Raw genomic sequence first — 57,671 nt, 5'->3', positions numbered from 1 at the left:
GCGCCAGAGCGCCATAACCACACGCTGGGCGGAGGGTCCGCCCGGAGCCCTCGCATGGGGGCAGTTGAGACATTATCCATCGCGACGTTTGCCTTGTTATGAGGTATCGGGGGCAGCGCAAATTAGCATCGCGGGCGTCAAGGTGCCCACTGCCCATCCCCGTCAGGACGACGAAAGGACGGCAAATCCTGGTGAAAGTTTTTGATCGGGTGCAGTCTTGGGAACGGCCTTGTATCCGACCGGACACAAATATACGCAGGAAATGCGTCAGGAGACAGGCTCCGGGAATTATCGGTTGTGAAACGTGCGCTCAAGCGCATTTGCGGGGTTACGAGCGGGCTTGGTGGGCCCTAACTGGGTGGGCCCTGAATAGAACAAGCCCCGGCATAAATGCCAGGGCTTGTAATGGCCACATCCGTATGGCCTTCGCATGAACCTTCAATCGACCAACCGGCAGCCTCCCTGGCCGCCAATCGTCCGTTCGTACGGTTCTTCGAAACGTTTTATTCGGCTTTCAGGCCATCAGCCGAAACGGCTTTGACGCCTTTGATTTTCTTGGTGATCGCAACAGCGGTTTTCTTTTGCGCGTCGGTCACAGCGACGGTGGACGACAGGGAAACCACACCTTTGTTGGTCTCAACCTTGATGTCGGAGCCTGGAATGCCTTTTTCAGTCAGCAGGTCCGATTTAACCTTAGTGGTGATCCAGGTATCGGAGGTCGTTTCTTTTGCCTTGGTCATTTCACCAGCGGCAACCATCATCGGAGCTTGAGTAGAGGTTTGAGCCATGGCTACGTTAGCCAGGGTCAGAGTCAGAGCAGTGGCGGTAGCAGCAGCGATAGCGAACTTCTTCATACGAGTAACTCCTGTTTTTCTCAGAATCTGCGCCAACCTCGTTGGCGGCAGGGTTACTTGGTATATCGCAAGCGCTGTGCCAATCTGAGTTCGAGTATTTTTCCTATATATATCAATGACTTGAAAATTATTGGGTCCCTGTAGATCGTGCAGATTGCCCGTTTATAAAAAGTTCCGCTTGCAAGATGCATGTTCCACCCAAGCAACAACCTGCGCTTTGCGCCATAACCTACTAATTCCGCTCGAAAAAAAAGGGCCCCGAAGGGCCCTTTTTCTACAGCATGGGGAAGCGTGCGATTAAACGCCCGATGCCTTGGCTGCTGCGACGTCTTTGATCGACAGCTTGATGCGACCGCGGTTGTCGACGTCCAGTACCAGCACTTCGACTTCCTGGCCTTCTTTCAGCACGTCGGTGACTTTTTCAACACGGGCATCGCTCAGCATCGAGATGTGCACCAGACCGTCTTTGCCAGGCAAGATGTTGACGAATGCGCCGAAGTCGACGATGCGCTCAACCTTACCGACGTAGATCTTGCCGATCTCTGCCTCTGCGGTGATACCCAGAACGCGCTGACGTGCTGCTTCAGCCGCTTCCTTGGTTTCGCCGAAGATTTTGATCGAGCCGTCGTCTTCGATGTCGATCGAAGCCTTGGTTTCTTCACAGATGGCACGAATGGTCGCGCCGCCTTTGCCGATGACGTCACGGATTTTGTCGGTGTCGATCTTCATCGCAATCATGGTCGGAGCGTTTTCCGACAGCTCAGGACGCGACTGGCCGATGATCTGGTTCATCTGACCGAGGATGTTCAGGCGAGCTTCCAAGGCTTGGCCCAGGGCGATCTCCATGATCTCTTCGGTGATGCCTTTGATCTTGATGTCCATCTGCAGCGCAGTAACGCCTTTGGCGGTACCGGCCACTTTGAAGTCCATGTCGCCGAGGTGGTCTTCGTCACCCAGGATGTCGGTCAGAACAGCGAATTTCTCGCCTTCTTTAACCAGACCCATAGCGATACCGGCAACCGGTGCCTTCAGCGGAACGCCCGCGTCCATCAGCGCCAGCGAAGCGCCGCAGACCGAAGCCATGGAGCTGGAACCGTTGGACTCGGTGATTTCCGATACGACACGGATGGTGTACGGGAACGCGTCAGCAGCAGGCAGCATGGCCTGAACCGAACGACGTGCCAGACGGCCGTGACCGATTTCGCGACGACCAGCGCCACCCATGCGACCACACTCGCCCACCGAGAACGGAGGGAAGTTGTAGTGCAGCATGAACGGGTCTTTTTTCTCGCCTTCCAGGGTGTCCAGCAGCTGTGCGTCACGGGCAGTACCCAGGGTCGCTACCACCAACGCCTGCGTTTCGCCACGGGTGAACAGTGCAGAACCGTGAGTCTTCGGCAGAACGCCGACTTCGATGTTCAGCGGACGTACGGTGCGGGTGTCGCGGCCGTCGATACGCGGTTTGCCATCAACGATGTTCTGGCGAACGGTACGGTATTCGATCTCACCGAAAGCGGCTTTGACTTCGGAAGCCGACGGGCTGCCTTCCTCAACGGCCAGCTTGGCGACAACCTGATCCTTCAACTCGCCCAGGCGAGCGTAACGATCGGCCTTGACGGTGATGGTGTAGGCCTCGGAAATCGCAGCGCCGAACTCGGAGCGGATAGCGCCCAGCAGTGCGGTGGCTTCTGGCTGAGGCGCCCAGGTCCAGGTTGGCTTGGCAGCTTCAGCGGCCAGCTCTTTGACAGCCTTGATGACCGACTGGAATTCGTCGTGGGCGAAGAGGACCGCACCCAGCATCTGGTCTTCGGTCAGCTCTTTGGCTTCGGACTCAACCATCAGCACCGCTTCTTCGGTACCGGCAACGACCATGTCCAGGCTCGATGCTTTCAGTTGCTCGTAAGTCGGGTTCAGCAGGTAGCCGGTGCTTTCGTGGAATGCCACGCGAGCGGCGCCAATCGGGCCGTCGAACGGGATGCCGGAGATTGCGAGGGCAGCCGAAGTACCGATCATCGCAGCGATGTCCGGATCGGTTTTCTTGCTGGTGGAAACGACGGTGCAGACAACCTGCACTTCGTTCATGAAGCCTTCAGGAAACAGTGGGCGGATCGGACGGTCGATCAGACGCGACGTCAGTGTTTCTTTCTCGGAGGGACGGCCTTCACGCTTGAAGAAACCGCCAGGGATCTTGCCCGCAGCGTAGGTTTTTTCCTGGTAGTGAACGGACAGCGGGAAGAAGCCTTTGCCAGCGTCAGCTTGTTTGGCGCCGACCACAGTCACGAGTACGGTGACGTCGTCATCAACGGTGACCAATACTGCACCAGAAGCCTGACGGGCGATGCGGCCTGTCTCCAGCGTGACGGTCGATTGACCGAATTGAAACGTCTTGATTACCGGGTTCACGGTTTCCTACCTTCTATGTGGCTCTTGGGGGAACTGGTTTCTTGCGAATTCGTGGGCAGTGAGGGGAATCGGCCCCTGCGGCAGTCCAGGTGTACAGCCAAACGTATAAAACATGTATCCAGATAAAACTTGAGGCTGGGAGCCTGCCATGCGCCATCGGGAAACCCTCTGACGCACGACAGACAACCAACCTCTAGCGCAATCGCTGATTAGCGACGCAGACCCAGGCGACCGATCAGAGCGCTGTAACGGCTCAGGTCTTTGCCTTTCAGGTAGTCCAGCAGCTTACGACGCTGGTTTACCATGCGGATCAGACCACGACGGGAGTGGTGGTCTTTACCGTTGGCCTTGAAGTGACCTTGCAGTTTGTTGATGTTGGCGGTCAGCAGTGCAACTTGCACTTCTGGCGAACCAGTATCACCAACAGCTTGCTGGTAGTCGGTTACGATCTGAGATTTTTCTTCAACGCTGAGAGCCATGAGGCAATCCTTTTATCAGGAAACCGCTCCAGAGAGACGATTTCAACAGGCCGAGAGCAGACTCTCGTATTAAAAAATGAGGCGTGACCATGCCTGTTAACAGCCACCCTTCACCGCCGTGCAGGAAACCCTGTCACAACGGGTTTCGGTCACTCTGACCGAATCAAACGACGCGGCGCAATCCGCCCGTCTTCACTCACTTCACCGATTCCGATGAAGCGTCCTTCGTGATCCTGCACCCGTACCATGCCGAACTTCGGCGCATCCGGGGCTCTGACTGGCTGACCGTGCAGCCAGTAAAACGAACTGTGCTCGGAAAATTGCAGCAGAGGCCAATCCTGCAAACCGCTGTCGGAAGGCATCAGGAAACGATCAACCGCTTCGTTACCACCTTCGGCGTGAACCGCTTCAAGCTCTTCCAGCGTAACAGTCTGGGCCAGTGTGAACGGCCCTGCTTGCGTACGACGCAGCTCGGCAACATACGCGCCACAGCCCAGTTTTTCACCGATATCTTCCACGAGGGTGCGGATATAGGTGCCTTTGCTGCAGTCAACGGCCAGTCGCGCGGTCTCGCCTTCGCTCGCCAATAATTCCAGGCGCGCAATAGTAACAGAACGCGGTTCGCGCTCCACCACTTCCCCTGCGCGAGCCAACTTGTACAACGGCTGGCCATCACGCTTGAGGGCAGAGTACATCGGCGGTATCTGACTGATTTGCCCACGAAAATCAGGCAACACAGCTTCGATATCGGAGCGACCAACGGTCACCGGACGCGTTTGTAACACGTCGCCTTCGGCGTCCGCCGTGGTGGTGGTCTTGCCCAACTGCATCAGGGTTTCATAACCCTTGTCGGAATCGAGCAGGTATTGGGAAAATTTGGTCGCCTCTCCGAAGCACAGTGGCAGCACGCCGGTGGCGAGGGGATCAAGGCTACCGGTGTGGCCGGCCTTTTCCGCATTGAGCAACCAGCGCACCTTCTGCAAGGCGGCGTTGGAGGTGAAACCCAGCGGCTTGTCGAGCAGGATGATGCCGCTGACGTTGCGGCGAATACGCTTGACCTGAGCCACGCCGTTATTCCTCCGAACCGTCTTGCTTGGCAGCAGGCTCGTGCTGACCGTCCTCGGCCACCGCGCGCTCGATCAACGCCGACAGGTGCGCGCCACGGGCAACGCTTTCGTCGTAGTGGAAATGCAATTGAGGCACGCTGCGCAGCTTCATTTCACGCGCCAGTTGCATGCGCAGGAAACCCGCTGCGGAATTCAAGACCTTGATGGTCTGGCTGATGTCTTCAGCGTTGTCCTGGCCCATCACGGTGATGAAAATCTTCGCGTGGCCCACATCACGGCTGACGTCGACAGCAGTGATGGTGACCAGACCTACGCGCGGGTCCTTGACTTCACGACGGATCAGTTGAGCCAACTCGCGCTGCATCTGATCGCCGATACGTTGGGTACGGCTGTATTCTTTTGCCATGTCTTGTTACCTGTACTGACCTTCGGCAAAAGCCGTCCGGTCTGAAAGCGGCAAACGCCCGGCCTGGCAGAAGCCGGACCGGGCGTTGCGTTTAGAACCCATGACGTGCGCTGAGCATTTTCATGCGACGTTCGCCAGGGTTCCTGAAGCTCGCGATTTAGAGGCTGCGAGCCACTTGGACCTTCTCGAAGACTTCGATCTTGTCGCCGACCTTGACGTCGTTGTAGCTCTTGACGCCGATACCGCACTCCATGCCGGCACGTACTTCGGAAGCGTCATCCTTGAAGCGGCGCAGGGATTCCAGCTCGCCTTCGAAGATAACGATGTCTTCACGCAGTACACGGATCGGACGGTTACGGAACACAACGCCTTCAATGACCATGCAACCGGCGATCGCACCGAATTTCGGCGAGCGGAACACGTCGCGAACTTCGGCGATACCCAGGATGTTCTCCCGGACGTCGCTGCCAAGCATGCCGGTAAGGGCTTTCTTGACGTCTTCGATGATGTCGTAGATGACGTTGTAGTAACGCATGTCCAGACCTTCCTGCTCGACGATCTTGCGCGCGCCAGCATCAGCACGCACGTTGAAGCCGAACAGAACAGCGTTGGAAGCCAGCGCCAGGTTGGCATCGCTTTCGGTGATACCACCGACGCCGCCGCCCACTACACGCACTTGTACTTCGTCGTTGCCCAGGCCATTCAAAGCGCCCTGCAAAGCTTCGAGGGAGCCACGGACGTCGGATTTGAGGACGATGTTGAGCGTCTTCTTCTCTTCCTGACCCATATTCTCGAAGATGTTTTCCAGCTTGCCGGCGTGAGCACGGGCAAGCTTGACTTCGCGGAACTTGCCTTGACGGAACAGAGCCACTTCACGGGCTTTCTTCTCGTCAGCAACCACGCTCATCTCGTCGCCAGCGTCCGGTGTACCGTCCAGGCCGAGAATCTCGACAGGGATGGATGGACCGGCTTCTTTGATGGATTTGCCGTTCTCGTCGAGCATGGCGCGGACACGACCGTAGTTGGAGCCAACCAGGACCATGTCGCCCTGACGCAGCGTACCGTCCTGAACCAGAACGGTGGCCACTGGACCACGGCCTTTGTCCAGACGCGATTCAACCACGACACCACGACCTGGGGCCGATGGCGTAGCGACCAGTTCCAGAACTTCAGCTTGAAGCAGAACCGCTTCCAGCAGTTCGTCGACACCCGTACCGACTTTCGCCGATACCGGTACGAATGGGGTATCACCACCCCACTCTTCGGACGTTACGCCATGCACCGACAGTTCACTGCGGATACGGTCCAGGTCAGCACCCGGCTTGTCGATCTTGTTGACTGCCACGACCAACGGAACGCCAGCAGCGACAGCATGCTGAACGGCTTCGATGGTTTGAGGCATAACACCGTCGTCGGCAGCAACTACCAGAATCACGATGTCGGTCGCCTTGGCACCACGGGCACGCATTGCGGTAAACGCGGCGTGACCCGGGGTGTCGAGGAACGTCACCATGCCACGCTCGGTTTCAACGTGGTACGCACCAATGTGCTGGGTGATACCACCGGCTTCGCCAGCAGCAACCTTGGCACGACGGATATAGTCGAGCAGCGAGGTCTTACCGTGGTCAACGTGACCCATGACGGTCACGACAGGCGCACGAGGAACCGTTTCACCTTCGAACTTCAGGGACTCAGCCAGGGAATCTTCCAGGGCGGTATCGCTGACCAGGGTCACTTTGTGGCCCAGTTCTTCCGCGACCAGCTGGGCAGTTTCCTGATCCAGAACCTGGTTGATGGTGGCCGGCGTGCCGAGCTTGAACATGAACTTGATGATTTCAGCAGCTTTGACCGACATCTGTTGAGCGAGGTCGCCCACAGTGATGGTCTCGCCGATCTTCACTTCACGAACCACAGGACCGGTAGGGTTCTGGAAGCCGTGAGCGTTGCGCTTCTTCAGTTTCGCCTTGCCGCGACCACCACGACGGAAGCCATCGCTTTCTTCGTCGGTGGTACGTGGAGCAACGCGTGGCGCAGGCGCCTTTTCCTTGACCGAAGCACGATGCGGAGCGTTTTTGCGCTCGCCATCGCCACCGCCGCCACGACGATTGTTATCGTCGGCACGTGGTTTATCAGGGCGACGAGGCTCCTCGCGCTTGCGAATATCGGCAGCCGGTGCAGGGGCAGCGACAGGCGCTTCCTGAACAGGCTCTGCAGCCACTTGCGGAGCGGCTTCGGCCGCTGGCGCCGGAGCAGCAACAGCGTCAGCAGTTTCCTGAGCGGTAGCAGGCTGGCGGCGCGCTTCTTCTTCGGCACGCTGACGGGCTTCTTCTTCAGCCTTTTGACGCGCGGCATTTTCTACCGCACGACGCTCGTCCTGCTCGCGCTTGCGCTCGGCTTCGATTTCTTCCGGGCTACGCTGTACGAAGACTTTCTTTTTACGTACTTCAACGCTGATGCTTTTGCTGCCAGCAACGCGCAGGGTACTGGTGGTTTTACGCTGCAAAGTGATCTTGCGCGGTTCTTCCACTTTAGCCTTGTGGCCGCTTTTCAGGTGCGTCAACAGGGCTTGTTTTTCGTTATCGGTCACAACTTGCTCGGCGGCGGTGTGCGGCAGACCTGCCTCACGCATCTGCTGTAACAGGCGCTCTACCGGTGTGTCGACCGTTTTGGCCAGTTCTTTCACCGTGACTTGCGTCATGCACTTCTCTCCTCAGGCCGCATTTACTTACTCGAACCAATGGGCTCGGGCGGCCATGATCAACTTGCCGGCACGATCATCGTCAATGCCGTCGATGTCGAGCAGATCGTCAATAGACTGCTCGGCCAGGTGTTGGCGGGTAATTTCGGCGCGCAGCGCCAGTTCCATCGCCAAATCCTTGTCCATACCCTCAAGCGAGAGCAGGTCTTCGGCCGGATGGGCGTCTGCCAGCTTTTCCTCAGTAGCGATGGCTTTGGTCAACAAACGATCCTTGGCGCGAGCACGAAGCTCGTTGACGATGTCTTCGTCAAAGCCGTCGATGTTGAGCATTTCTTCCAACGGTACGTAGGCAATCTCTTCCAGGCTGGTGAAGCCTTCGTCCACCAGAACCTGCGCGAGCTCTTCGTCGACTTCCAACTCTTCGATGAAGTTACGCAGGATGTCGCCGGTTTCCGCTTGCTGCTTGGCCTGGATGTCCGATTCGGTCATCACGTTCAGGGTCCAGCCAGTCAACTGGCTTGCCAGACGCACGTTCTGGCCGCCGCGACCAATCGCTTGGGCCAGGTTGTCCGCACCGACAGCGATGTCCATGGCGTGGGCGTCTTCATCAACGATGATCGCTGCCACTTCGGCAGGCGACATGGCGTTGATGACGAACTGCGCCGGGTTATCGTCCCAGAGCACGATATCCACACGCTCGCCGCCCAACTCGCCGGAAACAGCCTGGACACGCGAACCACGCATGCCGATGCACGCGCCTTGCGGGTCAATGCGTTTGTCCTTGGAGCGAACTGCGATTTTTGCACGCGAACCAGGATCACGAGAGGCAGCCATCACCTCGATGAGACCTTCGGCAATTTCCGGTACTTCAATCCGGAACAGCTCGATCAGCATCTCTGGCGCAGTACGCGACAGGATCAACTGAGGACCACGGTTTTCAGTGCGGATCTCTTTGAGCAATGCACGGACGCGGACACCGACGCGGAAAGTTTCCCGGGAGATGATGTCTTCACGCGCCAGCAGCGCCTCGGCATTGTTACCCAAGTCGACGATGACATTGTCACGTGTAACTTTTTTAACAGTGCCGGAAATGATTTCGCCCAGACGCTCACGATAAGCGTCTACGACTTGAGCGCGCTCGGCTTCGCGTACTTTCTGCACAATGACTTGCTTGGCAGTCTGGGCAGCGATACGGCCGAACTCGATGGACTCGATCTTTTCTTCTACGACGTCGCCGACGTTGGCACCAGGGTGCGTCTCGGCAACCTTGCTCGGCCAGGTTTCGATGGCCGGATCATCAAGGTCTTCTTCTTCGACGACTGTCCAGCGACGGAACGTCTCGTAAGCGCCCGTGTGGCGATTGATTTCCACACGCAGGTCAACTTCGTCTTCAAAACGCTTTTTAGTGGCCGTGGCCAACGCGATTTCCAGCGCTTCAAAAATTACACCGGCCGGTACGCCTTTTTCATTGGATACCGACTCAACAACCAGCAGTACTTCTTTGCTCATCGTACGCCTCGCCTTTCGCAAGCCATTGGATCCGCGGGATCCGCGTCTCAGTCAAACGTGGGAATAATGTTGGCTTTGTCGATCAGATCGATCGGCAACAGGTATTCGTGATCATCCACTTGCACCACGACGTCCTGCTCCTCCACCCCGCGGAGAAGGCCTTGAAAGTTACGTCGACCGTCGAACGGCGAGCGCAGCTTTATCTTCACTTGTTCCCCGGCAAAGGCTGCAAACTGCTCAATCGTGAACAGCGGGCGTTCCATGCCAGGAGAAGAAACTTCGAGCGTATATTCGGAGCTGATCGGATCTTCTACGTCCAGAACACCGCTGATCTGACGGCTGACGATGGCACAATCGTCCACCAGCACGCCGCCCTCTTTATCGATATAAACGCGCAACATTGAGTGACGACCCTGGGCCGAAAACTCGATACCCCAGCATTCATAGCCAAGGGCCACGACCACCGGGGCCAGCAAGGCCTGCAACTGTTCTAGCTTGCTCGACACCTGAACCCCCTCGTGCATGCTGTGCAAATAAAAAATGGGCAAAGCGCCCATCTCATGAAAAACGCCGTTGAACAGCGGCGTAATAAAGTGTCCAGCTAACAAAAAGCCCCTGAAAAGGGGCTCCGCTAAAACTGGTTGCGGGGGCTGGATTTGAACCAACGACCTTCGGGTTATGAGCCCGACGAGCTACCAGACTGCTCCACCCCGCGACAAAGCTGGGGCGGAAGTATACGACCGATCCCGATTTGGGTCAATCCGACACATCCACCTACAAGAAAGCCCGCTACTGCGGGCTGACTTGTTAATTGGTACCGAGAAGGGGACTCGAACCCCTACACCCTATGGGCACAACCACCTCAAGGTTGCGTGTCTACCAATTCCACCACCTCGGCATTACAACTCTTTTTGCAGCCCCAATATCGACTGCGAATCCTGTGTTACTTCTGTTCTGGAGCGGCAGGAACATCAGCTGGAGCAGCGGCTGGTTTCTGTTGTCCTTCCAGGACCGGAACATCATCTGCTGCCGGCTTTTGTTTAACTTCCAACACCGCTGGATCTGGCAAACCTACTTGAGTCAGCTGATGAGCTTTCTCTTTAGCAAAGTAACCTAACCCCAAGCTGGTTATGAAGAAACAGGCGGCAAGTATAGCAGTAAACTTACTAAGAAAGGTAGAGGAACCTTGGCCTCCGAAGACAGTATTTGATGCACCTGCTCCGAACGACGCGCCAGCGTCCGCACCTTTACCCTGCTGCAGCAATACCAGAGCAACAACGCCCAGCGCACCCAGCAGATGAAGAACGACTACGACTGTTTCCAGCATTTTTTCAGTTTCCCGCGGCGCGAATGATCGCACCGAACTCATCTGCATTCAGGGAAGCGCCTCCAATGAGGCCCCCATCGATATCCGGCATGCTGAACAGCTCGACCGCATTGGCCGCCTTCACGCTGCCGCCATATAGAAGACGCACACCTTGCGCGACTTCAGAATTCTCTTTTGCCAACTGCGCACGAATGGCTGCGTGCACTTCCTGCGCCTGTTCAGGCGAGGCTGTCAGTCCGGTACCAATGGCCCAGACCGGCTCGTAAGCGATGACCGCATTCACGAAAGCATCGATGCCCAGCTCTTCGATGATGCTGTCGAGCTGTTGCCCGACAACTTCAAGCGTTTTGCCAGCCTGACGCTGCTCAAGTGTTTCACCGATGCATAGCACCGGGGTCAAGCCACTTGCCTGCGCAGCTGCAAACTTGCGGTTCAGGACTTCGTTGCTCTCGCCCATGATCTGGCGACGCTCCGAGTGCCCTACCAGCACCAGCTTGCAACCTGCATCCTGCAACTGAGTCGGTGAAATCTCACCGGTCAGTGCACCCTGACCCGCTTCGTGCGCGCAATTCTGCGCACCTACAGAAATCGAATGCTCTTCAAAGCACTCGACAACGAAGCTGACGTGCAGACTCGAAGGGAATACCGCAACGTCGACACTGTCAGGAATGGCCATATTAGCCAGACCTTCTACCAGCTCAGCGACGCTGGCGCAGGTACCGTGCATTTTCCAGTTACCAGCTACCATAGGGCGACGCATGCTGTACCTCGTCGGTCAAAGTGGGCGCAGATGTTACCCAACAGTTTCAACACTGGCAAGCCGTAATCAGGCGCAAACTTCAGCAACCAGTTTTGCCAGTTCATCGGCGTAGCCTGCAACCAGCGTTTCGTCCTCGCCTTCGACCATCACACGCACCAAAGGCTCTGTGCCGGACTTGCGCAGCAACACGCGCCCACGCCCACCCATGGCCGCTGTCACGCGCTCACAGGCTTCCTTGACCGCCGGGTGCTCGACTGGATCGACATTCCCACCCTCGAAGCGCACGTTGACCAATACCTGAGGGCATTTCCTCACGCCTTGGCGCGATTCTGCGAGGCTTTGCCCGGTGCGTTTGAGCGCCAGTAACACCTGCAGCGCGGCAATGATCGCATCGCCCGTAGTGGTGTGCTGAAAGCAGACGACGTGACCCGAGTTCTCGCCGCCCACCTGCCAGTTGCGCTCCAGCAGTTCAGCAATGACGTAACGGTCGCCGACATTGGCGCGCACGAATGGAATGTTCAGATCCGCAAGGGCCAGCTCAAGCCCCAGGTTGCTCATCAGCGTCCCGACCACGCCACCCTGCAAGCGACCGCGTTCATGCAGATCACGAGCGATGATGTACAGCAACTCGTCACCGTCAACGATCGCACCGGTGTGATCAACCATCAGCACGCGATCACCATCACCGTCGAAGCCGATACCCAAATCCGCTTTCTCGGCGACGACGGCCGCCTGCAGATTACCCATGTGGGTCGAGCCGCAATCGTCATTGATATTGAGGCCGTTCGGTGCAGCTGACAGAACGGTGACCTTCGCTCCCAACTCCCGAAACACGTTAGGCGCCACTTTATAGGTTGCCCCGTGTGCGCAGTCGACCACCAATTTCAGACCGGCGAAGTCAGTACTGGTCGGCACACTGCTTTTGCAGAATTCGATGTAACGGCCAGCCGCGTCGTTGATACGCGACACCTTGCCGAGCTTTTCTGACTCAGCCACGGTCATCGGCGTATCGAGCAACTCCTCGATCATCATCTCGATTTCGTCTGGCAGCTTGGTGCCCTGACCCGAGAAAAATTTGATGCCGTTATCGTGATGCGGGTTGTGCGAGGCGCTGATCACTATCCCTGCCTCGGCGTGGAACGTCCGGGTCAGATAGGCGATGGCAGGTGTGGGCATCGGGCCGAGCAACATCACATCTGCACCCGCGGCTGACAGTCCGGCCTCCAGGGCAGATTCGAACATATAACCCGAAATACGGGTGTCTTTGCCGACCAGAATCCGGCAAGCGCCCATTTTGCGGAACGCCATGCCAGCTGCCCAACCAAGCCGCAGCATGAAATCGGGAGTGATCGGAAATTGACCGACACGACCGCGAATGCCGTCGGTTCCGAAGTATTTTTTCTGGGTCATGGGGGCTCCAACCTTCTTATTTTGCCGATTCGACAGCGGCAATCATCCGCACCACGTCGACAGTTTCCGCAACATCGTGCACGCGTAAAATTCTTGCACCTTGAATCATGGCCATCGCAGCCAGAGCCAGTGCACCGTAGAGTCGCTGATCAACAGGCTTGTCGAGCACTTTGCCAATCATGCTCTTGCGTGACACACCCACCAGCAGAGGCCGCCCCAGCACATGCAGCGCCTCCATATGTTTGAACAGGCTCAGGTTATGATCGAGATTCTTCGCAAAACCGTAGCCTGGATCGAGAATGATCTTCTCTGCAGGAATACCCGCCGCGACACAGGCGTCCATTCGCTCGCCGAGAAAGCTGGTCACCTCACCGATGAGATCGTCGTAACGAGGATCGTCCTGCATGTCCGTCGGCTCGCCGCGCATGTGCATCAGGCACACGGGCAGCCCGGTCGCGAAAGCCGCCTCCAGCGCACCTTCTCGTCGCAGCGAGCGCACATCATTGATGAGCCCCGCGCCCAGCCGAGCCGTCTCAAGGATGACCGCGGGTGTCGAGGTGTCGACCGAGATGACCACATCAAGCTCACGACTGATGGCTTCGACGACCGGTGCAACACGATTCAGCTCTTCGTCGGCAGAAACCGCAGCAGCACCCGGACGCGTGGACTCGCCGCCGACGTCGATAAGTGTCGCACCTGCCGCCACCATAGCCTGTGCATGACGGAGGGCAAGGTCGCGCTGAGCGAACCGACCACCGTCAGAGAACGAATCAGGGGTGATATTGAGGATGCCCATGACGTGGGTCCGGGATAAATCAAGAACCCGGTTGCCGCAAGGCAACCGGGTCGGGTACAGCGCAGAAGTCATGTCAGGCCTTAGTGTTCAGCAGCTGGACCGCCGATCGGTGTTTCCGGACGCGGACCGACGGGTGCAGTTGGCGTCCCGGAAGTGCCGGTGCCCCCTGTCCAATCGCGCGGTTCGCGAGGCGTGCGACCCGCCATGATGTCATCGATCTGCTCAGCATCGATGGTTTCATACTTCATCAGCGCATCCGCCATCGCATCCAGCTTGTCGCGGTTGTCGGTGAGGATTTGCTTCGCAGTGCCGTAGCACTGGTCAATGATACTGCGCACTTCAGAGTCGATCATCTTCGCGGTTTCACCCGAAAGACTGGAGTTCTGACCGCCACCACCACGACCCAGATAACCGCCGTCGTCGTCTTCGGAGTACATCAATGGGCCCATTTTCTCGGACAGGCCCCATTTGGTAACCATGTTCCGGGCAATCTGGCTGGCGCGCATGATGTCGTTCGAAGCCCCCGTGGTGACGCCGTCAAAGCCCAGCGTCATCTCTTCCGCGATACGACCACCATAGAGCGAGCAGATCTGGCTGATCAACGCACGCTTGGACAGGCTGTAACGGTCCTCTTCAGGAAGGAACATCGTGACGCCCAATGCACGACCACGTGGAATGATTGACACTTTGTAGACCGGATCATGTTCAGGCACGACGCGACCGACGATGGCGTGCCCGGCTTCGTGATAAGCGGTGTTCTGCTTCTCCTTCTCGGACATGACCATCGACTTACGCTCAGCGCCCATCATGATCTTGTCTTTGGCCAGCTCGAACTCTTTCATCTCGACGATGCGCTTGCCCACGCGCGCCGCGAACAGCGAGGCTTCGTTGACGAGGTTGGCAAGGTCTGCACCGGAGAAGCCAGGCGTACCACGAGCAATGACGGCAGCATTGACGTCATCACCCATCGGCACCTTACGCATGTGCACTTTCAGAATCTGTTCACGACCGCGAATGTCTGGCAGACCAACCACGACCTGACGGTCGAAACGGCCCGGACGCAGCAGCGCAGGGTCGAGGACGTCAGGACGGTTAGTCGCCGCGATCACAATGATGCCGTCGTTCATTTCGAAGCCGTCCATCTCTACCAGCAACTGGTTGAGAGTCTGCTCACGCTCATCGTGACCGCCGCCCATGCCAGCGCCACGATGGCGACCGACGGCGTCGATTTCGTCGATAAAGATGATGCATGGCGCGTGCTTCTTGGCTTGTTCGAACATGTCGCGAACACGGCTTGCACCGACACCCACGAACATTTCAACGAAGTCAGAACCGGAAATGGTGAAGAACGGCACTTTCGCTTCGCCAGCAATCGCCTTGGCAAGCAGCGTTTTACCAGTACCCGGTGGACCCACCATCAGCACGCCGCGCGGAATACGACCGCCCAGGCGCTGGAATTTGCCCGGATCGCGCAGGAATTCAACCAGCTCGCCGACTTCTTCTTTTGCCTCATCGCAACCCGCGACGTCAGCCAGGGTGGTCTTGACCTGATCTTCGGAGAGCAGGCGCGCCTTGCTCTTGCCGAAGCTCATCGGCCCTCCCTTGCCCCCCGCGCCGCCTTGCATCTGACGCATGAAGAACATGAAGACAGCAATGATCACGAGAATCGGGAAGCTCGCGACAAGCAACTGAGTCCAGATGCTCTGCTGCTCAGGCTGCTTGCCTTCGATCACTACATTGTTGTCGACAAGGTCACCGATCAGGCCATTGTCCTGAATCGCCGGACGAATGGTCTTGAAGGTGTCGCCATCGCTGCGCTTGCCCGTGATGACGTAACCGTCAACGGCAACTTTCTCGACCTTGCCATCCTTCACTTGCTGGATGAACTCGGAGTAGTTGAGGGTCTGCGGCTCGTTCGGGCTGGAGAAGTTGTTCATCACGGTCACCAGGACCGCAGCGATGATCAACCACAGGATCAAATTCTTTGCCATATCGTTCAATTAGCTACCCTCTGAAGCAAGCTCCACGCAGGAGCGTGCCTCGCATGATATTCACCGGCCTAACTTACTACAGATCCTACAGGTGTGGCAGGCGGCGTCTGTAACCCTTTGTGAAACTTTGACTACAAGATGTTCGTTACGCTTCATGAATAAAGCCATTTGAAAAAAGCTATTGCCTTCACTCAAATTGGCTTGAGGCCTCATAACCGCCCTTGAAACCACGGCCCAGCAGGTACTGTTCACGAGACCGGTCACGGGACGACGAAGGTTTGCGCATCTGCACCTTGTCGAACATTTTCCGAACGTCCTTGTGGTAGGTATCAAAACCTTCGCCCTGGAAGATTTTGATCAAAAAATCGCCACCTGGACGCAGAACCCGACCCGCCAGGTCGAGCGCCAACTCACAAAGGAACATGGCGCGTGGCATATCCACAGCGCTCAATCCACTCATATTGGGGGCCATATCGGAAATCACAAGGTCTACTTCCGTATTACCGATCGCTTCGAGGATTTGTTTGAACACGGCATCCTCAGTGAAATCCCCTTGAATGAAGGTCACGTCAGGGATGCTGTCCATTTCCAGAATGTCGGACGCAATCAAACGACCTTGACCACCAATCAGACGACTGGTCACCTGAGACCAGCCCCCAGGCGCCGCGCCCAGATCGACCACGGTCATACCGGGACGGATCAGACGGTCCTTTTCCTGGATCTCCAAAAGCTTGTAACTCGCCCGCGAGCGGTAGCCATCTTTCTGCGCCTGCTTGACGAAAGGGTCGTTGAAATGCTCTCTCAGCCAGTTCTGGCTGCTCTTTGAACGCTGCGCCACGGGGCACCTCGATGATGAAAGGGTCGTGATTAACTGGGCGGAGCCACGGCCCCTCGGGTAAAATGCCCGCCAATTTTACAGAATCAGACGAAAAGGGTCAGATTATGCCGCTCAATAACGAGCAGAAGAAACAATACAAATCCATTGGACATGACCTGAAGCCGGTTCTGATGGTTGCCGGCAATGGCCTGAGCGAAGGCGTCCTGGCCGAGCTGGACCGCGCTTTGGTCGATCATGAACTGATCAAGGTTCAGATCAAGCTGGAAGACCGCGACGAGCGTCGCGCCGTGATCGAAGAACTGTGCAAGCAAGGTCGTGCTGAACTGGTACAGACCATCGGTAAAATGGCGCTGATCTACCGCAAGAACCCGCAGCCTAACAAACAGCTGTCCAACATTCACCGTTACAAGTAACGGCGAAACCCGTCAGGAGGCGCGACCTGCGCGCCTCTGAACGGCACCTGCCTCTGCCGCACGCCACTCGAGGAGAGCAGCATGCGAGCCACGAAGTCAGATGTGCTTGACCTCAACGATCTCGTACTCGATCACACCGCTCGGTGTTTTGATCGCAACGACATCGCCTTCTTCTTTGCCAATGATCGCCCGGGCAATCGGCGCACCGACTGAAATCTTGCCCAGTTTGATGTTGGCCTCGTCCTCACCCACGATCTGGTAAGTCACCTGCTCGTCAGTCTCAACGTTGGCAAGCTCAACGGTCGTGCCGAAAATGACCTTGCCAGTATGGGCGATCGTGCTGACATCGATGATCACGGCATTTTGCATGCGACCTTCGATGTCACGGATACGCGCCTCGACCATGCCTTGCTGCTCGCGAGCAGCATGGTATTCGGCGTTTTCTTTCAGGTCACCCAGCTCGCGAGCCGTGCCAATGTCCTGGCTAAGCTTCGGACGGACGACCTTGGTGAGGTGAGCGTGTTCGTCTTCCAGGGCCTTGGCGCCCTGGACGGTCATCGGATATTTAGTAATGCTCATGCCTTCAATCCTGCATGTAGATCCTGCAAGCGACGCACGGTCTTTTCAGGACCGAACTTCAGCGCTTCACAGATAGCCTCGCCCGCAGCAATGGTGGTGGTGCAGTAGATCTTGTGCTGCAAAGCGTTGCGACGGATGGAATAGGAGTCCGCGATCGACTGGCGACCCTCGGTGGTGTTGATGATCAAGGTGACTTCGTCGTTCTTGATCATGTCGACCACGTGAGGACGGCCCTCGGTCACTTTGTTGACGCGGCGCACTTTCAGGCCAGCAGCCTCGATCAGACGCGCAGTGCCAGCGGTTGCCACAACGTCGAAGCCCAGCTCGATCAGACTGCGAGCAACGCCAGCCACCAGAGGCTTGTCGTCGTCACGCACGCTGATGAACGCGGTACCGCCGGTCGGCAGCACTTCGCTGGCGCCCATTTGCGCTTTAGCGAACGCTTCGCCGAAGGTGTCGCCGACACCCATGACTTCACCCGTGGACTTCATCTCTGGCCCAAGGATCGGGTCAACGCCAGGGAATTTGGCGAATGGGAACACCGCCTCTTTCACACTGTAGAAGTTCGGAATGATCTCCTTGGTGAAGCCCAGTTCTTTCAGGGTTTTACCGGCCATGACGCGCGCAGCGATCATTGCCAGGGAAACACCGATGCACTTGGACACGAACGGCACGGTACGGGAAGCACGCGGGTTTACTTCGATGACGTAGATGTCTTCGCCCTGCAGCGCCAACTGAACGTTCATCAGGCCGATAACGCCCAGCTCCAGGGCCATTTTCTTGACCTGTTCACGCATCTCATCCTGGATGTGCGCAGGCAACGAGTACGGCGGCAGCGAGCACGCGGAGTCACCGGAGTGAACGCCGGCCTGTTCGATGTGCTGCATGATTGCGCCGATCACGACATCAGTGCCGTCGCAGACCGCATCCACGTCCATTTCGATGGCGCAGTTCAGGAAGTGGTCCAACAGCACCGGACTGTCGTTCGACACTTGAACCGCTTCACGCAGATAGCGCTTGAGTTCGTCTTCCTGGTAAACGATTTCCATCGCACGGCCACCCAGTACGTAGGACGGACGAACCACCAGTGGGTAACCGATCTTGGCGGCGGCACGAATCGCTTCGTCTTCGCTGCGCACAGTGGCGTTTGGCGGCTGACGCAGGTTCAGACGCTCAACCATCTGCTGGAAGCGCTCGCGGTCTTCCGCACGGTCAATGGCGTCAGGGCTGGTGCCGATGATCGGCACGCCCGCAGCTTCCAGAGCGCGGGCCAGTTTCAGCGGGGTTTGGCCGCCGTACTGGACGATCACACCTTTCGGCTTCTCGACGCGGACAATTTCCAGCACATCTTCCAGGGTCACTGGCTCGAAGTACAGGCGATCGGAGGTGTCGTAGTCGGTCGATACGGTTTCCGGGTTGCAGTTGACCATGATGGTCTCATACCCGTCATCGCGCAGGGCCAGTGCCGCGTGTACGCAGCAGTAGTCGAATTCGATCCCTTGGCCGATACGGTTTGGACCGCCGCCCAGGATCATGATCTTATCGCGCGTCGACGGGTTGGCTTCGCACTCTTCTTCGTACGTGGAGTACATGTACGCGGTGTCGGTCGCGAACTCGGCGGCGCAGGTGTCGACGCGCTTGTAGACGGGGTAGATCTCGAGCTTGTGACGATGAGCGCGCAGGCTCTTCTCGGTCACACCCAACAGCTTGGCCAGACGTGCGTCAGAGAAGCCTTTGCGCTTCAGACGGAACATTACGTCGCGATCGATGGCCGACATGCCCATGGTCTTGACCTTCTCTTCTTCCTTGATCAGATCTTCGATCTGCACCAGGAACCAAGGGTCGATCATGTTCATGCCGAAGATCTGCTCAACGGTCATGCCAGCGCGGAATGCGTCGGCGACGTACCAGATGCGCTCGGCGCCCGGAACGGTCAGTTCGCGCTTGAGGATGCTAGCGCTTTCGGGGTCGGTCAGGTCCAGCTTTGGATCGAGACCGCTGACGCCCACTTCCAGACCGCGCAGGGCTTTCTGCAGGGATTCCTGGAAGGTGCGGCCGATAGCCATGACTTCACCGACCGACTTCATCTGAGTGGTCAGGCGCGCATCAGCCTTGGAGAACTTCTCGAAGGCGAAGCGTGGCAGCTTGGTGACGACGTAGTCGATGGACGGCTCGAACGAAGCCGGGGTCTTGCCGCCGGTGATGTCGTTCTGCAGTTCGTCGAGGGTGTAACCCACGGCCAGCTTGGCGGCGACTTTAGCGATCGGGAAGCCTGTGGCTTTCGAGGCCAGAGCCGACGAGCGGGAAACCCGCGGGTTCATCTCGATCACGACCATGCGGCCAGTGTCCGGGCAGATACCGAACTGCACGTTGGAACCGCCGGTTTCAACGCCGATCTCGCGCAAGACTGCCAGCGAGGCGTTACGCAGGATCTGGTATTCCTTGTCGGTCAGGGTCTGCGCAGGCGCCACGGTGATCGAGTCACCGGTGTGCACGCCCATCGGGTCGAAGTTTTCGATGGAGCAAACGATGATGCAGTTGTCCTTTTTATCGCGGACAACTTCCATTTCATATTCTTTCCAGCCGATCAGGGATTCGTCGATCAGCAGCTCTTTGGTCGGGGACAGGTCCAGACCACGGGCGCAGATTTCTTCGAACTCTTCACGGTTGTACGCAATACCACCACCCGTGCCGCCCATGGTGAAGGACGGACGGATGATGCACGGGAAGCCGAGCTTTTCGAGGACCGCATTCGCCTCTTCCATCGTGTGGGCGATACCGGAACGCGGGCATTCAAGGCCGATGGCTTTCATGGCCTTGTCGAAACGCGAACGGTCTTCAGCCTTGTCGATGGTGTCAGCGTTGGCACCGATCATCTCTACGCCGAACTTCTCCAGAACGCCTTCGCGCTCCAGGTCCAGTGCGCAGTTCAGTGCGGTTTGGCCACCCATGGTCGGCAGCAGTGCATCCGGACGCTCTTTCTCGATGATCTTGGCAACGGTTGCCCATTTGATCGGCTCGATGTAGGTCGCGTCGGCCATGGACGGGTCAGTCATGATGGTGGCCGGGTTGGAGTTCACCAGGATGACGCGGTAACCCTCTTCGCGCAGGGCTTTACAGGCCTGGGCGCCGGAGTAGTCGAATTCACAAGCCTGGCCGATCACGATCGGGCCAGCGCCAAGAATCAGGATGCTTTTAATGTCTGTACGTTTTGGCATGGGTTGTCACTCGAATCCTGTGTCAGTCGGCAAGCCGTCTTGAACATTCTCAGGTGCCGGGCGGGCTGTCGGATTTGATCCGGCCCGCCGCAGTCACCTGCTCGCTATGGTCGACAGTCAGCCGCTTAGCGGCGCTTGGCCATGGCAGTGATGAAGCGATCAAACAGCGGCGCGACGTCGTTCGGGCCCGGGCTCGCTTCAGGGTGACCCTGGAAGCTGAACGCGTCCTTGTCGGTGCGCTCGATGCCTTGCAGTGTGCCGTCAAACAGCGACTTGTGAATCGCTCGGACGTTGCTCGGCAAGGTGGCTTCATCTACCGCAAAACCGTGGTTCTGGCTGGTGATCATAACGACGCCGGTGTCCAGGTCCTGAACCGGGTGGTTGGCACCGTGGTGGCCATGCCCCATCTTGACGGTCTTGGCGCCGGAGGCCAAGGCCAGCAACTGGTGGCCCAGGCAGATGCCGAACACCGGGACTTCGGTCTGCAGCACGTCCTTGATCGCCTGAATCGCATAATCGCAAGGCTCGGGGTCGCCGGGACCGTTGGACAGGAACACGCCATCCGGATTGAGCGCGAGGACTTCGCTGGCCGGGGTTTGCGCAGGCACCACGGTCACGCGGCAGCCGCGCTCGACCAGCATGCGCAGGATGTTGGTCTTGACGCCGTAGTCGTAGGCGACAACGTTGTAGGGCAAATCGGCTGCAGCGATCTCTGGATGGCTATCGGTCTTCAGGCTCCAGACGCTGGAGCGCCATTCGTAGCGTTCCTGGGTGCTGACGACCTTCGCCAGATCCATGCCCTTCAGGCCAGGGAAACCACGAGCCGCTGCGATGGCTGCTTCTTCGGAGATGTTGTCACCGGCCATGATGCAGCCGTTTTGAGCGCCTTTCTCACGCAGGATGCGGGTCAGGCGGCGGGTATCGATACCGGCGATGGCAACGACGTTGTTGGCCTTCAGATAGTCAGCCAGAGACATCTTGTTACGCCAGTTGCTCGCTACCAGTGGCAGGTCACGAATCACCAGGCCCGCCGACCACACGCGGTCGGATTCAGCGTCTTCCGGCGTAGTGCCGGTGTTGCCGATGTGAGGGTAGGTAAGGGTGACGATTTGCTGGGCATAGGAAGGATCGGTAAGGATTTCCTGATAGCCGGTCATTGCGGTGTTGAACACCACCTCACCAACGGTTTGACCGTCGGCTCCAATGGCTTCGCCGCGAAAAATGCTGCCATCAGCAAGGGCGAGTATGGCTGGCTTAGTCAAGAAGACCTCCCGTAATAAAGCCTGAAAGGGCGATCGCAGGTTGTAAAAAAGCGGAATGACGTTTGGACACGTCACCCCGCTTTTTTCATCGAATTATCTGCGCGCTTTTAGTGGACACACTAAAGCTGTAGCTTACAGAAAAAGTGTTTTTTAATCCACCGCTAAAACGCCTTAAAGGCTGGAGAATGCGACAGGACATCGCGCAGCGGTGTGAAACTGCGGGCAGGATACAGGGAAAAGCCCTTTCCTGCCCGCATTGATGCTGACATCGGCGCGACCGATCAGCGCAGGTCGAGCACGTCCTGCATGTCGTACAACCCCGGTGTTTTACCATCGAGCCAGAGCGCTGCACGCACGGCTCCCTTGGCGAACGTCATGCGACTGGAAGCCTTGTGCGTAATCTCCAGTCGTTCACCTTCGGTTGCAAACAGCACGGTGTGATCTCCGACCACATCACCGCCACGCACCGTCGCGAAACCAATGGTCTCGCGCTCACGAACGCCGGTGTGACCTTCGCGACCATAGACGGCGACCCTGTTCAGATCACGCCCCAGCGCATTGGCAATCACCTCACCCATGCTGACCGCCGTACCCGAAGGCGCATCGACCTTGTTGCGGTGATGCGCTTCGATGATTTCAATGTCGGCGTCGTCACCCATCACCCGCGCAGCCAGGTCGAGCAGTTTGAACGACAGGTTTACACCAACACTGAAATTGGAGGCGAAGACGATCGGAATCTCTTGGCTCGCCTCGCTCAGCACGTGTTTCTGCTCAGCGTTCAATCCCGTGGTGCCGATTACCATGGCCTTGCCAGCCTTGCGACAAAACGCCAGGTTTTTCAGCATGACGTCTGGCAGCGTGAAGTCGATCAGGACGTCAAACTCGTCCGCGACCTGCTCCAGATTGCCCGTCAATTGCACGCCGATTCGGCCCAGCGAAGCCAGCTCTCCCGCATCGGCACCAATCATGGTGCTGCCCGGACGAACGATGGCCGCCGTCAGCCCAGTGAGCGGTGCGCGCTCTTGAACGGCCTCGACCAGATGCCTGCCCATGCGCCCGGCAGCGCCCATCACAGCAATACGTCGCATGCCCTGCTCCTTAGAGATCGCCGAAGAAACGCTTCACGCCTTCGAACCAGCCACTGGCTTTCGGTGAGTGAGAGCTGTCACCTTCCAGCGACGCACGGAACTCTTCGAGCAGTTCACGCTGACGACGACCCAGGTTGACCGGGGTTTCCACCGCAACGCGGCACATCAAATCGCCCGCACCACCGCCACGCACCGGCGCGACGCCTTTGCCACGCAGACGGAATTGCTTGCCGGTCTGGGTGCCTTCCGGAATCTTCAATTTGACGCGACCGTCCAGCGTCGGCACTTCCAGCTCGCCGCCCAATGCTGCGTCGGTGAAGCTGATCGGCACTTCGCAATACAGGTGCTTGCCATCGCGCTGGAAAATCGCGTGCTCGCGCACGTTGATCACAACGTAGAGGTCACCCGTAGGCCCACCCTGAACACCCGCCTCGCCTTCGCCCGACAGACGAATACGGTCGCCAGTATCGACGCCTGCTGGCACCTTGACCGACAGCGTCTTGTACTCTTCGACACGGCCTTCGCCGTGACAGGAGTCGCAAGGGTCGGAAATGATCTTGCCGTTGCCGTGGCAACGCGGGCAGGTCTGCTGAACAGAGAAGAAGCCCTGCTGCATACGCACCTGGCCGATGCCGCCGCAAGTTGGGCACGTGACAGGCGAGGAGCCTTTCTTCGCGCCGCTGCCATCACACGGTTTGCAATTGACCAAAGTCGGCACACGAATGCTGACGGTGGTGCCACGCACGGCTTCTTCGAGATTCAGTTCGAGGGTGTAACGCAGGTCACTGCCACGCTGGGCACCGCCACGGCCACCGCCCGCACGACCGCCACCGAAGAAGTCGCTGAACACATCGCCGAAAATGTCGGAGAAGTTCGCGCCGCCGCCGCCGAAACCGCCGCCACCCATGCCCTGATCGACACCGGCATGACCGTACTGGTCATAGGCCGCGCGCTTGCTGGCATCGGACAGCACTTCGTAAGCCTCGTTGGCTTCCTTGAAAGAATCTTCCGAGGCCTTGTCGCCCGGATTGCGGTCAGGGTGATATTTCATCGCGAGACGACGGTACGCCTTTTTCAGGTCCGCCTCGCTGGAGCCGCGCTCCACCCCCAATACTTCGTAATAGTCACGCTTTGACATAAGTTTTCTGCACTCTTGAGGACGTCCGACATAACCCTCCTGAGTTTGCCGAACTCGTTGAGCCCCTTTCAGGCCCGGACCCAACTCACGTCAATTCAACGATCCTGGTCTTGGTTCAACGGCCTTCGATCGACCGAGTAAAGCGGCAGAACAAGCCGGTTTGCAGGAGCATCCGGCTTTGCCACGGGGCCCGCGAATCGAAGTGCGCGAGCCCTGAAATTTTGGGTGTTCCAGACACGCCAACGCGGGAGCAAGCTCCCGCGCGGCGACATCCTACCAGCGACCACTCAAGAGCGGTCAACCGATGATCAAGTGAGCTGACGTCTTTTTATGACGGCTCACCTCAATCATCACTTCTGGTCTTTGACTTCTTCGAACTCGGCATCGACCACGTCGTCAGCCTTGTGCTCTTCCTGGGCCGCCTGCGCGCCAGCTTCCGGCTTTTCAGCCTGCTCGGCGTACATTTTCTGGGCCACTGGAGCAGAGACTTTCGACAGCTCTTCGACCTTGGCGTCGATGGCAGCCTTGTCGTCGCCTTTGACAGCAGCTTCCAGGGCAACCACAGCAGCTTCGATCGCGGTCTTCTCTTCTTCAGTGACCTTGTCACCGGCGTCAGCGACCATCTTGCGAGTCGAGTGAACCAGTGCATCACCCTGGTTGCGGGCCGCAGCCAGCTCTTCGAACTTCTTGTCCGCTTCCGAGTTCGCTTCAGCGTCGCGGATCATCTGCTGGATTTCTTCATCCGACAGACCCGAGTTGGCCTTGATCACGATCGACTGAGTCTTGCCAGTGGCCTTGTCTTTCGCGCCGACATGCAGGATGCCGTTGGCGTCGATGTCGAAGGTCACTTCGATCTGAGGCACGCCACGTGGCGCTGGTGGAATCTCGGCCAGGTCGAACTTGCCCAGGGACTTGTTCGAAGCAGCCTGCTTGCGCTCACCTTGCAGCACGTGAATGGTCACGGCGCTCTGGTTGTCGTCGGCAGTCGAGAACACTTGCGATTTCTTGGTAGGAATCGTGGTGTTTTTCTCGATCAGCGCAGTCATCACGCCGCCCATGGTTTCGATACCCAGGGTCAGCGGGCTGACGTCCAGCAGCAGAACGTCTTTCACGTCGCCGGCCAGTACCGCACCTTGAATCGCAGCACCCATGGCAACGGCTTCGTCAGGGTTGACGTCCTTACGGGCTTCTTTACCGAAGAACTCGGTCACTTTCTGCTGAACCAGCGGCATACGGGTCTGACCGCCGACCAGGATCACGTCGTTGATCGCACCGATGTCGATACCGGAGTCTTTCAACGCGATGCGGCAAGGCTCGATGGTGCGGGCAACCAGGTCTTCAACCAGCGATTCCAGCTTGGCGCGGGAGATCTTCACGTTCAGGTGCTTCGGACCTGTCGCGTCTGCAGTGATGTACGGCAGGTTGACGTCGGTGGACTGGCTGGAAGACAGCTCGATCTTGGCCTTCTCGGCAGCTTCTTTCAGACGCTGCATCGCCAGCGGATCACCTTTGAGGTTCATGCCGCTTTCTTTCTTGAATTCGTCAACGAGGTAGTCGATCAGACGAATGTCGAAGTCCTCACCACCCAGGAAGGTGTCGCCGTTGGTGGCCAACACTTCAAACTGGTGCTCGCCGTCGACTTCAGCGATCTCGATGACCGACACGTCGAAGGTACCGCCACCCAGGTCATAAACGATGACAGTGTGGTCGCCCTTGGCTTTGTCCATACCGTACGCCAGAGCAGCGGCGGTCGGTTCGTTGATGATGCGTTTTACGTCCAGGCCCGCGATGCGGCCGGCGTCTTTGGTCGCCTGGCGCTGGCTGTCGTTGAAGTAGGCCGGAACGGTGATGACCGCTTCGGTGACGGACTCGCCCAGGTAGTCTTCAGCGGTCTTTTTCATCTTCTTCAGGATTTCAGCGGAAATCTGAGGAGGCGACATCTTCTTGTCGTTGACCGAAACCCACGCGTCGCCGTTGTCAGCCTTGGCGATCTTGTAGGGAACCATGCCGATGTCTTTCTGAACGACTTCTTCGTCGAACTTGCGACCGATCAAACGCTTTACCGCGTACAGGGTGTTGTGCGGGTTGGTGACCGCCTGACGCTTGGCCGACTGGCCAACCAACGTTTCGCCGTCGTTGGCGTACGCGATGATCGAAGGGGTGGTGCGCGCGCCTTCAGCGTTTTCGATAACCTTGGCGACGCCGTTTTCCAGAACCGAGACGCAGGAGTTGGTGGTCCCCAGGTCGATGCCGATAATCTTGCCCATGTTTGACTCTCCCGAAACTTGAATTTGGTTGCCGCAACTGCGTTTACAAATTGCGGTAATTCTTTAAACCATGGCCCTTAGATGGGGCCCACTCAGCTGATTTCAAGCCTGCTCGTCAATTGACGGTGCAACAGGCGACGGCGCTTTGCTGACCACGACCATGGCCGGGCGCAGCAGGCGACCGTTGAGCTGATAACCTTTCTGAAACACTTTGAGCACGCTGTTCGGCTCGACGTCCGCGCTTTCCTGCATCGCCATCGCCTGATGATGCTCGGCGTTGAACGGCTGGCCGTGCGGATCGATGGCTTCCAGCTGGTAGCGCTTGAGGGTGTCGCCGAACATTTTCAGCGTCAGCTCGATGCCTTCACGCATTGGACGAATGTTTTCGTCGTCCGGGTTGGACAGGTCCAGGCCACGCTCCAGGCTGTCGACGATCGGCAGCAAATCGGTGGCGAATTTCTCCAGCGCGAATTTGTGGGCTTTCTCGACGTCTTGCTCTGCACGACGGCGGACGTTTTGCAGATCCGCAGCGACACGCAGAGACTGGTCCTTCGCCGTGGCCAGTTGCTCTTCCAGCACTTGCACGCGGGTTGCCAAATCTTCGCCGGAGTGCGCTGCGTCGGCAGCTTGATCCTGAGCCTGCATATCCGGGTTCTGTTCGTCAGCCATAGTTCTCTCCTCCAATAACGGCCGTGAGCCTAACTCACGCTTCTGCCCGGCTATATGGGGCCAGAATTTTCGGCTTCAAGGGCTTTGAGCGAAGGAGAAGGTGAATAACCCTACAAATCTTCCGACATGACTCGCATCGCGTTTCAACCTGCCAAATCAGAGCATCGGTGCTAAAAATTCGGGAGGACCTGCGAAATCGAGCTAAGACCGGGCATTGTCAGCCCAAAGCAAAACACTGTATAAATAACCAGACAAATCGCTTGGGAGCCGCCCTAATGTTGGTGCACCTGTCCATACATAACTACGCCATCGTGGAACACCTCGACCTCGAACTGGATCGCGGCATGAGCGTGATCACCGGGGAAACCGGTGCCGGCAAGTCGATCATGCTCGACGCACTGGGCCTGACGCTCGGGGATCGTGCCGACAGCGGCGTAGTAAGACCGGGCGCTGATAAGGCCGACATTTTGGCCACGTTCGACGTTTCCGATATTCCGGAAGCCCGCGTCTGGCTGTCCGAGCGTGATCTGGAAACCGATGGGCCGTGTATTTTGCGCCGGGTCATCACCGCTGAAGGCCGCTCACGCTCTTATATAAACGGCACGCCCTGCCCTCAAGGCGACCTCAAGGCGTTGGGCGAATTGCTCATCGATATTCACAGCCAGCATGAACATCAATCGCTGCTGAAAACTGATACGCATCGTCGGCTGCTGGACGAATACGCGGGCGCTACCGATTTGGCGCGGCAGGTTCAGCTTGCGGCACAGCGTTGGCGCCAAACACGTCAAGAGCTCGAACGCCTTGCCAATTCCGGCGATGAACAGCGCGCCAAGCACCAGCTACTGAGTTATCAGCTCGAAGAGCTTGAAGGCTTGAGCCTGGGCGAGAATGAGCTGGAACAACTGGAACAGGAACACACGACCCTGACCAACGCCGAAAGCTTGCTGGGGATTTGTCGTCAGGTGGTCGAGCTGTGCAGCGAAAGCGATTCGGGCAACGCACTGAATGCCCTGACCGCCAGCCTGAATCGATTGACCAGCGTGAACAACTCCCCTGATGCGCTGAACGAGGCGACCAACCTGCTCTCCAGCGCGCAGATTCAGGTCGAAGAAGCGGTAGGCGAAATCAATCGTTTCCTTGATCGTTTCGAAGCCGATCCGGCACGCCTGCAACAAATTGAAGAACGTCTGGACACGATCTACACGCTGGCCAGGAAACACCGCGTGCAACCCACCGAGGTGCCTGCGCTGCATCAAAAGCTGCTGGATGAGATCGAAACGCTTAACGCCAATGACGAGGCAATTGAGCGACTCGAACATGAACTGGGTTCTTACGCACGTCATTACCAAGAGAAAGCGCGCGAGCTGAGCGACCTGCGTCATCGCGCAGCGCCTGAACTCGCCCATGCGGTCGAGCATGAGATTCAACGACTGGGCATGCCGGGTGGCCGCTTCAATATCGAGCTGAAAACCAACGCCGATAAAGAGCTGTCACCTAACGGTCTGGAGCAAGTGGAATTGCTGGTCAGCGCCAACCCCGGCCAGCCCCTCAAGGCGTTGGCGAAGGTCGCGTCGGGTGGCGAGCTGTCGCGGATCAGCCTGGCGATTCAGGTCATCACGGCTCAAACCTCAAGGGTGCCGACGCTGGTGTTCGACGAAGTCGATGTGGGTATCGGTGGCCCTACGGCTGAGATTGTCGGGCAACTGCTGCGTCGGCTGGGTGAGCGCGGGCAGGTCATGACCGTGACGCACTTGCCGCAAGTGGCGGCGCAGGGGCATCAGCACTTGTTTGTGCACAAGGTTCGCGATGAAGCGGTCACGCGCACGGCGGTTTCCAAACTCAGCAAGAACGAGCGGGTGGAAGAAGTCGCGAGGATGCTGGGCGGGATCGACCTGACGAAAGAGTCGTTGGCCCATGCGAAGAAAATGGTGGTCGCGTCGAAGTCTTGATATAGACGGCACGATTTCCTGCCGGTGAGGCGCCTCTGTTGGCAATGCAATCCCTGTGGGAGCGAATTCATTCACTCCCACAGGGGACCAGCATGAAGCCGTGCTTACTATCTGCTTCGATCCCCGAAAACAACAAAGGCGACCCTAAGGTCGCCTTTGTCTTTGTATCCGAAAAAAACTTACGCTTTTTTCTTGCGTACGTAGAGCACCAGATTGTGATCCACCAGCTCGAAGCCGTGTTTGACCACAATGGCTTTTTGCAGCTTCTCGATTTCTTCGTCGAAGAACTCGATCACCTCGCCGGATTCCACATTGACCATATGGTCGTGGTGGCCTCCGTCGGCCAGTTCGAACACGGCGTGACCGCCGTCGAAGTTGTGGCGAACCACCAATCCGGCTGCTTCGAACTGAGTCAAAACACGGTAAACCGTCGCCAGACCGACGTCTTCGTTGGCCTCCATCAGTGCCTTGTAGACGTCCTCCGCGCTCATGTGGCGCTGCTCTGCAGAATCGAGCATTTGAAGGATCTTGACCCGTGGCAGAGTCACTTTAAGTCCAGCTTTGCGTAGTTCGCTATTTTCAACCATGGTCAGCTTTCTCGCAGACGCTGCTTCGCAGCTTCTCTTAATGCAGGTATGATCGGGGTTTACGTTGTCCCAGCCAAGATAGTGGAAGTCGCCCACCGATGCAAAACACCAAGCTCTTGCTAACCAGTTTCACCTTCGTGGGACTGCTCGCACTCGCCGGTTGTTCATTCCCCGGGGTTTATAAAATCGACATCCAACAGGGCAATGTCGTCACGCAAGACATGATAGACCAGTTGCGCCCCGGAATGACCCGACGGCAAGTACGGTTTATCATGGGCAACCCCTTGCTGACCGACACCTTCCACCCTGATCGCTGGGACTATCTGTACAGCTTGCAGCCCGGTGGCGGCGAACGCCAACAGGAACGCATCAGCCTGATCTTCAACGGTAACGATCAACTGGCGAGCCTTTCCGGCGACTTCAAGCCAGGCGTGTCTCGCGACGAAGCGATCCTCGGAAAGCCGAGCGACACCAACGTCACCCCCGAAAACACGGGCGATCAGCCGAAGAAAGAAGAGCCGCCGAAGCCTGGCTCCCTGCTGGAACAGATCCAGAACGACGTCGACAAGGTCGAGACCGTTCCCGTCCCGACTCAGGAACCGCTGGACACCAATCCACGCTGATCCTCACCGCCGGACTCAAAACGGCGGTACAAAAAAGCCCGGCAATGCCGGGCTTTTTTACGTCTGACGAATCGGGGCGATGCAAAACTTAAATCGATTTCTGCTCTTTTTTCGCCTTCGCTGCCTTCTCGGCACGTAAACGACGCACCTCTTTTGGGTCAGCGAGCAAAGGACGGTAGATCTCGACCCGATCACCCTCCTCCAGCTGTCGCGCTTGAGGATCGCTGACCACCTTGCCGAAAAGGCCCATCGGGCAGTGGGTCACGTCCAGCCCGACGAACTGCTCGGCAATCCCCGACGCCTCGACCGCTCCAAACACTGTCGTCCCCGCAGGCACCTCAAGCGCGATCAACGCCTGACGTTCGGCAGTGGCATACACCACTTCGACGCGAATCATTGGCTCAGCCATACAACTCTTTGGCGCGCTGGCAAAACGCATCGACCAGCGTGTTCGCCGCCTGATTGAACAGAGGGCCAAGCGTCGCGCGCACGATGGAACCGGAGTAATCGAAGGACAGGTCGAGGCTGATCTTGCAGGCCTTCTCATTGAGGGCCTTGAAGGTCCAGACGCCATGCAATTGACTGAACGGCCCTTCTTCAAGGTTCATCTCGATGCCCTGCCCCGGCGTCAACGTATTGCGCGTCACGAAATGCTGGCTCAAGCCACCCTTGGCGACTTCAACCCGCGCGCGCATGGCCGTATCGCTCTGCTCAAGCACCGTGGCACCGGAACACCACGGCAGGAATTCTGAGTAGCGGGCCACGTCGTTGACCAGGTCGTACAGCGCCTGTGCGGGATAGGGCAACAGGGCCGAACGTTGAATATGCGTAGTCATGTCAGCGTCATTTCCAAAGCTGAGCGGCAAACACAATCAGAATGCCGATCGGCGCTACATAGCGCATCAAAAAGAACGTCAGAGCGAACAAGACCGGACTGCGCACGGACAATTCATCGCGCACGGCCTCACGGCCCATCACCCAACCTGCGAAGATCACAAAGCACAAACCACCCAGCGGCAGCATGATTCGCGACGTGAAGAAATCGATCACGCCGAAGAAGTCCAAGCCCGCCGTCGCACCCCACTGGTAGAGATGAAACGCGCCGCCTTCGTTCACGAAAAATTTGGCCTGCTTCCAGATGTTGAACGAGAACACCGTGCCCAGTCCCACGAACCAGCAGATGAACGACAACCAGAACGTGACCCAGCCACGGCGCACTTTAGTGCGCTCCACGAGGTACGCCACCATCGGTTCCAGCAGCGAAATCGCCGAACTCCAGGCCGCCACCGCGACGAGGATAAAGAACACCACACCCATCACGGTGCCGAACGCTACGTTACCAAACGCGTAAGGCAAGGTGACGAACATCAAGCCTGGGCCCTCGCTCGGGTTCAGGCCCGCCGCGAAAACAATTGGAAACAAAGCAAGACCCGCCAGCAACGAGACGAAGGTGTCCAGAAGCGCCACGCCTACGACCGTCGCGCTGATCGAGGCTTCCTTGGTCATGTAGGCGCCGTAAATCATGATCGAACCGACGCCCACGCTCAGCGAGAAAAATGCGTGCCCCATCGCTGGCAGCAAGCCTTCCATGATCTGCTCAGGCTTGAAGTCGAACATGAAATGCACGCCTTCCATGAAATGCCCGGTGGTCAGGCTGTAGCCCAGCAGGATCACCATCAGCACGAACAGCAGCGGCATGAGGATGCGCAGACTGCGCTCAAGCCCCGCATTCACGCCCTTCGCGATAGTGATCGCGGACAGGACCATGAACAGCGTGTGCCACGCCACCATGCGCCACGGATCGGCGATCAGCTCACCGAAAAATGCGCCAACGCCATCGGGCGTCACCGACTGAAAATCGCCCTTGCCCACATCGACGATGTACTCCAGCGACCAGCCGCCCACCACACTGTAAAAAGAAAGAATCAGTAGCGCGGTGATCATCCCGGCGAACGCGCCCCAGGACCATTTACCCGAGTGGCCCGACTCCCGCGCCAGCACCTTCAAGGCGTTGGCGGGGCTTTGGCGGGCGCGGCGACCGATCAGGGTCTCGGCCATCATCACCGGAATGCCGATCAGCGCAATGCACGCCAGGAACACCAGCACGAAAGCACCGCCGCCGTAGACGCCGACCATGTAGGGGAATTTCCATATACTGCCCAAACCCACGGCAGAGCCGGTTGCGGCCAGGATAAATACCCAGCGACTCGCCCAGCTACCATGGACTGAAACCTTGTCCGTCGACATCGTTGACACGTCCCGCACCCAAAAAAGATCGCGCATTGTCCGGGATTCACTCAACGCGCTCAAGCACGCAGCATCCCCATAGCCGAGAGCACCGTTGATCCCTATAATGCGTCGCCTATGGCCAAGCTCAAGAAACACCCCACAGGGACCATCGCGCAGAACAAGAAGGCGCGACACGATTACTTCATCGAACACAAGTTCGAGGCCGGTCTGGTCCTGGCCGGTTGGGAAGTAAAAAGCCTGCGTGCCACCAAGGTGCAGCTGGTAGACAGTTACGTGCTGCTCAAGGACGGTGAGGCATGGCTGATGGGCTGCCATATCACACCGCTGACGACTGCAAGCACCCACGTCATCGCTGACCCGACACGCACCCGTAAACTGCTGCTCAACAAGCGCGAGCTGGAACGGCTCAATGCCTCCGTCGCGCAAAAAGGCTACACCGCTGTCGCCCTCTCGATTTACTGGAAGGCGCACTTGATCAAGTGCGAAATTGCCTTGGGTAAAGGTAAGAAGGAATACGACAAGCGCGACACCGAGCGTGAACGCGACTCCAATCGCGAGCTGCAACGCGCGGTGCGGAACAAGGGCAAGGAAGAGTGAGTCTTTCCGGGTGACCCACACAGCCCGGCTGACGTACACGCACCACCTGTAGGAGCGAATTCATTCGCGATTCTTCGGTACAGCGACACACATCTGTCGCCTGTGCGGCGGTCTCGCGAATAAATTCGCTCCTACAGTGTTATCCGGCGCCTCAAATCCCGTTCCGCCGCTCAGCCCGCGCCGTGCGCTGCACCTGCTGACGCACCTCTTCCAGCACTTCCTGCACGTACAGCAAATGACGGCTCGACACCTCGCGGGCATCGTCCGCTCGACCTTCGATGATCGCCAGGTACAACTCGCGGTGCTGGGTGATCAGCATGTCGCGGGTTTCGGTGCGTTGCTTGTACATCCCGCCGATGTTGGTCACGACGTTACGCTTGAGCAGGTCGAACAACCCGCGAATGGTGTGCAGCAGAACGGCGTTGTGACTGGCCTCGGCGATAGCCAAATGAAAATTCGCATCCGCCGCGCCTTCTTCCGCACGGCTGACTTCATCGACCCGGCTGTAGCAATCCTGCAGAGCATCGAATGCCTCGCGCAGACGCGTGCGATCAACATCCGTTGCCCGAACGGCCGCGTAATAGGCGCAAGACGCCTCCAGCGTGTGCCGAAACTCCAGCAAATCACGCTGCGCATCGGTGCTGCTTTCCAGCAGATGGAGCAGAGGGTCGCTGAACGTTGAGCCCAGACTCTCGACGACGTAATTGCCCCCGCCCTGTCGGCTGACCAGCAACCCTTTGGCGGTGAGCTTCTGAATGGCCTCGCGTAGCGACGGGCGAGACACGCCGAACTGCTCGGCCAGCGCTCGCTCGGCAGGCAAGCGTCCACCGGCCTTGAGCGTGCCTTCGAGAATCATTCGTTCGAGTTGCTCGACAATATCGTCAGACAATCGGCGCTGACGCACCTGATCAAAACCCATACCGCTCACTCCACCTTCCAACAGCCCCCGTCCGACGTGCCAGCGGGGGCGCACATTCTCGCCGATTGCAGTCAGACATTCACCCGGCAGATGTCGGAGAAATAACCGTTTCAGGAAAAAACCGGGATAGCTGCTACAAAAGTTCTACGGCCACAAATTGACACATCAATGCCAAGGCTTTTAACCTAGCGCCAAGACATTGTAAATTGGTATTACCAATTTACAATGCCGACGCATCGGACTGATCTTCGATACGTCGCAAGCCGTTCTGGCGGAGAAGGGCTTGAGCTGGTGAGCTGTGCGATTCGTTCGTCAGCACCGGCAGGACGACAGTCGTCGCTTGCAGGAGCCGCGCACGTGAGACATGGACACCGGGCCTAATCAAAAAACAACTAGGGGCCTCACACATGCAAACCTGGCAACAGCTCTACACACCACTCGGCAGCCTGGGCTTGTCGGCGCTGGTTGCAGTCATTCCGATTGCATTCTTCTTTCTGGCACTGGCCGTCTTCCGGCTCAAAGGGCATATCGCGGGCACCATCACCCTGTTGCTGGCTGTGCTGATTGCGATTTTCGGCTTCCAGATGCCCGCAGACATGGCCATCGCTTCGGCGGTCTACGGCTTTCTGTACGGCCTGTGGCCCATCGCATGGATCATCATCGCGGCGGTATTCCTCTACAAACTCACCGTTAAAAGCGGCCAGTTCGAAATCATTCGCAGCTCGGTCATGTCGATCACCGACGACCAGCGCTTGCAGGTCTTGCTCATCGGTTTCTGCTTTGGCGCCTTTCTGGAAGGTGCCGCAGGTTTCGGTGCACCTGTAGCGATCACCGCTGCCTTGCTCGTCGGCCTGGGCCTGAACCCGCTGTATGCAGCGGGCCTTTGCCTGATCGCCAACACGGCGCCCGTGGCCTTCGGCGCGTTGGGTATTCCGATCATCGTAGCGGGCCAAGTCTCGGGCATTGACGCGTTCAAGATCGGCGCCATGGCAGGCCGTCAATTGCCGTTGCTGTCGGTGTTCGTACCGTTCTGGTTGATGTTCATGATGGACGGCGTCAAAGGCGTGAAGGAAACCTGGCCAGCAGCACTGGTGGCAGGCGGCAGCTTCGCGGTCACTCAGTACCTGACGTCCAACTTCATCGGCCCTGAACTGCCGGACATCACCTCGGCGCTGGTCAGCCTGGTCGCCCTGACGTTCTTCCTCAAAATCTGGCAACCGGCCCACGCCAGCGACGCGCAAGTCGCCAGCACAAGCGGCGGCGCAGCAGTGATGAGCGGCGGCCCCGGCGGTTTTGGTCAGCCACGTACGACCCGCAAATCCCCTTACTCTGCGGGCACGATCTTCAAGGCGTGGTCTCCGTTCCTGATCCTGACCGTGGTCGTGACGATCTGGACACTGAAACCCTTCAAGGCACTCTTCGCCGCTGGCGGCGCGCTGCAAGCGTTGACCATGAACTTCCCGGTGCCACACCTGGACCAACTGGTCATGAAGATGGCGCCTATTGTCGCCAACCCGACCGCCATGCCCGCTGTGTACAAGTTCGATCTGCTGGCGGCATCCGGCAGCGCGATTCTGATTTCCGCGATTCTGGCGATGATCGTCCTGCGCATCGGCGTTCAAACTGGTCTGACCACTTTTAAAGAAACGCTGATCGAACTGCGCTGGGCCATCGTCTCCATCGGCATGGTGCTGGCGTTCGCCTTCGTCATGAACTACTCCGGCATGTCGACGACCCTGGCGCTGGTGTTGGCCGCCACAGGCTCCGCGTTCCCGTTCTTCTCGCCGTTCCTCGGCTGGTTGGGCGTGTTCCTGACCGGCTCCGACACCTCGTCCAACGCACTGTTTGGCTCACTGCAAGCCACCACCGCGCACCAGGTTGGCGTGAGTGACGTGCTGATGGTGGCCGCGAACTCCAGCGGTGGCGTGACCGGGAAGATGATTTCCCCGCAATCCATCGCCGTGGCGTGTGCGGCAACCGGCCTGGTGGGCAAGGAATCGGATCTGTTCCGTTTCACCCTCAAGCACAGCCTGTTCTTCGCTGCCATCGTCGGCTGCATCACGTACGCTCAGGCTTACTGGTTCACAGGCATGCTCGTTCATTAACGAAGAAAGCGCCGGGCGTGGAGGCTCACGCCCGGTTGCAGTTCCGCTCACTCAACGTTGCGAGACACCATGATCATTTCTGCCGCTACTGATTATCGCGCCGCTGCCCAGCGCAAGCTGCCGCCCTTCCTGTTTCACTACGCCGACGGTGGGGCCTACGCCGAACACACTCTGCGGCACAACGTTTCGGACCTCGCAAGCATCGCACTGCGTCAGCGCGTGCTGAAAAACATGTCCGAACTGAGCCTGCAAACCACGCTGTTCAACGAAACCCTGAGCATGCCAGTGGTGCTGGCACCGATCGGCCTCTGCGGCATGTATGCCCGTCGCGGCGAGGTCCAGGCCGCACGTGCCGCTGCCGCCAAAGGCATCCCGTTTACGATGTCCACTGTGTCACTGTGCCCGATCGAAGAGGTCGCCCCGGCCATCGACCGCCCCATGTGGTTTCAGCTGTATGTGTTGAAAGACCGGGGCTTCATGCGCAACGCGCTTGAGCGCGCCAAGGCCGCCGGGGTCAAGACGCTGGTGTTCACGGTGGACATGCCCGTCCCTGGCGCCCGCTACCGCGACCTGCATTCCGGCATGAGCGGCAAGAGCGGCCCGATCCGCCGCGTGCTGCAAGCCATGACTCACCCGCAATGGGCGTGGGACGTTGGCGTCAACGGCCGCCCTCACGACTTGGGCAACGTTTCAGCCTATCGCGGCAACCCCACCGGCCTCACCGACTACATCGCCTGGCTGGGCAATAACTTCGACCCGTCCATTTCGTGGAAAGACCTGGAATGGATTCGCGAATTCTGGGACGGCCCGATGATCATCAAAGGCATTCTCGACCCCGAAGACGCGCGCGACGCCGTGAAATTCGGCGCTGACGGCATCGTCGTCTCAAACCACGGCGGCCGCCAGCTCGACGGCGTGCTCTCCAGCGCCCGCGCCTTGCCTGCCATTGCCGACGCGGTGAAAGGCGAGATAAAGATCCTCGCCGACTCCGGCATCCGCAGCGGTCTCGACGTGGTGCGCATGATCGCCCTTGGCGCCGACACTGTGCTGATCGGTCGCGCCTTCCTCTATGCCCTCGCCACTCACGGTGAAGCGGGCGTGAAGCACCTGCTCGACCTGTTCGAAAAAGAGATGCGTGTCGCCATGGTCCTGACCGGCGCCAAGTCCATCAGTGAAATCACTCGCGATTCCCTCGTGCGTGAATCGCTGATTTCGTAAGTTTCGCCCATACAGCCCACGCACGCGGCGCGTCAGACGTCGCGGCAGATGAGGAAGACCGCATGAGCCTCCCCGCCTCCTTCCTGGCCGATGTGAAGCGCCTGATCCCTGCCGGACGCCGGTTCGACGACCCGCTGTCGACGCTGGCCTTCGGCACCGACGCCAGCTTTTATCGGCTGATTCCCAAGCTGGTCATCCGCGTCGAGTCCGAAGACGAAGTCGTGACACTGCTCAAGCTCGCGCAGGTCGACCGAGTTCCTGTCACCTTTCGCGCAGCTGGCACGAGCCTGTCGGGTCAGGCCATCTCCGACTCCGTCTTGCTGGTGCTCGGCGATAACTGGAACGGCCGGGAAATCCGCGGTCGCGGGGAGCAGATTCGCCTTCAACCGGGTGTGATCGGTGCTCAGGCCAACGCCTGGCTGACACCGTTCGGGCGCAAGATCGGTCCGGACCCGGCCTCGATCAACGCCGCCAAAATCGGCGGCATCGTCGCGAACAATTCCAGTGGCATGTGCTGCGGCACCGCGCAAAACACCTATCACACGTTGGCGGGGATTCGCCTGGTGCTGGCGGATGGCACGCGTATCGACACCGAAGATCCGCAGAGCATCGCGGCCTTCCGCGCCAGTCACGGCGACCTGCTGGGACGCCTCGCAGAACTGGGCCGCGAGACCCGCGCCAACACTGAATTGGCCGCCAGGATTCGCCACAAATACCGCCTGAAAAACACCACCGGTTTGTCGCTCAATGCCTTGGTCGATTTCGAGGAGCCGCTGGACATCCTGAGCCACCTGCTCGTCGGTTCCGAGGGTACACTGGGGTTCATCAGCGCGGTGACCTACGACACCGTGCCCGATCACCCGAACAAAGCCTCGGCCCTGATTGTGTTTCCAGATGTGGAAACCTGCTGCAACGCCGTGACGGTCCTGAAAACCCAGCCGGTGTCTGCCGTCGAACTGCTCGACCGACGCAGCATGCGCTCAGTGCAAAACAAACCGGGGATGCCGCCGTTCGTGCGCGAGCTGTCGGAAAACGCCTGCGCCTTGCTCATTGAAGCCCGGGCCGCGACACAGCCTCTGCTGCACGAACAACTGGCGCAGATCATGGCGTCTATCGCCCACTTCCCGGTCGAGAAGCAGGTCGATTTCACCGAAGACCCTGTCGAAAACGCCCGCCTGTGGGCGATCCGCAAAGACACGTTTCCTGCCGTCGGCGCCGTGCGTGAAACCGGCACCACCGTGATCATCGAGGACGTGACATTCCCTGTCGAACAACTGGCCATCGGCGTGCGGCGCCTGATCGAGCTGTTCGACAAGCACCATTACGACGAGGCGATCCTCTTCGGCCATGCGCTGGAGGGCAACCTGCATTTCGTCTTCACCCAAGGCTTCAACGAGCCGCAGGAAGTCGCCCGTTATTCAGCGTTCATGGATGATGTGACGCAGCTCGTTGCCGTCGAATTCAACGGCTCGCTCAAGGCCGAACACGGCACCGGGCGCAACATGGCACCCTTCGTCGAACTTGAGTGGGGCAGCGACGCCTACCGATTGATGTGGCAACTCAAACGGCTGCTCGACCCCAACGGCATTCTCAACCCCGATGTCGTGCTCAGCGAAGACCCGCAGATTCACCTCAAGCATCTCAAGCCCATGCCCGCCGCCGATGAAATCGTCGACAAATGCATCGAGTGCGGCTTCTGCGAACCGGTCTGCCCGTCCAAAGGACTGACCCTCAGCCCGCGCCAGCGCATCGTCATGTGGCGCGACATTCAGGCGAAAAAACGCGCGGGCACCGACACCACCGAATTGGAGCGCGATTACCACTACCAAGGCATCGACACCTGCGCCGCAACCGGCTTGTGCGCGCAACGTTGTCCGGTGGGCATCAACACCGGCGAGCTGGTGAAAAAGTTGCGAGCCCAAGAAGCGACTCACGGCAAAACCGCAGGCTGGCTGGCCGAGCACTTCACCACCGCACTGAAGGGCGCACGCTTCACGTTGCATGCCGCCAATGGCGCTCGGATGTTGCTGGGGGCGCCACGGCTGGCGAAGGTTTCTGCCGCGCTGACCAAGGCGTCGTCGGGTCGCGTTCCGCAATGGACCCCCGCCATGCCGCAGCCGGAAAACGCCATTCGCTTCACCCCGCCCGTGGAAGATCAGCGCCCTCGCGTGGTGTACCTCGCCGCCTGTGTCTCGCGCGTCATGGGCCCTGCCGCAACCGACCACGAGCAAATGTCGTTGATGGACAAAACCCGCTGTCTCCTGGAGAAAGCGGGCTACCAAGTCATCTTCCCGGACGATCAGGACAGCCTCTGCTGTGGACAGCCGTTCGCGTCGAAAGGCTATCCCGACCAGGCCGAAGAGAAGCGCCAACAACTGCTCGCCGCGCTGACCAAAGCCAGCCGTGGCGGCCTCGACCCCATCTACTGCGACACCAGCCCATGCACACTAAGGCTGGTCCAAGATCTGAAAGACACCAGGCTCGACCTCTACGACCCCGTGCGCTTCATCCGCACGCACCTGCTCGACAAGCTGGAGTTCACGCCGCAACAGGAAGCCATCGCCGTCCACGTCACCTGCAGCACTCAACACCTGGGAGAGAGCCAGGCGCTGATCGAACTCGCCCGCCTGTGCAGCGTCAACGTTGTCATCCCTGAAGGCATCCACTGCTGCGGGTTCGCGGGTGACAAAGGCTTCACCACACCTGAGCTCAACGCCCACTCGCTGCGCACCCTGAAAGACGCCGTTCAGTACTGCACCGAAGGCATTTCAACCAGCCGTACCTGCGAAATCGGCCTCTCGCGACATGGCGAGATCGACTACCACGGCCTGGTCTACCTCGTGGATCGCGTCACCCGACCAAGAACCGCTTGATGCACACAAATGGGGCGACGTTCGCCCCATTTCGCTGAAACATGTCGCAACATGGCTTTTTCCCAGCATTCGCAAAATAAATAGAACCCCTGCGTTGACCCACAGTCCATCTCTTTAAGCGCCACACACGACAGGCGCTTATTCCTCCACCTCGGAGAACGGCCCCGATTGAGCGGCCACACCGAGTCAACAGGTTCAAGGAGATACACATGAAGCGCACAGCACTGACTGGTCTGTTTCTTACCGCTGCACTGTTGGGTTCCCCGGTATTCGCTGCCGACGACCTGTGTGGCGCCAACCTGCAAACGCTGAAGGATGCTCATACATCCACGAGCACCAACATGAGCGCAGACACCAAAGACGAGCTGGAAAAAACCCTGACCGCTGCCACCGCTGCGCAAAAAGCCGGTGATGACAAGAAGTGCATCGAGCTCACCACCAAAGAAATCACCACCCTCAAAACGGGCGGCGACGGCTCCGACGGCGGCAACGCCAAGTAAGACGCTACGAGCACTGCAGCCAGTCTTTGGGCTGGCGTGGTGACGCGGCTTGAGGCCCGGAGTCGACGTATCCCATTGATTCGGGTACACTCCGCGGCCTGACTGCTAGAGCAGCAGAATTGGGGCCGATTAGGATTCGACGCCGGTGATGAAACTCTAGGGGCATGCCGACTTGGTAACAGAAGTCGTAAATCCACTGTTGCAACTTTCTATAGTTGCCAATGACGATACTTACGGGGAACAAGCTCTCGCTGCGTAAGCGGCGCTAGCCTTCCTTCTGGTAGCTTCGGCTCCAGCAATCATCAGGGGATGCCTGTAAACCCAAAATGATTGTCATACAGAACAGGATCGCCGTGCAGTACGCTGTGGACGAATCGGCTAAAACTTACACAGCTCGCCCAAAGCACCCTGCCCGTCGGGTCGCTGAGGGTTAACTTAATAGACACGGCTAAGCATGTAGGCCCGAAAGCGGAGTACTGGCGGACGGGGGTTCAAATCCCCCCGGCTCCACCAAATCTGACAGAGAAGACGTCTTAGGGCGTCTTTTTTTGTGTCTGGAATTCAGAGAATATGTGGCCTCCAGCGCTTTTGCGGTCTTTTGAGAGTTTTTGAGTTCCAGCTATTCGGGTATTCCAGACCGTATTCCAGCTCGCCCAGTGTGAATCTTGGGAATACCGAATCAGCGCCGGAGGACAATCTCATGCCGGCTCGAAATCTTCGCCTATCCGATCGACAGCTCTAGGGAGTCAAACCCGCGTCCAAGGATTATGCCCTCACAGACGGTGACGGTTTGCAGCTTCGCGTACGTAGCAACGGCTCGTTGCTTTGGAATTTCAACTACCGCGAACCGGTGACCAGGAAGCGCGTTAACATCAGCTTCGGGACCTATCCCGAACTGCCCTGGCGAAACCACGAAAGAAGGCAGTCGAAGCCCGTGAGCTGCTCGCCCAAGGCATCGATCCGAAGGTGCAGCGCAATGCGTCGAATGAAGCGAAGCGCGCAGAAACGGAACACACCTTCGAGAACGTGGCCACCGCCTGGTTCGAACTCAAGAAACACTCGGTCACCCCGGCCTACGCCGAGGACATTTGGCGGTCGCTCACGCTGCACGTGTTCCCAGATTTTAAGACGACGCCACTGACGAAAATCACCGCGCCGATGGTGATCGCATTGCTTCGTCCAATCGAAGCGAAAGGCAGCCGGAGACGGTCAAGCGTCTCAGCCAGCGGCTAAACGAGATCATGACCTACGGCGTCAATTCCGGCCTGATCTTCGCCAACCCGCTCACCGGCATCAGGGCAGTATTCAAGAAGCCCAAGAAAGAGAACACGGCTGCGCTTCCGCCCGAAGCCCCCCCCCGAGCTCATGCTGGAGATCGCGAACGCCAGCATCAAACGCACGACCCGCTGCCTGATCGAATGGCAGTTGCACACGATGACTCGCCCCGCCGAGGCGGCTACTACTCGCTGGGCAGATATCGACTTTGAAAGGCGTGTCCGGACTATCCCACTGGAGCGGATGAAGAAGCGCCGCCCACACAGCATTCCTTTGAGTGATCACGCTGTCGCGTTGCTGGAGTCACTGAAGACTCACAGCGGCCATCGCGAATACGTCTTCCCGGCTGACAGAAACCCGCGCACCCACGCCAATAGCCAGACCGCCAACATGGCGTTGAAGCGCACGGGGCTCCAAGATCGGTTGGTGAGCCACGGCATGCGCTCAATGGCCAGCACCATCTTGAATGGGCATGGGTGGGACCCGGAGCTCATTGAGGTCGCACTGGCGCATGTCGACAAGGATGAGGTGCGCAGCGCCTACAACCGAGCCGATTACATCGAGCGCCGGCGACCGATGATGGCTTGGTGGAGTGAGTACATCCAGAAAGCCGCCACCGGTAGCCTGCTCGCTTCAGCATACGGTCAAGTCAGAGACAAGAACGTGGTGCCGATCCGCTAGCGCTATACAGATGCAATAACGGCATCGACAACAACTGCGTGCTCAAGATTCTCGTTTATCCGCTTGTAAGCGCGGGTCCATCCAATCAGGGCTGCAAAGCCGCTCTGATTGGATGGACCTTACTTTGAAGAGCTAGAAACCACCGCGCCGTCCAGGGTTGACCACGGAATTCTACCGGTGGATAAGCTCCCTCAAAGTCCAAAGTTACGGTGAGTCTTGACCCTTGACCGGATTTATCCACAGGCGTAGAACTTGCCCTGCAAGCGCTGTCGTTGACAGCACCCTAGGTGACCCGAACCTTCAAGGTCAGGCTGCTTGCAGCGGTGGTTCTCCCCCAAGTGCGATTCGCATCCGGCAGCTCGCCCGGTCACTTCTCAGTGATGGATGCTCTCTAATCTCATGGCCCTCGTGCGCCAGTTACCCCGTACTTCGCTGCCCTGCAGCAACCTATCCGCTTGGCCGAAAATTGCGCCAACCTGCGCCCGTCTCTTTCTCCTGGAAAGAGACGGGCGCTTCTAACACTGCTGCAGCCCTGATCGCACGTGGCTTTGCGGCAATTCCCCTCGCGACAATCGGCGTGACAAACGCCGATATCACCAGCAACAGCGCTGCAGATGATGGTGCCGCAGACCAGGGAATGGACTGCACCTGACTGACAGTCAGGCATGCCCCGGTCGTCGCACTGCTGCTTTCACCCGACTCAGGATCTCGCGGCACTGGTCTCGTCAGCCAATGCAGCCTCCACCCGCCCACCGGTAACGGTGCTCAGGAGGCCAGGTCATGAGATGCCCTTGCTCCCGGGCGTAAGGAGCCGCCAGTCCCGCGTCAGTGGACACCCTCACAGGTCGCAGGGGCCTTGATCCCTGATAACACTCAGCATTCTTGGCGGGATGACGTGGGGCGAGGACTGTAGAGCAGAAGATGAGGTGACCAATCTGGCATTGGTGGGTAGACGCGAAGGTCGTAATTTTGGGTACGGCAGACAAGTGAGCTACGCAGGGCCGCAGGCGCTGAAGGACATGTTCGGCGGCGGCCATTACAGCACGAAGCGCACTGTGATCGTTGGCAGGCATTCGTGAAATGGTGTCGTTCTGAGGAGGGACCCGGTATCAATGATGCGCGGCAGATTGATGGGAAGGTGTTGGCCGACTATGCGGCGTATATGCGCGATATGGTTGGGCGCGGTGACCTCGCCATCAGTACCGCACGAAACCGGCTATCCAGCGTTAACCGGACCATGGCGGCGCTTCGCGGTGATCAGCATGTGAAACTGCCTAGCCCGAGCAAGGCACTGGGTATGCAGCGCAGCGGGGTTCGTCCTCCGGTGCCGCAGGGCCAAGACCGCGAACAGGTTAAGCAGATCGTCAATGCGCTTTGCAGCCAACATAAGCTACGGGCCGCCGCGATTGTTCTGTCGGCGCGAGCCACTGGCATGCGCTTGCGTGAGGCCATCTTGGCTGACGAGGCTAACGACCTAGGCAGGATTAACATTCAGGATGGCACCAAGGGCGGCCGCGCCGGCGCCTCGGCGCCACGTTGGATAGCAGTGGACGACCATATTCGTGGCGCACTTGGATTCGCATGGCAGGCGTCACCTGCAGGTAGCCGCAACCTGGTTGCGCCACACGAAAGCTACCTGAATGTTTTGCAGAAAATCGTCCGCCCTGCGCGGGACATCCTGCATACACATTCCCTCAAGGGCTTCCATGAGCTACGAGCGGCGTATGCATGTGAGCGTTATGAGCAAATCATCCAACACCGAGCGCCTATCAACGGCGGCCACTGTTGCCAGTTAAATAGGAGCCTTGACCGTGAGGCCCGGAGGCAAATCAGCTATGAATTGGGGCACGGTCGGATCGACGTGGTCGCTGCCTACATTGGGGGGGCGTGCATGAGCAAGCCGTTCGATATGGACCTGTTCTTGGCTGGTGTACTTACTGGGTCGCGCGCGACACGGCAGCGCCATTTGCGTCAGGCGAAGATTATCCAAGCCGAAATCACTGAACGCTGGCGGCGAGAGACGCCTTGGGCATGGCAGAGAAAGCATGTGGCTTGGTTTCTCGAACATCGTCTAGGGCGGAGTAGTGAGGCGACGCGGTATTACTATTTACTGACAGTGCGGCTGCTCGCTCGTCGTTTACAAAAAACATGGGGTTTCAATCTCTGAGTGAGACCGGCTGCTATCGACCGATTCTGTTGAAAAACCGGAAGCCTCGGTCATCCCGCCTAGCCACACCGCATGGCGAGTCGTTTCTAAGCACAATCTGCCAGCCCGAACAACAGCATTTTCAGCGATCTATCAGCCCGCAGATAGTCCTTGACGTCTCACTGCCACGAAGGCATTTTGCCATTTCCCGGAGCGCCATTTTTCAGGAGAAAGAGTGAACTACACCCCAAATCCTCAGCATCGTAACAGCTCGTTCTCTGCCCAGAGGTCGCAATGGACGATCACAATTCCTGAAGAGATCGAGTGTTTTACGATGGCAACCGGCGCTGCCTGGTTTGCCAAGGATTGCTATTGGGGATTCTGCCCGGGGCAATCTAACCTTCGACCGGTCGGTATGGCCCCTCCTCCGCACAGCTGTCCGGTGCACTTTGCCAAGTTCGTTGGCGATACCCTGCAAAACTGGCATGGCTACCCTATAGCTCATTGGGTCGCTCCGTATGACAAGCCGCCTGAAGTGGTACTCAAAGGTTGGCAAACCAACGGCATCATTTCCAAACCCCAGTTCGCCAGGATCCTGCGAGGCAAAAAATGCGCTCTGTGAAGCTTCGGATTCCTGGTAGCTACTGGGATTCGCAAATCTATTCGGGTGAGCTGATTATTTTTGGCGACGACGGGTCTATTCAGCGCGTCGACTGGTCGGGATTCGTTGACCGAGTCGCGACCAAACATCCGCATGTACAGACTGCTCTGCGCGTTGCATTTTCTGACAGCGATCTGTTTTACAACCCAAAGGTCAGGAAGATCCTGCGGGACCCTCAGATCGAGTCGCCCATCAAGGGGCAATTGAACCAGCTTGCCGACCTTCAATTGGAAACTGAAACGAGTGACCTATCGGGGCATTGGCAACACCACGACAGCCCGTTCGACTTTTTGCCTACCGACACCGAGATCTACCACAACGAAATTTACGCTGGCGGTGAAGATGGGCTGTTCTCATTTCCTCGAAGCGCGAGTCTGAGCAAGGTCAAAAGCCGACTGGACAAGCATCATGATGCCTCAGTGTTTCAGGTAAAAGCCTCTGATCGATTCAGCGCCATCGCCACGGCAACAGGCAAGGACGGTCTATTTGACTTTTTACTCGCACGCAATCCTGACGAGCGTAAGCGGATAGGCTCTCCGCGCCAAGTCGCAACCCGCCCTTGCAATGCCTGTGACTGGGCGTTCCAGAGCATCATGGGGTGGAGTTCGCAACTCGCGTTCCTCGCCAGCTTTCGAGAATACAAGGATTCGGAATCGAAAAAGAAAAAGCGGGTTTTCAACAAGATCATCGATCCGTCAGAGATTTTCGGTAGCAACCCTGGAAGTGCGAACGACATCGTGTGGGGCAGCCGCGAGAAAATGTACCGTTTCTCCGCGGGCCGTATTACTGTGGCCAATTATGAATCTGTAGGCAAGGCTGAGGATCCGGTCGAAAAATTCGAGCAGGTCGGCCACGTCGGCTTCAATCCTGAATCCGAGATCATTGCCACAGGCACAGCGCCATTCGGCACTGTACTTGAAATGGAAGACAGGATCATGGTGCTTCGTAGCGACGGGGTTTCGGAAGTCTTCAATGGCACACCCATTCATTGGCGAGTGTTTCCTCGATCCGAGCATTACAGCAATCAACTGCACATCGTCTACGAAGACGCTCTCGAAATCATCTCGTTTACCCATGACTACTTTGTAGATCAGGGCAAGAAAATGTTCGGTTTCGCCAAAGCCACTGAGTAATCCCCTTTAAGCCGCGGGCAACGGGCGCAGCCTTCAGGATCAGAGGCTGGCCATTTCAAGGTCATGACGTGCTCACCAAGAGGCAGATCGATGGTTCCGGCATCGTCAGCTGGGTGCTCGGCGGTCGCTCTTAACGGTACGAAAGCAGGCAACTCTGCCTCCGGGTGCTCTCGTAAGGGGCCGAAAGATCTAAAAGTCAATCGGCGTCGTCTTCCAAACGTCCTGCGCCAGAGAGATCAGCATTGCATGCCGTTTTTCGATGGCCGCAGCATTCCACTCGGAGAAAGCCTCTAACTTGGCATTGATACGCGAGATGGAGGTGTTATGCCCGACATCAGTCAACGTAACCAGGCTACGGGTTAGGTAATTGCCGCTCTTGCTATATTCGACTTGCTTGTCCGTGTAAAAATCATTGCCCGCGACGATATTGATCGGCTTCTCAAGCAGGGTCAGGTTGCCCAATCGGTTCTTGTAGTCGTCGTAGGCCATCCCCGGACTCTCGGTGGCCCACTTAGCGCGCAGATCATCTTTTGGCCTGGTGGGCAGGATGTGCTCGATTTCCAAATTAGTGAAGGGCGCTAGGCTGCCCGGCACCTTCAGTCCACTGAAGGCCATCTCGACGTGCTGCGTCAGCCGCGCCAGCAAGTAACGAGTGCGGTACTGCTGCATCGTGTAAAAGTTGAAGCGTTTAAGAGCATCCGCCAATTCCTGGGATTTACCTACCATATTGGTCTCGAAACGCTCGGCGATGAAGACATTGAGCTGAGCCTTCTGCTTTACCGCATCGGCTGTACCCGCAATCACGCGCAGTTCGTCGGCCCAATGAGAGAAGCTGCGCTCCAGATCCTTGGTAGGAGTCTTAGTGAAGATGTAGTAAAAAAGGAAGCTCTCCAGTTGCGCAACAAAATGGTCAAACAACGACTTGGGAAAGCTTGCCGCCGCCAGCAGCAAAACGTAGTGCAAGCTGAACGCACCGCCGGTTAGCCGCTTGAGACTGTCCATGGCCAGGCTGGGCTTGCTGTCATTTCCCTGCCCGTTGGCAAAGGCTAGGTAGTGCTCGACATTGCGGATAACCTTACGGACAAACTCGAAGGGCTTATTGGCGTAATCACACAAGGCTGCGTTGTCCTTAGCCACAAACCAGTCGTAGATCTCGTCTTCCCGCACCACCGCGTCGCCGCGCTCGTTCTTGATGACGTAGTTAGCCATCAGGAAATAGCGCAGGAAACGCAGCGGCTTCTCCTTGCCTTTCTCCAACGGTTTGGTGATCTTTTTCCACTCGTCCTTGAGCCGGGTGAACTGTGCTTGCTTGACCTGTGTGAACAACAGGTTCTTAAGCAAGTCCATCGGGTTCAGCCCCACGCCTCGCTCGTTGATGGTCTCGAAAATCTTTAGGGCGCTGCTGACGTCCGTGGATATCTGAATAAACACCACATTGTTGGCCAGATAGCCCCAATATTTCTTCAGCTTGGCGGCATCGTCGTAGTTATCCTTCAGATAGCGGTACAGCGTGCTATAGGCATTGATCAGATTCTCAAGCGAGCCGAAGCTTGCAATGCCCGCAGCCTGGATGCCCGCACGCACAGCCTGTGGGTCGGCATCCAACTCCACCAGCGTGGCCATGACTTCGCCTGCGTTCTCATAACGCGGCTCCAATTTCAGGTTGGTGCGAACCTCGCCATCGCTGTCCACATAACTGGTCGAGATCAACCCAGAGATCATTTGCCGCTGCGGCTCCCCCTGGAACAGATGCTTGAGCGCACACAGCAGCAAGAAGAACGTCGTCAGCCGCTGCTGGCCGTCGATGACCTCATAATGGTTCTTCTGATCAGTCGGTGACACCAGAACGGTACCGATGAAGTATTCCCGAGTGGTCCCTGCATCGATCTGCTCACCTATGTCCTCTAGCAGTTGATGCACTTCCTTGTCCGTCCAGACGTACTCGCGCTGATAGTCCGGAACGATGTAGAAGCACTCTCTAAAGGCCTCTTCGATGCTGTATTTGTGGTTTTCGATGCGAGCCATGTTTGTTCCTGTCTCGTTCTTTGTCGTGATAGGGCTTCAGCCGAGGTGGCGATTCAACACTTGTCGATTGGAACAATCAGCACCGCTCATTCCCGTGTAGCCCCAAACAAATCTGCTCCCGAATCTTTCTTCAGCAGCTCGTACACCACCGTCAGGAACACCTCACGCGTTGACTCGTCGCTGAGTAGCTTGGTCGCCATACTAGTGTGGCTGCTCATGGCGGCAGCGATGGCAGAGATGGCTTTTGAAGGCAGGTCCGCCTTCATGGTCTGTTCCATCGTGTTGTTCTGCACTTGGGCCATCACGACGCTGTCAGCGCGCAGCTTCTCGGAAACGTGCACCGCAAAGGCCACCTGGTCAGTGTCGGTAATGTCCTTGCCGAAGGAGTTGTTGAGCTTCTCAATCAGCTCGGCGAGGTATTTTTTCTCGCGGTCGCGGGCGTCGCGCAGGCCGTTATCGGTCATACCATAGAGGCCAGGTGTTTCACCCAGGACGGCGACGCCACTGAGGTTACTGCCCTTTTTGATCTTGTAGTGGCTGAGTTTGAGGTCCCCCAGATCCACCTGCTCGGCAATGATGCCCTTGAGCCGTTTACGCAGCAGGCGCGCATAGCTGGCAAAGGCCTCCAGGCTTGGGTCGCCGAAATCGATCAACTGGGCGATGTACTCGTAGCTGCGCACGAACTTGGTCAGGCTCTCACTGAAGATCATCAGTTCGTCGCGTGCCTTGCAATACTCCGAACGCCGCACATCGGCGTATTCCATGTCTTTGCCGCTGCCCTCGTCATGGGCCTTCTCCCAGGCTTTCTCCCATTGGTCGATGGCATCGTTAAGCGTCTTCAACTTTCCGTTGAAGCGGTCAGTGGCTGACTGAGTAAGCGAGAACAGCTTCTGGTGCGTCACTTTCGGATCGACGATAGCATCACCGAAAGCCTCAACCTCAGCCTGCTCATAGATGAACATGCCATCCAAGCGCTGCTTGATGTCATAGACGATGTTCGGATCCTGGATATCCGCCACCTGGGCATCACGATAGAAAGTCTTGAATGACGCCAGTATCTCGTCGGCCTTGTTAGCGAAATCGATGACGAATGTCTTGTCTTTCCCGGGAAAGGTGCGGTTCAGACGCGAGAGGGTCTGCACGGCCTCCACACCGGATATTTTCTTGTCCAAGTACATGGCCACCAGCTTGGGCTGGTCGAAACCGGTCTGGTACTTATTGGCGACGATCATCACTCGGTAGTCCGGGGTGTTGAACACCTTACGCATATCGCGGCCATGCAGGCCGGGGTTCAGGTTGGTTTCACTGAACTGGTGATCCTTGGGCAGACTGGGCTCTTCCACATCCGAATTGGGCACCTCACCTGAGAAGGCCACCATCGCCAGCACGTTGTCGTAGCCCTTGCGCTTGCAGTAGTCCTCCAGCGCCAAGTGGTACTTCACCGCTGCAGCACGCGAGCTGGTCACCACCATGGCCTTGGCCTGGCCGCCGAGCAGGTGCGCCACGTTTTTGCGGAAGTGCTCGACGATCAGTTCGACCTTCTGCCCCACATTCACCGGGTTGATCGACAGCCACTTCGCCAGTTTGCGCCCGGCGCTCTTCTCGTCCACCCGCTTGTCATCGACCATCTCGCTGCCGATTTTGAACGCCACCTCGTAGCTGGTGTAGTTCTTCAGCACATCAAGGATGAAGCCTTCGTCGATGGCCTGCAGCATGGTGTAGGGATGGAACGGTGCGGGCGGGTTGTCGGTGCTAACCGGCTGCGCCGGATTACGCGGACGGCCGAACAGGCTCAGCGTCGAATGTTTAGGCGTGGCGGTGAAGGCGAAGTAGCTAGCATTACCTGGGCGCGAGCGCGAGCTCTGCCACACGGACAACCGCTCCGCTTTGGAGAGTTTTTCCCACTCCACCTCGCTCTGCCCAGTCAGTACATAACGCAGATCATCCGCCGTGCTGCCCCCGGTGGAGCTGTGCGCCTCGTCGATGATGATGGCGAAACGGCGATCGCGCTGACTCTGCTCGCCGAGGATGACCTTCTGCGCATAGGGAAACGTCTGTAGGGTACAGACGATAATCGGCACACCATCGAGCATCGCCTTGGCCAACTGCTGGCTCTTGGGCAGATTCGACTGTTGGCGGTCGATGGCGCATACGACGCCGGCCTGGTGCTCGATCTGCTGGATGGCATCCTGCAACTGCTGGTCTAGCACCTGACGGTCGGTCACCACGATCACACTGTGGAAATACGGCTCACCGTCCGGACGGCGCAAACGAATCAGCGAATGCGCGGTCCACGCGATGGTATTGGTCTTGCCCGAGCCAGCGCTGTGCTGGATCAGGTACGGTTGCCCTGCACCTTCTACCCGCACCGCGTCGATCATCTTGGTCACGCCCTCCCACTGATGGAAGCGCGGGAAGATCAGGCCTTCCTTGAAGTAGGTTTTACCGTTGACGTCCTGGGCTTCCTTACGCTCCTGCAGCACGAAGCGGTGGAAGATATGCAGCCAGTTGTCCTTCTGCAGCACGCGCTCCCAGAAGTAGCTCACCGGGTAGCTACCGTTGTCGCCCGGCGGGTTGCCAGCGGCGCCATCGTTGCCCCGGTTGAACGGCAGGAAGAAGGTCGAATCCCCGGCCAGCTTGGTGGTCATGCGTATGTCGCTATCGCTCATGGCGAAATGCACCACCGCGCCACGCTTGAAGGTGAGCAGCGGCTCTAGGCCAACGCTCTTGCGCTCAGGACGGCGGTCCATGCAGTACTGCTGCATGGCGGCCTGGACTGACTGGGTGAAGTCGGTCTTCAACTCCACCGTGGCCACCGGGATACCGTTGATGAAGAAGACCAGATCGATTTCGTCAGCCTTGTCCAACGAATAACGCAGTTGCGGCACTACGCGCAGACGGTTCGCCGCATAGCGGGCGGTCACCGTGGCGTTGCGCTCATCCTCGGGCAGAGCCTGGCTCATAGCCAGGGTGCCGCCACCGGCCACAGCAAAGCCGTAACGCAACACATTCACCGTGCCGCCATCAACCTTGTTCTCCAGCTGCTTGACCAGCCGGTCCAGCACCACATCACGCGCGCTAACACCATTGAGGGCAACGATCTTGGCCATGGCCACTGGCTGACTATCGTCCAGCCAGCCCACCACGTCTTCAGGGATTAGCGCCCGCCCTTGGTCATAATCAGCCGACTTACCCACCAGCCAGCCGGCGCCTTCAAGCTTCCCGACGATATAGCGTTCAAGTTCGCACTCGTGGTGGATATGACTCATCGTTTCGTCCTTTAACTTCTCGGCCATCCCTGGGAACGGCCCATCAAATAATGTCTATCGGGCGTATTCACTGATACAGCTGGGGTACATTCACATGCCACCGTCGTAGGTATCGCTAATCATGTCGGCACGCTGGTGGAACGCCGTTCTTGTTCAGATAGAGCAGCAGCGGGTTGAAGCACCCTGTCCTTGGGCTCGATAGGAGGCATCGCGCAGCGACAGGCCTATCTTGCCGATGTTCTCGTTGCTCAGACTCAATCGCTGCGGTTGCTCAATCTTATTTACTGAGCAACTCATTTTCCGGCTTCACACCGATACCACTCAGTTGACTGTCCTGCCAGGCGGCATAAGTTTCACCACTACCCTCTACCAGCCAAGAGATTCGGCCACTGGCTGCACGACCATACACAACGGCTGCCGCGGCACTTGGGCTACTGAAGGCATAGTCGTCCTTGAACATTAGATACTCACTTCCGTCACTGATCATGACACCGTCACTCACCAACTGCTGGTACAGGTTCCGGTAGTTGTGATCCGCAGTTCCTACCCACTGAGCTCGGGCTCGGGACCCTTTCAGTACAAAGAACTCCCCATCAACCTCTTGCGCTTGCGCGCGCTCCTTGCTCTTTGGAAGCTGTAATGCAAAACGCGGCGACTGGCTAACCGGTTGCTCTACTGGTGCCATAACGAGCTTTGAGGGTTTGATTAGCTCGCGCAGGAAATCGAAACCCAGCACTGGTAGCACGATGCGGATCTGCTCGAGGAAAAACGCCATGTCCGCACGGTCCGACTCAGGCAAGTTGGTGTAGCTATGCGCTGTGCCATTACCTATCACGCAGCGACCGGTTTGACTGGCAATCTGAATAAGTTGGCTCTCCAGGTACTTGGCATGGGCCTTTGTCAGGTTCTGGTCCTTGCTGGTAATCAGACACACACGTTCCCAGAAGTCCTTACCACCCTGCTCTTGCGGACGGTTATGTTGCTTCAGACGCTGGGCCACATCATCAGACTCGCCGATATACACCCGGGTACGCAGGCTGTCGTCCGGGTCGGGGCCGACAAGAAAGTAAACGCCGGTGCGCGCGCATTCGGGACGCTGCACCAGCTCGGCCAATTTGGAGCGCGGGCCGGTCAGCACATGGCCGGTCCAGTTCATGATCTCGGCGGTCAGCAGTCCGTTGGGTGTGCCATCCACCAGGAACAGACGCAGACTACGACCCTGGCTCATTCCGTCTCTCTTAAATCGATCTGTCCAGTGACCGCAGCCGTGATCAGAGCGGAGCGGCGTTCGTTTAGGAGTTCGATGCTGCGCTCGGTTTTATCAATGACAATCTTGAAACGACCAAGCTGACCACCCAACGCACTGACGATACCTCGCTGCTCATCAAGTGGTGGACGAGCAATTCGAATAGCCTCGATATCCGGCATGTAAATGGTCTTGTGGGTCGATCCCATCATCAAGCGGTCAAAATCCGGCTTCATACCCAGCAGTATGTAGTAGAGATACTCGTTAAATAGCTCACTAGTGCATGTCCACACAGCGAAGTCCTGGGAGGTTGCCATGTCGACCGCCATGATGCCCGGAAAGCCCACGGAGGCAGTCCGGGACAAGAATACAGAGCCGGCAGGCAACAAACGGGCTGATGAATTCTCCAGGCCTAGCTGACTGACCTTCTCAGAGGTCTCTGATACATACTTTTGCTCACCGCTACGAACCTGCCAGACATCTGCGAGCGTGAACCACGGAACATTGCAGTCAACCCAGTATTCTGGCGTTGAGCGACTGGGTGTATGGCCTGACTCCAACCGGGCTGTATGCCTTAGTTGCAAAACACTCCAATGCTCCGGCACCTCTCCCAGCCACTCCACACCGGAGTCTTTCATCCTCACATTATGGTCAAGACCCTTCGTGACGGCATTAATGATCAGCGCCTGGCGCTTTTCGCGCAGCAGTTCGATAAAGCGGGTTTTCTTTTCAATCAGAGCGTCGATACGGACTGTTTCGCGGTTGAGGTGAGCGAGCAGCAGTTCAACCTCAACTGCAGGCGGCATTGTCACCGGTAGCTCCATAATGTTGCTGGAGGAAATGGAGGCCAGATTAGTGCTCTGCTTGGCACGCCCCATAAAGTAGAACTGAGCAGCCAGTGACCCGGTGAAGGCGTTCAACCACGCCGATGACACGACAGTAGGCCGTACAGCAAAAACATGGTTTTGGTGGATGCATGGGTCGATCTCTCCCAGCCAGACGCTACCACGTCCCAGCTTGTTGAAATCCCCCCCCTCATTCATAAGCACATCGCCGGGCCGTAGGCTATATCGTGTCAGGTCTTCCCGAGGAATCGCGATAGTGGCCACGTTATCCAGTGACAAGTATCCATCCTGCACGTTGGCGACACGCAGATAGGGAACCTCGATGGTGTCCTTGCCTCCGTTATCCTTCCCCTTAGCCACGCCCGTTTGCAAATTAGCAATGTGCTTGAGTCGCCTGATCTGCCAGTGCTCCGGCACCCGCCCTAGCCACTCCACCCCAGAGTCCTTATAAGCCGGATAGGACTTGTAATAACTCATGCAGTCACCTCACCCAGCAGCTCAGCTATCTCAGCTTCCACCGCCCTGAGGTCGGCATCGATTTCGGCCAGCGGGCGCGGTGGCTGATAGACGTAGAAGTAGCGGTTGAAGTTGATCTCGTAGCCGACAATGCCTACCTGACCGTCCTTCGCATCCATCTTGCCAGTATCAATCCAGGCATCCGGCACATGGGGCAACACTTCGCGGGCGAAGTAATCGTCTATGGGTTGACTCAACGGCACATTTTCGAATTGGCGCAGGTCGGAGTCGGCCTGCAGTTTCCCCTTGTCGTCCAGCACCGGCTGGGCGTTGGCATCACGCTCGCCAAAGCAGACCTGCACGGCTTTCAGCGCCCCCTTGCCGAGCTTCTTGATTGCAGCAGCCTTAAGGAAAGCCGGCAGGTTGTCGAATTCCCCCTGCACAGGAGCAAAAGCATCCACCTGGTCGGCGCCTTTGGTGTTCTGATAGGCAGCGAGCCTTTCCGTACTGACAGAGAAGCGCAAGCGCAGCGCACGATCCACGGTGATGCGGCGATAACCGAAGTCAGTGGTGGAGATGACCTTGGAGTTCGGACCGTCTTCAAGCGCATCATATAGTTTGGCGATCTCGGCGATCTGCTCGTCAGCGAGGTACTTGCGCTTGCTACCCAGACTCTTGCGCATCGGCGCATGCATGCTGCTGGCGTCGATCATCTGCACCTTGCCTTTGCGCAGCGCATCTTTGTGGTTAGACAGCACCCAGATGTAGGTGCCGATACCGGTGTTGTAGAACAGGTCGTTTGGCAGGGAGATGATTGCCTCCAGCCAGTCGTTCTCCAGAATCCAGCGGCGAATCTCCGACTCGCCCGAACCAGCACCACCGTTGAACAGCGGCGAACCGGAGAGCACGATGCCGATACGGCTGCCGCCCAGTTCAAGCGGTTTTCGCTTGGACAGCAGGTGCAGGAGGAACAGCAGCGAACCATCACCCACGCGTGGCAGGCCTGCGCCAAAACGGCCGGCGAAGCCTTGCTGGCTGTGCTCGGCCTGCACCTGCTTCTGGACGTTCTCCCACTTCACCCCGAACGGCGGGTTAGCCAAGCAGTAGTCGAACTGCTCATGCGACAGATGATCGTCGGACAGGGTGTTACCGAGTTTGATGTTACGGGTGTCGTAGCCCTGGATCAACTTGTCCGCCACGGAGATGGCGTAGGTTTCCGGGTTCAGTTCCTGAGCGTAGGGCACCAGCCGGGCATTGGGGTTCCACTCGTAGACCTGCTCGATGGCCGAAGACAGAAAGCCGCCCGTGCCGGCGGCGCAGTCGTAGACGGTGCGTACCACACCATCGCCGTTGAGTGCCTGATGATCAGGCGCAAACACCAGGGTGGTGGCCAGACGCACCACATCGCGCGGGGTAAAATACTGCCCGGCATCATCGTTGGATGACTCGGCAAACTTGCGGATCAGGTGCTCGAAGACGAGCCCCATTTCGTGATTGCTAATCTTGTCCGGGTGCAAATCGACTGCTGCAAACTTCTGCGTGACCAGGTACAACAGGTTGGCTTTCTCCAGCTTCTCCAGCCACCGGTCAAAGGCGAAGTGCTCGAACACCTGGCGGGAGTTGGCGGAGAACTTGGCGATGTAGTCTTCCAGATTGGCGCGGGTGCTGGTAGAGCCCACGCTGTCCAGGGAAAACTGCGAGACGTTGTAGAAGGTTGCGCCTGCCGTGGTCGGCAAGATCAGGTCCATGTCAACGCCACTGGCCTTCATCGCCTCATACTGGCTGCGTACCTTGCCGCGGGTGGGTTCCAGCACACATTCCAGACGACGCAGCACGGTGAACGGCAGGATGATGCGGCCGTACTCGGAGGGCTTGAAGGCTCCCAGAAGCAGATCTGCGATATTCCAGATGAAGGGGGCCAGGGTCTGCTGGTTCACGCGCACGTTCCTTACACAGAAACAGGGAGGACGTGCTCGCCGCATCCCTGTGAGGTATATGTGATAAATGCCACACCTTAACCGGTTGGGTAGCTTCGAGCCAGTATCGGCAAACGGCTAAAGTGCTGATTTCATTCATCTCGACCAGGAAACGCTCACGGCAGGTTTGCTTTCGCTTACAGGCGTACTCCATATCGGGAAAGCTCATCCGACTCACCGGGTCGCGCCTATTGAGGGTTGATGGAACGCAACTCAGCACAGGTCGTCTAACCAGCGCTGACTTGTTCAGGGGTGATCTTGGAGCGCGACAGTAGGGATGCAGCTCGGCACCTACCGCCCTCTCTGCGTCGTCAACCCGATACTTGCGTTACTCCAAACGGTATTCCAAGTACATTCTCAAACAAAAAATGGCCTTTAAAATCAATCTATTGGTCAAAGGATCCAGATCACCCCGGCCCACCAAATATAGAGAAAGCCGTCCTTGGACGGCTTTTTTGTGGCTGACGCTTAGTAAATGCGCGGAGTCGGCCTGATTTTCATCACTATCTCTGACGGCATCAACGCAACCTCCTTCACCCCGCAAAATTCGCCTTCATCGCCTCCAACCCACCCGTAAAAATCCCATCAAACAGCTCCACAGCCTCTTCTTCAGAAACCCCATTCGGCGTGAAGTCAGCCGACCAGGTCACCCGAGCCGTTCCCGAACTCCCCAGCACCTCGACTCGAAGCGTCGCCCGATACCCCGTCACAGGAAACGGAGCCTTGGTAATCGAGTAGCTGTACCACCGCCCATCATTATCAAACCCTTCAAGCCGTTCAATGATGGTGTCGCCGTCCGGGGTTTGCAGGGTGCGGACGCGGCCGCCTTCGCTGAGTTCGCTTTTGGGGATGAAGGGCAGCCAGTCGGGCAGCGAGTCGAAGCCGCCGACGAGTTGCCAGACGTTATCGGCCGAAGCCGGGATGTCGAGGGTTGCAGATGCGTGTGCCATGGTGTTTCTCCAGAATTTGGGGTATGACCGGCAACGGCGTTATGTGGAGCCGTCGCGGGTTTTCATCACATAAACCGTTGGCGTCAGGCCGGAACAGGGGCGTCGGCTGCGATCAGTCGGGCGTCGCGCAGGTCTTTCCAGAAGGCTGCGGGGATGACGGCGTTGAGCGCGGCGATGTCTTCTGCGATCCGCTCAGGGCGGCTGGCTCCAGGTAT

44 protein-coding genes, 2 tRNA genes, 1 other RNA gene and 2 pseudogenes (1 of these 49 running past the window's edge) are annotated in these 57,671 nt (G+C 58.0%); 14 read left to right on the top strand and 35 right to left on the bottom strand.

The window, feature by feature from the left end:
- Nucleotides 1–503 precede the first annotated feature (503 nt).
- The 16 genes from ACIQAL_RS22765 to rlmE form a co-directional block, all read right to left on the bottom strand.
- Complete coding sequence (locus ACIQAL_RS22765; protein WP_166597052.1) at nucleotides 504–854, bottom strand: BON domain-containing protein; 351 nt, start codon at nucleotides 852–854, stop codon at nucleotides 504–506.
- A 297-nt stretch (nucleotides 855–1,151) separates the two neighbouring features.
- Complete coding sequence (gene pnp, locus ACIQAL_RS22760; RefSeq protein WP_166597053.1) at nucleotides 1,152–3,257, bottom strand: polyribonucleotide nucleotidyltransferase; 2,106 nt, start codon at nucleotides 3,255–3,257, stop codon at nucleotides 1,152–1,154.
- A 209-nt stretch (nucleotides 3,258–3,466) separates the two neighbouring features.
- Entirely contained in the window at nucleotides 3,467–3,736 is a 270-nt protein-coding gene (gene rpsO, locus ACIQAL_RS22755) for a 30S ribosomal protein S15 (RefSeq protein ID WP_166597054.1), read from the bottom strand.
- 149 nt (nucleotides 3,737–3,885) lie between these two features.
- Entirely contained in the window at nucleotides 3,886–4,803 is a 918-nt protein-coding gene (gene truB / locus ACIQAL_RS22750) for a tRNA pseudouridine(55) synthase TruB (protein WP_166597055.1), read from the bottom strand.
- Between the two features lie 4 nt (nucleotides 4,804–4,807).
- The gene (rbfA, locus tag ACIQAL_RS22745; protein WP_166597056.1) at nucleotides 4,808–5,209 is read right to left on the bottom strand and encodes a 30S ribosome-binding factor RbfA; all 402 of its coding nucleotides are present in this window, start codon (nucleotides 5,207–5,209) and stop codon (nucleotides 4,808–4,810) included.
- Between the two features lie 157 nt (nucleotides 5,210–5,366).
- Nucleotides 5,367–7,907, bottom strand: a complete 2,541-nt coding sequence (infB, locus tag ACIQAL_RS22740; protein WP_401149703.1) for a translation initiation factor IF-2 — start codon at nucleotides 7,905–7,907, stop codon at nucleotides 5,367–5,369.
- Nucleotides 7,908–7,934: 27 nt separating this feature from the next.
- Nucleotides 7,935–9,416: a transcription termination factor NusA gene (gene nusA, locus ACIQAL_RS22735; RefSeq protein ID WP_401149701.1), complete on the bottom strand. Its 1,482-nt coding sequence runs from the start codon at nucleotides 9,414–9,416 to the stop codon at nucleotides 7,935–7,937.
- Nucleotides 9,417–9,463: 47 nt separating this feature from the next.
- Nucleotides 9,464–9,922 (bottom strand): ribosome maturation factor RimP, encoded by a 459-nt coding sequence (gene rimP, locus ACIQAL_RS22730; RefSeq protein ID WP_081566696.1) that lies wholly within the window; start codon nucleotides 9,920–9,922, stop codon nucleotides 9,464–9,466.
- A 132-nt stretch (nucleotides 9,923–10,054) separates the two neighbouring features.
- A tRNA-Met gene (locus tag ACIQAL_RS22725) sits at nucleotides 10,055–10,131 on the bottom strand.
- Nucleotides 10,132–10,228: 97 nt separating this feature from the next.
- Nucleotides 10,229–10,314 (bottom strand) — tRNA-Leu (locus ACIQAL_RS22720).
- A gap of 45 nt (nucleotides 10,315–10,359) precedes the next feature.
- Nucleotides 10,360–10,743 carry a preprotein translocase subunit SecG gene (gene secG / locus ACIQAL_RS22715; protein WP_166597059.1) on the bottom strand — a complete coding sequence of 128 codons (384 nt, stop codon included), beginning with the start codon at nucleotides 10,741–10,743 and terminating at the stop codon, nucleotides 10,360–10,362.
- A 4-nt stretch (nucleotides 10,744–10,747) separates the two neighbouring features.
- Complete coding sequence (gene tpiA, locus ACIQAL_RS22710) at nucleotides 10,748–11,503, bottom strand: triose-phosphate isomerase (RefSeq protein WP_166597060.1); 756 nt, start codon at nucleotides 11,501–11,503, stop codon at nucleotides 10,748–10,750.
- Nucleotides 11,504–11,569: 66 nt separating this feature from the next.
- Entirely contained in the window at nucleotides 11,570–12,913 is a 1,344-nt protein-coding gene (gene glmM / locus ACIQAL_RS22705; protein ID WP_401149700.1) for a phosphoglucosamine mutase, read from the bottom strand.
- A gap of 16 nt (nucleotides 12,914–12,929) precedes the next feature.
- Entirely contained in the window at nucleotides 12,930–13,781 is an 852-nt protein-coding gene (gene folP / locus ACIQAL_RS22700; RefSeq protein WP_401149699.1) for a dihydropteroate synthase, read from the bottom strand.
- An 8-nt stretch (nucleotides 13,782–13,789) separates the two neighbouring features.
- The gene (gene ftsH, locus ACIQAL_RS22695) at nucleotides 13,790–15,700 is read right to left on the bottom strand and encodes an ATP-dependent zinc metalloprotease FtsH (RefSeq protein WP_166597063.1); all 1,911 of its coding nucleotides are present in this window, start codon (nucleotides 15,698–15,700) and stop codon (nucleotides 13,790–13,792) included.
- Nucleotides 15,701–15,887: 187 nt separating this feature from the next.
- A complete protein-coding gene (rlmE, locus tag ACIQAL_RS22690; protein WP_401149697.1) occupies nucleotides 15,888–16,538 on the bottom strand; it encodes a 23S rRNA (uridine(2552)-2'-O)-methyltransferase RlmE in 651 nt (216 codons plus the stop codon).
- Between the two features lie 104 nt (nucleotides 16,539–16,642).
- Between rlmE and yhbY the strand changes: the two genes are divergently transcribed.
- Nucleotides 16,643–16,951: a ribosome assembly RNA-binding protein YhbY gene (gene yhbY, locus ACIQAL_RS22685; RefSeq protein WP_093465544.1), complete on the top strand. Its 309-nt coding sequence runs from the start codon at nucleotides 16,643–16,645 to the stop codon at nucleotides 16,949–16,951.
- Between the two features lie 96 nt (nucleotides 16,952–17,047).
- Here yhbY and greA read toward each other — a convergent pair whose 3' ends face one another.
- The 7 genes from greA to grpE all read right to left on the bottom strand — a co-directional run bounded on the left by greA (nucleotide 17,048) and on the right by grpE (nucleotide 27,172).
- Nucleotides 17,048–17,524 carry a transcription elongation factor GreA gene (greA, locus tag ACIQAL_RS22680; RefSeq protein WP_166597136.1) on the bottom strand — a complete coding sequence of 159 codons (477 nt, stop codon included), beginning with the start codon at nucleotides 17,522–17,524 and terminating at the stop codon, nucleotides 17,048–17,050.
- A 2-nt stretch (nucleotides 17,525–17,526) separates the two neighbouring features.
- The gene (gene carB / locus ACIQAL_RS22675; RefSeq protein ID WP_341959972.1) at nucleotides 17,527–20,748 is read right to left on the bottom strand and encodes a carbamoyl-phosphate synthase large subunit; all 3,222 of its coding nucleotides are present in this window, start codon (nucleotides 20,746–20,748) and stop codon (nucleotides 17,527–17,529) included.
- 125 nt (nucleotides 20,749–20,873) lie between these two features.
- On the bottom strand, nucleotides 20,874–22,010 hold the full coding sequence (gene carA / locus ACIQAL_RS22670) for a glutamine-hydrolyzing carbamoyl-phosphate synthase small subunit (RefSeq protein ID WP_401149694.1): 1,137 nt from the start codon (nucleotides 22,008–22,010) through the stop codon (nucleotides 20,874–20,876).
- A 281-nt stretch (nucleotides 22,011–22,291) separates the two neighbouring features.
- Nucleotides 22,292–23,098: a 4-hydroxy-tetrahydrodipicolinate reductase gene (dapB, locus tag ACIQAL_RS22665; protein ID WP_401149692.1), complete on the bottom strand. Its 807-nt coding sequence runs from the start codon at nucleotides 23,096–23,098 to the stop codon at nucleotides 22,292–22,294.
- Nucleotides 23,099–23,108: 10 nt separating this feature from the next.
- Nucleotides 23,109–24,236: a molecular chaperone DnaJ gene (gene dnaJ, locus ACIQAL_RS22660; protein WP_166597068.1), complete on the bottom strand. Its 1,128-nt coding sequence runs from the start codon at nucleotides 24,234–24,236 to the stop codon at nucleotides 23,109–23,111.
- A 350-nt stretch (nucleotides 24,237–24,586) separates the two neighbouring features.
- Nucleotides 24,587–26,503 carry a molecular chaperone DnaK gene (gene dnaK, locus ACIQAL_RS22655; RefSeq protein WP_166597069.1) on the bottom strand — a complete coding sequence of 639 codons (1,917 nt, stop codon included), beginning with the start codon at nucleotides 26,501–26,503 and terminating at the stop codon, nucleotides 24,587–24,589.
- A 102-nt stretch (nucleotides 26,504–26,605) separates the two neighbouring features.
- A complete protein-coding gene (grpE, locus tag ACIQAL_RS22650) occupies nucleotides 26,606–27,172 on the bottom strand; it encodes a nucleotide exchange factor GrpE (RefSeq protein ID WP_166597070.1) in 567 nt (188 codons plus the stop codon).
- Between the two features lie 275 nt (nucleotides 27,173–27,447).
- On the opposite strand from grpE, the gene recN reads away from it, so the two are divergent.
- Nucleotides 27,448–29,121, top strand: coding sequence for a DNA repair protein RecN (gene recN, locus ACIQAL_RS22645; protein WP_401149691.1), 1,674 nt, complete (start codon nucleotides 27,448–27,450; stop codon nucleotides 29,119–29,121).
- Between the two features lie 179 nt (nucleotides 29,122–29,300).
- On the opposite strand, the gene fur is transcribed toward recN, so the two are convergent.
- On the bottom strand, nucleotides 29,301–29,708 hold the full coding sequence (gene fur / locus ACIQAL_RS22640) for a ferric iron uptake transcriptional regulator (protein ID WP_110951407.1): 408 nt from the start codon (nucleotides 29,706–29,708) through the stop codon (nucleotides 29,301–29,303).
- 98 nt (nucleotides 29,709–29,806) lie between these two features.
- Here fur and ACIQAL_RS22635 point away from each other — a divergent pair, with 98 nt between their 5' ends.
- Nucleotides 29,807–30,331, top strand: coding sequence for an outer membrane protein assembly factor BamE (locus tag ACIQAL_RS22635; RefSeq protein WP_166597072.1), 525 nt, complete (start codon nucleotides 29,807–29,809; stop codon nucleotides 30,329–30,331).
- Between the two features lie 88 nt (nucleotides 30,332–30,419).
- Here the strand turns inward: ACIQAL_RS22635 and ACIQAL_RS22630 are convergent, their stop codons facing one another.
- The 3 genes from ACIQAL_RS22630 to ACIQAL_RS22620 are packed head-to-tail and all read right to left on the bottom strand — an operon-like array spanning nucleotide 30,420 to nucleotide 32,578.
- Nucleotides 30,420–30,740 (bottom strand): RnfH family protein, encoded by a 321-nt coding sequence (locus ACIQAL_RS22630; protein ID WP_166597073.1) that lies wholly within the window; start codon nucleotides 30,738–30,740, stop codon nucleotides 30,420–30,422.
- A complete protein-coding gene (locus ACIQAL_RS22625) occupies nucleotides 30,733–31,167 on the bottom strand; it encodes a type II toxin-antitoxin system RatA family toxin (protein WP_166597074.1) in 435 nt (144 codons plus the stop codon). The genes ACIQAL_RS22630 and ACIQAL_RS22625 overlap by 8 nt, the downstream gene beginning before the upstream one ends.
- Before the next feature lie 7 nt (nucleotides 31,168–31,174).
- Nucleotides 31,175–32,578 (bottom strand): sodium-dependent transporter, encoded by a 1,404-nt coding sequence (locus tag ACIQAL_RS22620; RefSeq protein WP_341959982.1) that lies wholly within the window; start codon nucleotides 32,576–32,578, stop codon nucleotides 31,175–31,177.
- Nucleotides 32,579–32,695: 117 nt separating this feature from the next.
- On the opposite strand from ACIQAL_RS22620, the gene smpB reads away from it, so the two are divergent.
- A complete protein-coding gene (gene smpB / locus ACIQAL_RS22615) occupies nucleotides 32,696–33,178 on the top strand; it encodes an SsrA-binding protein SmpB (protein WP_166597076.1) in 483 nt (160 codons plus the stop codon).
- Between the two features lie 151 nt (nucleotides 33,179–33,329).
- Here the strand turns inward: smpB and ACIQAL_RS22610 are convergent, their stop codons facing one another.
- Nucleotides 33,330–34,097 carry a GntR family transcriptional regulator gene (locus ACIQAL_RS22610; RefSeq protein ID WP_166597077.1) on the bottom strand — a complete coding sequence of 256 codons (768 nt, stop codon included), beginning with the start codon at nucleotides 34,095–34,097 and terminating at the stop codon, nucleotides 33,330–33,332.
- Nucleotides 34,098–34,504: 407 nt separating this feature from the next.
- Between ACIQAL_RS22610 and ACIQAL_RS22605 the strand changes: the two genes are divergently transcribed.
- The 10 genes and pseudogenes from ACIQAL_RS22605 to ACIQAL_RS22560 all read left to right on the top strand — a co-directional run bounded on the left by ACIQAL_RS22605 (nucleotide 34,505) and on the right by ACIQAL_RS22560 (nucleotide 46,689).
- On the top strand, nucleotides 34,505–36,202 hold the full coding sequence (locus ACIQAL_RS22605) for a lactate permease LctP family transporter (RefSeq protein ID WP_166597078.1): 1,698 nt from the start codon (nucleotides 34,505–34,507) through the stop codon (nucleotides 36,200–36,202).
- Between the two features lie 69 nt (nucleotides 36,203–36,271).
- Nucleotides 36,272–37,420 (top strand): FMN-dependent L-lactate dehydrogenase LldD, encoded by a 1,149-nt coding sequence (gene lldD, locus ACIQAL_RS22600; RefSeq protein ID WP_401149687.1) that lies wholly within the window; start codon nucleotides 36,272–36,274, stop codon nucleotides 37,418–37,420.
- A 62-nt stretch (nucleotides 37,421–37,482) separates the two neighbouring features.
- On the top strand, nucleotides 37,483–40,293 hold the full coding sequence (locus tag ACIQAL_RS22595; protein WP_401149685.1) for an FAD-binding and (Fe-S)-binding domain-containing protein: 2,811 nt from the start codon (nucleotides 37,483–37,485) through the stop codon (nucleotides 40,291–40,293).
- Between the two features lie 209 nt (nucleotides 40,294–40,502).
- Entirely contained in the window at nucleotides 40,503–40,793 is a 291-nt protein-coding gene (locus ACIQAL_RS22590; RefSeq protein ID WP_166597081.1) for a hypothetical protein, read from the top strand.
- A gap of 121 nt (nucleotides 40,794–40,914) precedes the next feature.
- Nucleotides 40,915–41,306: a transfer-messenger RNA gene (gene ssrA / locus ACIQAL_RS22585) on the top strand.
- A gap of 187 nt (nucleotides 41,307–41,493) precedes the next feature.
- A pseudogene (locus ACIQAL_RS22580) lies at nucleotides 41,494–42,749 on the top strand (integrase domain-containing protein).
- A gap of 935 nt (nucleotides 42,750–43,684) precedes the next feature.
- Nucleotides 43,685–44,634 (top strand): annotated as a pseudogene (locus tag ACIQAL_RS22575) (integrase); the annotation flags it as partial.
- 6 nt (nucleotides 44,635–44,640) lie between these two features.
- Nucleotides 44,641–44,916 carry a hypothetical protein gene (locus ACIQAL_RS22570; protein WP_401149822.1) on the top strand — a complete coding sequence of 92 codons (276 nt, stop codon included), beginning with the start codon at nucleotides 44,641–44,643 and terminating at the stop codon, nucleotides 44,914–44,916.
- Between the two features lie 214 nt (nucleotides 44,917–45,130).
- Nucleotides 45,131–45,517: a hypothetical protein gene (locus tag ACIQAL_RS22565; protein ID WP_401149682.1), complete on the top strand. Its 387-nt coding sequence runs from the start codon at nucleotides 45,131–45,133 to the stop codon at nucleotides 45,515–45,517.
- Nucleotides 45,505–46,689 carry a hypothetical protein gene (locus ACIQAL_RS22560; protein WP_401149680.1) on the top strand — a complete coding sequence of 395 codons (1,185 nt, stop codon included), beginning with the start codon at nucleotides 45,505–45,507 and terminating at the stop codon, nucleotides 46,687–46,689. Before ACIQAL_RS22565 ends, ACIQAL_RS22560 begins: the two co-directional genes overlap by 13 nt.
- A 189-nt stretch (nucleotides 46,690–46,878) precedes the next feature.
- Here ACIQAL_RS22560 and ACIQAL_RS22555 read toward each other — a convergent pair whose 3' ends face one another.
- The 7 genes from ACIQAL_RS22555 to ACIQAL_RS22525 form a co-directional block, all read right to left on the bottom strand.
- Nucleotides 46,879–48,714 carry a DUF262 domain-containing protein gene (locus ACIQAL_RS22555; RefSeq protein ID WP_401149678.1) on the bottom strand — a complete coding sequence of 612 codons (1,836 nt, stop codon included), beginning with the start codon at nucleotides 48,712–48,714 and terminating at the stop codon, nucleotides 46,879–46,881.
- 86 nt (nucleotides 48,715–48,800) lie between these two features.
- Entirely contained in the window at nucleotides 48,801–51,983 is a 3,183-nt protein-coding gene (locus ACIQAL_RS22550; RefSeq protein WP_401149676.1) for a type I restriction endonuclease subunit R, read from the bottom strand.
- A gap of 277 nt (nucleotides 51,984–52,260) precedes the next feature.
- The gene (locus tag ACIQAL_RS22545) at nucleotides 52,261–53,211 is read right to left on the bottom strand and encodes a GIY-YIG nuclease family protein (protein WP_401149674.1); all 951 of its coding nucleotides are present in this window, start codon (nucleotides 53,209–53,211) and stop codon (nucleotides 52,261–52,263) included.
- The gene (locus ACIQAL_RS22540) at nucleotides 53,208–54,551 is read right to left on the bottom strand and encodes a restriction endonuclease subunit S (protein WP_401149673.1); all 1,344 of its coding nucleotides are present in this window, start codon (nucleotides 54,549–54,551) and stop codon (nucleotides 53,208–53,210) included. The genes ACIQAL_RS22545 and ACIQAL_RS22540 overlap by 4 nt, the downstream gene beginning before the upstream one ends.
- Entirely contained in the window at nucleotides 54,548–56,467 is a 1,920-nt protein-coding gene (locus ACIQAL_RS22535; RefSeq protein WP_401149671.1) for an N-6 DNA methylase, read from the bottom strand. Before ACIQAL_RS22535 ends, ACIQAL_RS22540 begins: the two co-directional genes overlap by 4 nt.
- Nucleotides 56,468–57,039: 572 nt before the next feature.
- Complete coding sequence (locus tag ACIQAL_RS22530) at nucleotides 57,040–57,456, bottom strand: SRPBCC family protein (protein ID WP_401149669.1); 417 nt, start codon at nucleotides 57,454–57,456, stop codon at nucleotides 57,040–57,042.
- A gap of 83 nt (nucleotides 57,457–57,539) precedes the next feature.
- Nucleotides 57,540–57,671: the 3' end of an aldo/keto reductase gene (locus ACIQAL_RS22525; protein ID WP_401149667.1), read on the bottom strand. It continues 873 nt past the right edge of the window; the window shows 132 of its 1,005 coding nt (coding positions 874–1,005); its start codon lies beyond the right edge, outside the window — the gene reads right to left on this strand; the stop codon is at nucleotides 57,540–57,542.

It is taken from the genome of Pseudomonas sp. NPDC088368 (genome assembly GCF_044753445.1).
In the GTDB taxonomy this organism is placed as follows: domain Bacteria; phylum Pseudomonadota; class Gammaproteobacteria; order Pseudomonadales; family Pseudomonadaceae; genus Aquipseudomonas; species Aquipseudomonas bambusae.
This window is presented reverse-complemented; position numbering and strand designations above follow the sequence as displayed.

Excerpts from the sequence above, each read along its gene's own strand:
- ACIQAL_RS22765 (WP_166597052.1), bottom strand. The coding sequence starts at position 854 with ATGAAGAAGTTCGCTATCGCTGCTGCTACCGCCACTGCTCTGACTCTG.
- rpsO (WP_166597054.1), bottom strand. The coding sequence starts at position 3,736 with ATGGCTCTCAGCGTTGAAGAAAAATCTCAGATCGTAACCGACTACCAG.
- rbfA (WP_166597056.1), bottom strand. The coding sequence starts at position 5,209 with ATGGCAAAAGAATACAGCCGTACCCAACGTATCGGCGATCAGATGCAG.
- infB (WP_401149703.1), bottom strand. The coding sequence starts at position 7,907 with ATGACGCAAGTCACGGTGAAAGAACTGGCCAAAACGGTCGACACACCG.
- nusA (WP_401149701.1), bottom strand. The coding sequence starts at position 9,416 with ATGAGCAAAGAAGTACTGCTGGTTGTTGAGTCGGTATCCAATGAAAAA.
- secG (WP_166597059.1), bottom strand. The coding sequence starts at position 10,743 with ATGCTGGAAACAGTCGTAGTCGTTCTTCATCTGCTGGGTGCGCTGGGC.
- tpiA (WP_166597060.1), bottom strand. The coding sequence starts at position 11,503 with ATGCGTCGCCCTATGGTAGCTGGTAACTGGAAAATGCACGGTACCTGC.
- glmM (WP_401149700.1), bottom strand. The coding sequence starts at position 12,913 with ATGACCCAGAAAAAATACTTCGGAACCGACGGCATTCGCGGTCGTGTC.
- folP (WP_401149699.1), bottom strand. The coding sequence starts at position 13,781 with ATGACTTCTGCGCTGTACCCGACCCGGTTGCCTTGCGGCAACCGGGTT.
- ftsH (WP_166597063.1), bottom strand. The coding sequence starts at position 15,700 with ATGGCAAAGAATTTGATCCTGTGGTTGATCATCGCTGCGGTCCTGGTG.
- yhbY (WP_093465544.1), top strand. The coding sequence starts at position 16,643 with ATGCCGCTCAATAACGAGCAGAAGAAACAATACAAATCCATTGGACAT.
- carB (WP_341959972.1), bottom strand. The coding sequence starts at position 20,748 with ATGCCAAAACGTACAGACATTAAAAGCATCCTGATTCTTGGCGCTGGC.
- dapB (WP_401149692.1), bottom strand. The coding sequence starts at position 23,098 with ATGCGACGTATTGCTGTGATGGGCGCTGCCGGGCGCATGGGCAGGCAT.
- dnaJ (WP_166597068.1), bottom strand. The coding sequence starts at position 24,236 with ATGTCAAAGCGTGACTATTACGAAGTATTGGGGGTGGAGCGCGGCTCC.
- dnaK (WP_166597069.1), bottom strand. The coding sequence starts at position 26,503 with ATGGGCAAGATTATCGGCATCGACCTGGGGACCACCAACTCCTGCGTC.
- grpE (WP_166597070.1), bottom strand. The coding sequence starts at position 27,172 with ATGGCTGACGAACAGAACCCGGATATGCAGGCTCAGGATCAAGCTGCC.
- recN (WP_401149691.1), top strand. The coding sequence starts at position 27,448 with ATGTTGGTGCACCTGTCCATACATAACTACGCCATCGTGGAACACCTC.
- fur (WP_110951407.1), bottom strand. The coding sequence starts at position 29,708 with ATGGTTGAAAATAGCGAACTACGCAAAGCTGGACTTAAAGTGACTCTG.
- ACIQAL_RS22635 (WP_166597072.1), top strand. The coding sequence starts at position 29,807 with ATGCAAAACACCAAGCTCTTGCTAACCAGTTTCACCTTCGTGGGACTG.
- ACIQAL_RS22630 (WP_166597073.1), bottom strand. The coding sequence starts at position 30,740 with ATGGCTGAGCCAATGATTCGCGTCGAAGTGGTGTATGCCACTGCCGAA.
- ACIQAL_RS22625 (WP_166597074.1), bottom strand. The coding sequence starts at position 31,167 with ATGACTACGCATATTCAACGTTCGGCCCTGTTGCCCTATCCCGCACAG.
- ACIQAL_RS22620 (WP_341959982.1), bottom strand. The coding sequence starts at position 32,578 with ATGTCGACGGACAAGGTTTCAGTCCATGGTAGCTGGGCGAGTCGCTGG.
- smpB (WP_166597076.1), top strand. The coding sequence starts at position 32,696 with ATGGCCAAGCTCAAGAAACACCCCACAGGGACCATCGCGCAGAACAAG.
- ACIQAL_RS22610 (WP_166597077.1), bottom strand. The coding sequence starts at position 34,097 with ATGGGTTTTGATCAGGTGCGTCAGCGCCGATTGTCTGACGATATTGTC.
- ACIQAL_RS22605 (WP_166597078.1), top strand. The coding sequence starts at position 34,505 with ATGCAAACCTGGCAACAGCTCTACACACCACTCGGCAGCCTGGGCTTG.
- lldD (WP_401149687.1), top strand. The coding sequence starts at position 36,272 with ATGATCATTTCTGCCGCTACTGATTATCGCGCCGCTGCCCAGCGCAAG.
- ACIQAL_RS22595 (WP_401149685.1), top strand. The coding sequence starts at position 37,483 with ATGAGCCTCCCCGCCTCCTTCCTGGCCGATGTGAAGCGCCTGATCCCT.
- ACIQAL_RS22590 (WP_166597081.1), top strand. The coding sequence starts at position 40,503 with ATGAAGCGCACAGCACTGACTGGTCTGTTTCTTACCGCTGCACTGTTG.
- ACIQAL_RS22570 (WP_401149822.1), top strand. The coding sequence starts at position 44,641 with ATGAGCAAGCCGTTCGATATGGACCTGTTCTTGGCTGGTGTACTTACT.
- ACIQAL_RS22560 (WP_401149680.1), top strand. The coding sequence starts at position 45,505 with ATGCGCTCTGTGAAGCTTCGGATTCCTGGTAGCTACTGGGATTCGCAA.
- ACIQAL_RS22555 (WP_401149678.1), bottom strand. The coding sequence starts at position 48,714 with ATGGCTCGCATCGAAAACCACAAATACAGCATCGAAGAGGCCTTTAGA.
- ACIQAL_RS22550 (WP_401149676.1), bottom strand. The coding sequence starts at position 51,983 with ATGAGTCATATCCACCACGAGTGCGAACTTGAACGCTATATCGTCGGG.
- ACIQAL_RS22545 (WP_401149674.1), bottom strand. The coding sequence starts at position 53,211 with ATGAGCCAGGGTCGTAGTCTGCGTCTGTTCCTGGTGGATGGCACACCC.
- ACIQAL_RS22540 (WP_401149673.1), bottom strand. The coding sequence starts at position 54,551 with ATGAGTTATTACAAGTCCTATCCGGCTTATAAGGACTCTGGGGTGGAG.
- ACIQAL_RS22530 (WP_401149669.1), bottom strand. The coding sequence starts at position 57,456 with ATGGCACACGCATCTGCAACCCTCGACATCCCGGCTTCGGCCGATAAC.